Genomic DNA, 50,191 nt, shown 5'->3' with positions numbered 1-50,191 from the left:
AGCTTTTTTTATTTTGTTGGTTCTAAGTAATGATGAATTTCTTCAAGAAGTTGCTCAGCGCCTTCTTTACTTAAAATCAATTTACCGTCAGCTAGTGAAAGGTTATTATCCGATACTTCACCAGTAATTTGACAAGTCATGTTTGGTTTATATTTTTTTAGAATGATGCGCTCATCATCAACATAGATTTCAAGAGCATCTTTTTCTGCTATTCCTAAAGTACGACGAAGTTCGATAGGAATAACTACACGACCAAGTTCATCAACTTTACGTACTATACCTGTAGATTTCATTATGTACTGCCCCTCTCATATTCTTTGAATGGGAAAAATTTTGATAATTTTCGTCATTATTCGACAAAGTTTTTATAATAATTAATAATACCAGCCATTCCCAAATACGTCAATGATTTTATTAATGATTCAAAAATTTTAATCAAACATGATTAAAACAAGGTTTTATTTAAGAAATGATAATCAAATGGTATAGGAACGAGGATAATTTTATCTAATAATCACTGTCAATCGACTGTATTCGACAAAAATCCGTATTTTTAGTGAAATTAACGTTACCGTAGTGATTATACTATTTTATATAAAATATGGCAAAAATTCCAACTTCATATTTATAAATATTTATAATAAATGCGACGAAATGTAAAAAACTGTAATAGTGATACAAAAGCATAGATGCCAAAAACGGCAAATTTCCAATGATTTTATTGAAGTATTGTATCGTAGTACTTTAATTGGTAGGTAAGGAAGTTAGTTAAAAGATGCTAGGAGGTATAAAGTACGGAATGATATGGAAAGGATAGAAGAGGTATGCACGCTTTTTTTACAGAAGAAAAAAGTAGGATATTATTTATGTTTTATCGTAAGAGAAAAGATGCTTTCTTTTAATAGAAGGAGATTGTTAAAAAGCTATGTTCAAGGGCATACCTATTTCTGAATCATATAATCGATTCAAAATAGATGGGCGGTTTTTCTAAGTATATCAATCTTTTTTAAGTGATTTCATCTATTTTCTTGCTATAATGATAAAGTAAACGAAAAATAATTAATTTCTATCTATGATAATAAAGAATTTATTAAATAAATGAAGGGTATACAATAGGAGGAAAAAATGAAAGATCAAAAAACATTCTATATTACCACACCGATTTATTATCCAAGTGGCAATTTACATATTGGCCATGCTTATACTACAGTTGCAGGTGATGCAATGGCTCGTTATAAGCGTATGCGCGGTTTCGACGTAAGATATTTAACAGGTACTGATGAACACGGACAAAAAATACAACGTAAAGCTGAAGAAGGTGGAATCACACCTCAAGAATATGTAGATCAAATAGTAGCCGGCATTAAAGAACTTTGGGATAAACTAGATATTTCTTATGATGATTTTATTCGTACTACAGAGAAACGTCATAAAGATGTAGTAGAGAAAATTTTTCAACAGCTGGTTGAGCAAGGGGATATTTACTTAGATGAATATGAAGGTTGGTATTGTACACCTTGTGAATCATTCTTTACGGAAAGACAAATTGAAAATGGTAATTGTCCAGATTGTGGTCGACCAGTTGAAAAGGTAAAAGAAGAGTCATATTTCTTTAAAATGAGTAAGTATGTCGACCGTTTATTGAAATTTTACGAAGAAAATCCTGACTTTATTCAGCCAGAATCTCGTAAAAATGAAATGATTAATAATTTTATCAAACCAGGATTAGAAGATTTAGCTGTTTCTCGTACAACATTCGATTGGGGAGTAAAAGTACCTGGTAATCCTAAGCACGTTATTTACGTTTGGATTGATGCATTATCAAACTATATAACAGCTCTAGGATATGGTTCTAATGACGATACGAACTATCAAAAATATTGGCCAGCAGATGTCCATTTAGTTGGTAAAGAGATTGTTCGTTTCCATACGATTTATTGGCCAATTATGCTTATGGCATTAGATTTGCCATTACCAAAGAAAGTATTCGCTCATGGTTGGCTGCTAATGAAGGATGGCAAAATGTCTAAATCAAAAGGAAATGTAGTTGATCCTGTCACATTAATTGACCGTTATGGATTAGATGCATTACGTTATTATTTATTACGTGAAGTTCCTTTTGGTTCAGATGGTGTATTTACGCCTGAAGGTTTTGTGGAAAGAATCAATTTCGATTTAGCAAATGATTTAGGAAATTTATTAAATCGAACTGTAGCTATGATTCAAAAGTATTTTAACGGAACAATTCCAGCGTATAAAGAATCTACTAATGAATTCGAAAAACAACTTGTTGAAGTTGCAAATGAGACTGTAAAGAATTATGAAGCTGCTATGGAATCCATGGAATTCTCTGTAGCATTAACGAATATTTGGACTTTAGTTAGTCGTACGAATAAATTTATTGATGAAACACAACCTTGGGTGTTAGCTAAAGAAGAAAAGATGGATGAACTAGGTAGTGTTATGGCGCATTTAGCTGAATCATTAAGAATAACAGCTGTACTATTAAAGCCATTTTTAACACAAACACCGGAAAAAATCTTCCAACAACTTAATATTCAAGATGAAACACTAAAATCTTGGGATCGTGTAAATGATTTTGGTATCATTCCTGAAGGAACGACTGTTATTAAAGGAGATCCTATTTTTCCTCGTTTAGAGATGGAAAAAGAAGTGGAATATATTAAAGACAAAATGAAAGGTTCAAGTCCAGTAGTGGAAGAACCGAAAAAAGATAAAGTAGTTGAAAAAACAGAGGAAATCTCAATTGATGACTTTATGAAAGTAGATTTGAGAGTTGCCGAAGTTATTCAAGCAGAACCTGTAAAAAAAGCGGATAAGCTATTAAAACTGCAACTGGATTTAGGGTATGAAAAGCGCCAAGTTGTTTCGGGTATAGCACAATATTATAAGCCAGAGGAATTGGTAGGAAGAAAAGTAATCTGTGTTACCAATTTAAAACCTGTTAAATTAAGAGGAGAGTTATCTCAAGGGATGATTTTAGCAGGAAGTGAAGATGGAAAATTAGCGTTAGCTTCTGTCGACTCAAGTCTTCCTAATGGATCAAAAGTAAAATAAAGTATATTAAAGAGAAGGAATGTTTCACGTGAAACGTTCCTTCTCTTTAAAAAATAAGCTTTTACAATGGGAGGCAATAAGTAAAATAGCAAGACTCCTAAAGAGAATAAATATAAATAAGTAACTCACTAGAATAAAAAGTAATAAAGATGAACAAATATGATTCGATATAAAACCATCCTTTTTAAAAGTTTAAGTACATGTCAAAAGAGGGATGGTTAAAGCTGTTTTTTTAGTTTTTGAGTCATTTTAATAAACTATCGAATAATAACGAATCCTGAAATAAAACGAAGAATTAGGTCGGGAATTACGAGTTATTATCTGTTTTTTTGTAGGTTAAACAAGAAATAATTCGTTAAAAAAAATGTAATAGAATATGAAATACACTCCTAAATAAAGGAAATAATTGCTTCTGTGAAATATAAAGTAATGAAAATGTCCCGTTTTTGTAATATAAATGTTACCGAAATGTGAGACATGAAATCTGTATTTCATAATAAACTTAATGCTAGAAAGGGAGATTTGAAATGCTTTTTGATACACATGTACATTTAAACGCAGAACAATATAAAGAAGATTTAGAAGAGGTAATTAATCGAGCTCAATTAGAAGGCGTTTCAAAAATGGTAGTAGTAGGTTTCGATACACCAACGATAAAGAAAGCAATTGAATTGGCGGAAAAATATTCTTTTATCTATGCTAGTGTAGGGTGGCATCCAGTTGATGCAATTGATATGACTGATCAGGATTTAATATGGCTAGAAGAATTAGCAGCTCATCCAAAGGTAGTAGCATTAGGAGAAATGGGGTTAGATTATCATTGGGATAAGTCACCAAAAGACATTCAAAAGGAGGTATTTAGAAAGCAAATCTCTTTGGCAAAACGTGTGAAGCTGCCTATCATCATTCATAATCGTGAAGCTACCCACGACATTGTTGAGATTCTAAAAGAAGAGGGAGCTGAAGAAGTAGGCGGAATTATGCATTGTTTTAGTGGTAGTATCGAAACAGCTAAAGAGTGTATGAATCTGAATTTTTATATTTCTTTCGGAGGACCTGTTACTTTTAAAAATGCTAAAAATGTTAAAGAAGTAGCGGCACAAATTCCGTTAGATAAACTGCTAATTGAAACGGATTGTCCTTATTTAACACCACATCCTTTCCGAGGTAAAAGAAATGAGCCAAGTTATGTTAAGTTGGTAGCTGAAGAAATTGCTCAATTAAAAAATCTTTCTTTCGATGAAATTGCTAGAAAAACAACAACAAATGCAAAAAAATTATTCGGCATAAATTGATACAAAAGTATGTCGAACAGTCAGATTGCTTGTCTGACTAATAAGTTTTTCTTATAATTTCTACAAAACATTCCAATCAGGAAGAGAAAGCTTGTCGATAGGCTTTGCTTTTCAATTAACTAGAGTATATGCATAATAAGTTATACACTTAGCAGACTACTTACATTGACATTTTTTAAGGAAGTCTATACAATTCACCGAAGAGAAAGGAGTGCTTTTGTCATCTTCATTAATAAATTTAGAAATTGCATAACGAAAGCTTTTAAACGAAGGAACATGGCTATATATATTACTAGTTTTCTAGTATTTTTAGTAGTCAGTGGCACTTTGTTATACCATGGGACAAAGAAAACAGTTGCTTTAACTTTAGATGGTAAAGAGACAATTGTTTCAACTCATGCATCAACCATAGAAGAATTATTGACTGAATTAGAAATACCGCTCTCACAAAAGGATTATTTATATCCTGCTAGTCATACAAAAGTAAGTAATCAACTTCAAATAACTTGGAATCCTGCAAAAGAGGTTAAGGTTGTTGAGGGGGATAAAGAAAAAAGCATATGGACAACAGCTAAAACAGTTGGCGAATTTTTAGAAGAACAAAAAATACAATTAAGCAATAATGATAAGATATCTCCAGAAACGAATACCGCCATTAAAGATCATATGAATATAACAATAGATAGAGCATTTATACTACAGGTAGTAGATGGAGGAGTATCGAAAAAGGTGTGGTCAACTTCGACTACGGTCGCTGACTTTTTAAAGGAACAGGGAATTTCCGTACAGCCAATGGACCGTGTTGAACCATCATTAGACGATTCTGTAAAACCAAACAGTGTTGTAAATGTTGTGAGAGTGAAAAAAGTCACCGATGTAGTGGAAGAACCCATTAACTATGAGGTCATATCTAAGAAGGACAGTAACCTAGCTGAAGGAAGTGAAAAAGTAATTTCTGAAGGCTTAAATGGTTTAGTATCTAATCAATACGAAGTCATTACAGAGAATGGCAAAGAAGTTAAAAGATCCTTAATTGCTAAACAAGTAGTTCGAGAAAAACGGGATAAAGTAGTTGCTGTCGGTACTAAAGTATTAAATAATACCATTTCAGATGGTCAAGAAATGTATGTTACTTCAACGGCCTATACAGCGTACTGTAATGGGTGCTCAGGAAAAACGGCAACGGGATTTGATTTGAGAAGCAATCCAAATGCTAAAATTATAGCAGTTGACCCAAGAGTTATACCTTTAGGTACAAAAGTATATGTTGAAGGTTATGGATATGCAATTGCTGCTGATAAAGGCGGAGCGATTAAAGGGAATAAGATTGATATCTTTTTCTCGAGTAAATCAAAAGCGTATCAGTGGGGAAGAAAAAAGGTAAAAATCCGGATATTAAATTAATTGTAAAAGGTTGTCTTGAAAGTGTTGCTTTTAAGCAACCTTTTTTTGTGTATTTAATTTGTAAGAGTATAATGTAAAATGAAACGTAGAAGGAATGGCTAAAGAGGATATTTATCCCGTTCAAATTGGTGCTAAGGCTCCTCATTTTTAATGGAGGAGAAGTGAAGAACCAAAAGTGAAAAAAGACCCGGTTAATTATTGGGAGTAGGATGAAATTCCCCATGCTAGATATTTCACTTTATCGGAGGAAAAATGAAAATAAAAGAAATTATAGTAGTCGAAGGTAAAGATGACACTACAGCGATTAAACGAGCACTAGATGCTGATACAATAGAAACTAATGGCTCAGCCATTGGAGATGCGGTTATTGAACAAATACGCTTAGCACAAGAAAAAAGAGGCGTTATTATATTTACGGATCCAGATTATCCAGGGGAACGTATTCGAACAATTGTTTCTGAAAAGGTTCAAGGATGTAAGCACGCTTTTTTACCGAAGGCGGAAGCTAGACCGAAAAATGGACGAGGTATTGGCGTGGAGCATGCTTCTCCAGATGCCATTCGATTAGCGCTTAAAGAAGCTCAAATTTTGAAAGAAGTTTTCGAAGAAGAAATAACACACCAAGACTTATTAGACTGTGGTTTAATAGGTGGTAAAGGCTCCAAAGAAAGAAGAGAGAAATTAGGAATAAAGCTTCGAATTGGATATACCAATGGTAAACAACTTTACAATCGATTAAATATGTTCCAAATCTCAAAAGAAGATTTTATTAAAGCTATACAAGAAATATATCAGGAGGAAGATTATGCATAAAGATATCGCCACGCCGATCCGAACGAAAATGATTTTAGAAAAGTACGGTTTTTCATTTAAGAAAAGCTTAGGACAAAATTTTTTAATTGATACGAATATTTTAAGAAGAATTATTGATTTTGCCGAATTAGATCAAGAAAAAAGTGGTGCTATTGAAATTGGACCTGGTATTGGTGCATTGACTGAACAATTAGCGAAAAGCAGTAAACGTGTTGTAGCGTTTGAAATAGATCAACGATTACTACCAATCTTACAAGATACATTATCACCGTACGATCATGTAAAGATCATTCATAGTGACGTATTAAAAGCAAATGTAGCGGAAGTAATTGAGGAAGAATTTACAGGTATAGAAGATTTGATGGTGGTGGCTAATTTACCATATTATGTGACTACTCCAATCATCATGAAACTGCTAGAAGAACATTTACCGATTAGAGGAATCGTATGTATGCTTCAGAAAGAAGTGGCCGACCGAATTTCAGCTCGTCCGGGAACAAAGGAATATGGTTCATTATCTATAGCAATACAATATTATACAGAAGCGGAAACTGTGATGATTGTACCGAAAACGGTATTTGTACCTCAACCAAATGTTGATTCAGCAGTTATTCGTCTAACTAAAAGAAAGCAGCCTTTAGTAAAGGTAAAGGATGAATCTTTCTTCTTTACAGTTACAAGAGCTAGTTTCGCTCAAAGAAGAAAAACAATCCAAAATAATTTAACAAGTCAATTACCAAATGGTAAAGAGAAAAAGGAACAAATTTTATTGGCACTAGAGCGCGCTGGTATTGAGCCACAAAGACGTGGTGAAACATTGTCAATTGAAGAGTTTGGTCGATTAAGCGATGAGTTATTAGAAGTATATAAAAAATAGAAAAAGGATTTCTGTAACCTCATTTGGACACTTCACATCTTTTTATGATTAAGCATACGTTATGAAGAAAGTAATAGTGGCAAAGGGTCTATCTTTGTCTAGAGGTGAAATGTATGAGTATAGGAATTCAAGATTTAGTTGGTAGAAGAACATATGGCTGTGATGTATTATTTCGAGTTATTCAGATTAAGGAAGAGGACGGAAAAAAAATTGCTATTCTTTATGGAGAAGATATTCGCTTAATGGCAGATGCTCCCTTTGATGACTTAGTAAAAATGAATGCACAAGAAAGAAATGAGTACAGTCTAAGAAATGAAAAGTTAATACAACATTCATTGAAATTATTTACTCAAGATCGACAGCTAATAGAGCATAAAAGAAAGTATGAGATAAGTGATGGCTATCGCCAGCAAGCTGATTACTTTCAAATGCCAGGAAAGGTTCTACATCTAGACGGAGATCCTTCTTACTTAAAGAAGTGCATGGATGCATATGAGAAAATCGGTATACCTGTTCAGGGGTTATATTGTAATGAGAAAGAAATGCCAGTGCGAATCGTATCATTAATTGAAGCATATCGACCGGATATATTAGTTATTACAGGTCATGATGCTTATACGAAATCAAAAGGGAAAATAATGGATATTAATGCATATCGTCATTCGTGGTATTTTGTAGAAGCAGTAAAAGAAGCGCGTAAAAAAATTCCACAACTAGATCAACTTGTTATCTTTGCCGGTGCTTGTCAATCTCATTTTGAGTCTTTAATTAGTGCAGGAGCTAATTTTGCTAGCTCACCATCTCGAGTTAATATTCACGCGCTTGACCCTGTTTATATTGTGGCCAAAATTAGTTTTACTCCATTCATGGAAAGAATCCATGTATGGGATGTGTTAAGGAATACATTAACGGGAGAAAAGGGCGTAGGTGGTATTGAAACAAAAGGCGTATTAAGAACGGGCATGCCATATAAAATAATAAATGACGAAGACTTATAGTTTGGTCATAGGAGGGTGTTTCAAAAGCTAATCTTTTGGATCACCCTTTTTCTGGTTGGTTGTGGTCTAAAAGGTTGTTATTTTTTTAGGAATATAAGTGCGATTTATTTACTGAACAAAATCTACATAATTACTAGGAAATTGGATAGAATAAAAAATGTAATAAAAAATGATTTTTTATTAGTAAAAACCATTGACAAATAAAAATATGAACTGATATAATTTTATATTTTGTTTGACGTTTTATGCTAATATGTGATATACTACACTTAGTGAGGTGGACCGAAAATGCCAAAGACTTTAGCTGATATTAAAAAAGCCTTAGATTCGAATCTCGGGAAAAGGCTAGTTTTAAAAGCGAACGGTGGAAGAAGAAAAACGGTTGAGCGTTTTGGAACGTTAGCAGAAACTTATCCTTCTGTTTTCGTAATTGAGCTTGATCAAGATGAGAACGCATTCGAAAGAGTCTCCTACAGCTATGCAGATGTTCTTACGGAAACTGTACAATTAACCTTTTTTGATGAAACAGCAGGAAAGGTTGCATTAAGCTGACAGTAAGCATTTTGTTTACTGTCTTTTTTGTGCCTAAAATAGCATTACGTTGAAAGATTGCTGTGTTTTTATAGCAATGTTTATTTAGTACTTATATGTTCTTCTAATTGATGCACACTAACTAATGTAGCAGCATGAAAAAGGAGATGTTTAATCATTGGCTAGAAGAGGCGTAATGTCAGATCGATTTAAAGAAGAGCTTGCAAAAGAGTTGGGTTTTTATGATGTAGTCCAAAAAGAAGGTTGGGGTGGCATCAAAGCAAGAGATGCAGGGAATATGGTGAAAAGAGCAATTGAGATTGCTCAAAGTAATCTTGCTAATAAAAACTAAGCCTAGGCTTTTTAGGACGACGCAAATATAGTCACCTTCATAATACTATCATGCTGATTACAGAGACCAAAGCATTGTCTTTGGTCTTTTCTTATGGCGTCAGAAATTATATAATTTTGTTCCAAGACTATTATGGTAATCTTTCTATACAGTTTAGATAATTCGGATATGATAAAGAATCCTATTCCTTTTATCAAAAAAGGTTTTTTATATGGACTCTTTAAAAACGAGATTTTCAAAATATAGATATGGTAAAATAGGACAAGAACTTTTAAGAACGTAAAGTAGGTGAATGGTTGTGAAGGTAATGGAGAAAGCACCAGCGAAAATAAACCTAGCTCTTGATGTGCTTTTTAAAAGACCCGATCAGTATCACGAAGTTGAAATGGTTATGACGACTGTGGATCTTGCTGATCGAATAGAACTTGATGAAATAAATAGTAACCATATAAAAATTTATTCTCATAATCGCTATGTACCGGATGATGAAAGAAATTTAGCTTATCAAGCGGCTTCTTTACTGAAAAAACGGTACGACATAAAACAAGGTGTTGCGATAAAAATTGAAAAAAATATACCTGTTGCGGCAGGGCTCGCTGGAGGAAGTAGTGATGCGGCGGCAACTTTAAGAGGATTAAATAAATTATGGAAATTAGGCTTAAGCTTAGATGAGTTAGCTGAATTAGGTGCAGAGATTGGTTCTGATGTCTCTTTTTGCGTATATGGAGGTACAGCATTAGCAACTGGCAGGGGAGAAAAAATTCAGCATTTACCAAGTCCACCTAAATGTTGGGTTGTATTAGCAAAACCAACTATGGGTGTGTCCACTGCGGATGTCTATAAAAGGTTGGACGTTAATGCAGTAAAACATCCTAATATTCCAGGCATGATTGATGCCATAAATACAAATAATTATAAAAAAGTATGTGAAAATATAGGAAATGTTTTAGAAGATGTTACTCTTTCCCTTTATCCTGAAGTTTCTCATATTAAAAACCAAATGAAAAAGTTTGGTGCAGATGCGGTATTGATGAGTGGTAGCGGTCCAACTGTCTTTGGATTGACGGAATATGATTCAAGAATGAATAGAGTATATAACGGTTTAAGAGGCTTTTGTGAGCAAGTATATGCTGTAAGATTATTAGGTGAGCAGTATACTCTTGAATAAACACGTATATTAAGTTAGTATATTTATAAGAATATTCGTATTTTAAGGAGGGATGACTATGAAGTTTCGTAGAAGTGAACGGCTTGTGGATATGACCAACTACCTATTAGAAAATCCAAGTCAGCTAGTCCCACTTACCTTTTTTGCTGAAAGATATGGTTCAGCTAAATCTTCTATTAGTGAAGACTTAACGATTATTAAAGAGACGTTTGAACAAAGAGGAATCGGTTCACTTATGACGGTTCCTGGTGCTGCGGGTGGCGTTAAATATATAGTCAGAGCTAACAAAGAAGAAGCAACTGAATTTATTAATGAAATGTGTGCGATGATGGCTAAATCGGATCGATTATTACCTGGAGGATATTTGTATTTAAATGACGTTTTAGGTAATCCTCGAATCATGAACAAGGTCGGCCGTTTAATTGCCTCTGCTTATGCAGATCAACAAGTAGATGTCATTATGACTATGGCTACAAAAGGTATACCAATTGCCTATGCAGTAGCAAACCATTTAAATGTTCCTGTTGTCATCGTACGACGAGATAATAAGGTAACAGAAGGACCTACAGTTAGCATAAATTACATATCTGGTTCATCTAAGAGAATTCAAACTATGCTTCTTTCTAAGAGAAGTTTGGAAGTAGGATCTAGAGTATTAGTAGTTGACGATTTTATGAAAGCTGGCGGAACGCTTAATGGAATGGTAAGCTTATTGGAAGAATTTAATGCTATTGTTTCAGGTGTAGCGGTATTGATTGAATCTGAAGATACAGAGGAACGTTTAGTGGATCAATACTTATCATTGTTAAAGCTAGCGGAAGTTGATGTAAAAGAGAAGAAAATACATGTTACAGAAGGCAATTATTTTGAAGTAACAAAATAAAGGGGAAATTTAGGGAGGAATATATGATGAAAGCAGTATTTACAGAAAATGCTCCAGCAGCAATTGGACCATACTCACAAGGAATTGTAGTAAATAATATGTTTTATAGTTCAGGACAAATTCCATTAACTGCAGAAGGAAATTTAGTGAATGGAACAGTTGTAGAGCAGACTCACCAAGTTTTTAAAAACTTAAAAGCGGTGTTAGAAGCGGCGAATGCTTCTTTTGAAACAGTTGTAAAGGCTACGGTATTTATTAAGGATATGAATGATTTTGCTGCTATTAATGAAGTATATGGACAATATTTTGTAGAGCACAAACCTGCTAGATCATGTGTTGAAGTAGCTAGATTACCTAAAGATGTATTAGTAGAAATTGAAGTTATTGCGCTTATTAAATAGTGAGCAATTGGGCTGTCGAGAAGATCGACAGCTTTTTTGTTTCAATAAAAAAGTGTCGAGAATGAATTTAACAAATAATAATGATGGAGCTGGTATGGAACGTAACAAGCGAATAGATTAAATCTATAATCGACAAGGCTAAAAACAAAGCCGTAAAAAGAAATTAACTCGTTCTAGTCTGTTTTTATGAAATAAAAATTATATTAAAAGTGTTAATATTTTTTAAGTATTTTAATTTAAAAAGTATATAAAACCCTTGATATTCCTCATTATTTTCCTTAATTACATTTTATTTGAAAAAATATAGAAAAAATTTTACAACTTTAGAAGGATTATGAATTACTTTTGTTGAATGTATATACCTAAGTTTTTAATAATTATAGGTGGTGAACACGATGGAAGTAACAGACGTAAGATTACGCCGCGTTAACACAGATGGTCGTATGAGAGCGATCGCATCTATTACGCTGGATAATGAATTTGTAGTTCATGATATTCGTGTAATTGATGGGAATAATGGATTGTTCGTAGCAATGCCAAGTAAGAGAACTCCAGATGGAGAATTTCGTGACATTGCGCACCCAATTAATTCTTCAACTCGAGGCAAAATTCAAGATTCAGTTTTAGCAGAGTATCATCGTCTTGGTGAGGTTGAAGGATTAGAAGAAGTTGAACTTGAGGAAGCTGGAGCATAAAAGAATAAGGCAACAAAAGCAACAAGAGCCTACTTACTTTTCAGTAAGGCTCTTTTTTCTTTGTCTAAATTTCGAAATATCAAGCAGGAAATGCCATAAAGTGATTTTAAGTTGTTATGAAAATAATAAATAATCCTTCAAATTTCTCCAAATATCATCCCATTCATCCTATTTGTTCTTCTTTATGCACAAATCGAATTTTTACAGAATAATGGAAATTAGAGTGAATTCTTGAAAACATTGATTATTTGAGATATATTTTATAAGGATAATTATGATTGTTAATTGTATAACACAATAAATAAATACAACACCAGACAGGGAGGAACGTCATGAATAGTCGTTTTGCGGTTGTTTTAGCAGCAGGTCAAGGAACTAGAATGAAATCAAAGCTTTACAAGGTTCTTCATTCTGTTTGTGGTAAATCTATGGTTCAACATGTGCTAGATCAGGTTTCTGCTTTACAAGTAGAAGAGATTGTAACAATTGTTGGACATGGAGCTGAAAAGGTTAAAACAGAACTAGGTGACAGAACGAATTTTGCTCTTCAAAGTGAACAATTAGGGACAGCACATGCGGTAATGCAAGCTGAGCAATTGTTGGAAGGGAAAAAAGGGACGACTTTTGTCATTTGTGGAGATACGCCTTTAATTAAAGCCGAAACAATGGAAGCTTTAATTAAACAACATGAAGAAAAAGGTGCAAAGGCTTCTGTTTTAACAGCTTATTTAGAAGATCCTACAGGTTACGGTAGAATTATTCGAAATAATGATGGCTTTGTTGAAAAAATTGTAGAACATAAAGATGCTTCCGAAGAGGAAAGAAAAGTAACAGAAATCAATACTGGAACATACTGTTTTGATAATGAAGCATTATTTGCTACACTAAAGAAGGTTTCAAATGATAATGTTCAAGGTGAGTATTATTTACCAGATGTAATTGAGATTTTAAAATCCGAAGGCGAAATTGTTACTGCGTATCAAACGAGTGACTTTGAGGAAACTTTAGGAGTTAATGATCGAATTGCCCTTGCTGAAGCTGAGAAGATTATGAGAAAAAGAATCAATTTAGATCACATGAGAAATGGTGTGACTTTAATTGACCCTGATAACACATATATTGAAGCGGATGTAGAAATTGGTCAAGATACAATTGTTTATCCAGGTTCAGTAATTAAGTCTGGAAGTAAAATTGGCCAAGACTGTGTAATCGGTCCAAATACAGAAATTTCAAGTTGTGAAATTGGAGATGCAACAGTTATTCGCCAATCGGTTGCTTATGAAAGCAGTATTGGTTCACATGTTGCCATTGGTCCTTTTGCTCATATTCGTCCAAAGACGGAAATTGCGGATGAAGTAAAAGTAGGTAATTTCGTAGAACTTAAAAAAGCTGTATTCGGTAAGGGAAGCAAAGCATCGCATTTAAGTTATATTGGAGATGCTGAGATTGGAAGCGGCGTTAATATAGGCTGTGGTTCTATTACTGTGAATTATGACGGTAAAAATAAATATACTACCAAAATTGGAGATCATGCCTTTGTAGGCTGCAATTCAAATCTTATTGCGCCCGTTACAATTGGTGAAGGAGCATATATTGCTGCTGGATCAACAATTACAGATGATGTACCAGGTGATGCATTATCAATCGCTCGTGCGCGTCAAGTTAATAAAGAGAATTATATAAGTAATTCCAAATTTAATAAATAATCAATGGAGGTTCATCATGTCGAATCAGTATCTGGATCCGAATTTAAAAGTTTTCTCTCTTAATTCAAATAGTGGATTAGCGAATGAAATTGCAAAGGAAATTGGAGTAGAGCTAGGGAAATGTTCTGTTACTCACTTCAGTGATGGAGAAATCCAAATTAATATTGAAGAAAGTATTCGTGGTTGTGATGTGTTTGTTATTCAATCTACTAGTCAACCAGTAAACGAACATTTAATGGAGCTTCTTATTATGATTGATGCATTAAAACGTGCATCAGCTAAGACAATTAACGTTGTTATGCCTTACTATGGTTATGCACGTCAAGATCGTAAAGCTCGTGCTCGTGAGCCAATCACTGCTAAATTAGTTGCAAATCTTTTAGAAACTGCAGGTGCACATCGAGTTATCGCATTGGATTTACACGCACCGCAAATTCAAGGATTCTTTGATATACCGATTGACCACTTAATGGGTGTTCCAATTCTTTCTGATTACTTCAAGAAGAAAGACCTAAAAGATATCGTAATTGTTTCACCAGACCACGGTGGCGTTACTCGTGCACGTAAAATGGCTGACCGCTTAAAAGCGCCAATCGCTATTATTGATAAGCGTCGTCCACGTCCAAACGTAGCAGAAGTTATGAATATTGTAGGTAACATTGAAGGGAAAACAGCTATCTTAATTGACGATATTATTGATACAGCTGGTACAATTACTCTTGCTGCGAATGCATTAGTAGAAAATGGGGCTTCTGAGGTTTATGCATGCTGTACACACCCAGTATTATCGGGTCCGGCTATTGAGCGAATTGAAAACTCTAAAATTAAAGAGTTAGTTGTAACAAACTCCATTGAACTTCCTGAAGAAAAGAAAACAGAAAAAGTAGTTGGATTATCTGTAGCACCATTGCTAGCTGAAGCAATTGTGCGTGTATATGAAGATCAATCTGTTAGTACTTTATTTGGTTGATAAAACAGGTCTGCCTATTGGCAGGCCTGTTTATATTTAAAGGGGGTGATAATTTATAATTTCGATTTGTTAGAGAGAATATAGTATTTATATTTTGTGTTTAAGCGACAGATGAAAGGGAAAAGGATTAAAGTGTTATTAAATTTGAGGATAGGGAGTGCGTTAAATAATGAGTTATATATTATCAGTACAAGAAAGAAAAGAATTTAAAAGTTCTAGTCTCCATACAATTAGAGAAAATGGTGGTATACCAGCTGTATTGTATGGTAATAATCATGAAAGCAAAGCAATAGAGGTAAGTTTAAAAGATCTTCATAAAGCAATCCAACATGTTGGTAGAAATGGTGTAATTGAATTACATATTAATAATGAAAAATTAAATGTTATGATGACGGAATATCAGTACGATTCGCTGAAAAGTGAGTTTGTACATGCTGATTTCTTAATTGTAAATTTATCTAAGGATATAGAGGCAGATGTATCATTAGTTTTAGTAGGAGAACCAAAAGCTGTTGAACATGGTGGGATGTTACAACAAGTTTTACATGAAGTATCGGTTACTGCAAAACCTAATGATATACCTGAGTATATTGAAGTAGATATAGCGCAATTAGATATGAATGATGCAGTTACAATTAAAGATATTAAAGCTAAAATTTCTGTGAAGATTAACCATGATGATGACGAAGTAATTGCTACCATTCTTCCTCCACGCTTAGAAGATAGCCTAGAACAAGAACAAGCAGTCGTTGAAACAAATGCACAACTAGATGAATAATCATATGAATGGAATGAAGCATAAGTTAACTTAATCATGTTATAATAACAAAGACGTAACTTTAAAAAAGTTGCGTCTTTGTTAAAGTTAAAGGAATACATATATAAAAGCTATAATAAAATGATAGTCAATGTTGGAGTGAAGCTAATAATGAAATTAATTGTCGGTTTGGGTAATCCAGGTAAAGAATATGAAAAAACAAGACATAATATTGGTTTTGAAGTGGTAGATGCATTATCTGCAGAATGGAATATTCCTTTAAATCAAGCGAAACACAAAGGGCTATATGGTGTAGGTCACGTTAATGGAAAGAAAGTAGTTTTACTAAAGCCTTTAACATATATGAATTTATCTGGTGAAAGTATTTCGGCTATCATAAATTTTTATAAAATAAATATAGAAGATCTTGTGGTGTTGTATGATGATTTAGATTTAGCAGTAGGAAAAATTCGTTTGCGTCAAAAAGGTAGTGCAGGCGGACATAATGGAATTAAGTCGACAATTGCTCATATGGGAACACAGGAATTTAATCGTATTCGTATTGGGATAGGACGCCCTCAGGTTTCTATGCCGATTACAAACTATGTGTTAGGTAAGTTTCAAGATGAAGAATGGGTAGAAATGAAAGACGTTATGAATAAATGTGTTAAGGCATGTGAAGATTTTTTAGATAAACCGTTTTTACAAGTCATGAATTCCTATAATCAAAAGTAATTAGAATAATAAAAAATCCTATGCTAAATGAATAAAAAACCTTTGTTCAGGTTTATACTAGCTGTAAATGAACATAAGGGGTTAAAGAGTATGAGCGTACATTATACATGTAGACATTGTAATGCATGTTTAGCGATTATTCCCAAACAAGAATTATATATAGAAAAGCTAGGACTTCAAGCCTTAACGGTAGAAGAATACCAGGATTTTATTTTATATGATTCAATAGGAAATATTCATGTGAAAATTATTTGCGAAGATTGTGAAGAAGCACTCGCTTCTAACCCACATCTTCATGGTATGGATTATATTATTCAATAAATAAGAGCTTTGGACATTATCCAAAGCATTTTTCCATTTGTATAATTGCCATTATAAAGATAATTGGCAGCCTACTGAAGATAGATAACTACTCATAAGTAGAAGATGATCGTAAACCTCCGCTGATGGAAGTGTCACTTTAAATAATGTTAGGAAGAAAGTAAATGAAAAGTATAAAAAGAATACTAAATATAGATTTGTTACAAGGGAGGATAGGATATGAATGCACTAAACCAAGTTTTTCTGCAAAATGAGGACGTACAATCTATCTTAAATGGCGTAGACGAGGGTCTTCGAGAGCAATTGGTGGCAGGACTATCAGGTTCTTCAAGAGCTATGTTAATTGCGTCTGTCTATAAGAAAACAAAACGATCAATATTAGTTGTTACATATAATTTGTTACAGGCGCAAAAATTATATGAAGATCTAACAAGCTTTATATCTGAAGAAGATGTCTTACTATATCCAGCAAATGAATTAATAGCTGCCGAACTAAGTATTGCGAGTCCTGAATTACGAGCACAGCGTATTGAAGTCTTGAATTATTGGTCTAAAGGTAAAACAGGTATTGTAATTGCTCCAATGGGAGGTTTTCGAAAACTATTACCTCCAAAGCCATTGTGGAATAAGTATCAGCTTACATTCAAAGTTGAAGATGAAATTAATTTAGAACAAACTATTCAAAATTTCATTTTAATGGGCTATACAAGAACTGAAATGGTGTCATCGCCAGGTGAATTTAGTTTGCGTGGAGGAATTATTGATATTTATCCTTTAACGGAAAGTAAACCAATACGTATTGAATTATTTGATTCAGAGGTAGATTCAATAAGAACATTCGTAATTGAAGATCAAAAATCTTTGGAGAAAGTTAACTCTGTTACTATTGGTCCGGCAGCAGAGATATTATTAGAGTCATCTCATATTGGTCGAATGTCTTCTTTGCTAGAAGAAGGTTTGCGTGAAAGTTTAAATAAAGTAAAAAACGAAAAAACACAAAACGCATTAACACAAAACATTGGTATGGAGATAGAGAAGCTTCGAACAGGTGTTAAATTAGATGAGGTTTTTAAATATATCAGTTTGGCTTATGAAAAGCCAGCTAGTTTACTAGATTATTTACCTGAAGGTGGATTGGTATTTCTGGATGAAATCAGTCGCATTCAGGAAATTGCTTCATCTCTCGAAAAGGAAGAACTTGAATGGTTTACCAACTTGTTAAGTGAAGGTGAAATTATTCATGATGTTCAACTAGCTTATAGTTTTCAAGATTTGATGACATCATCCCATAAAAAGATGGTTTATTTATCATTGTTTTTGAGACATGTTCCACATACGAATCCACAAAATATTATTAATGTAACATGTAAGCAGATGCAAAATTTTCATGGGCAAATGAATGTATTTAAATCTGAAGTAGAGCGGTGGAAAAAAAGTAAATTTTCAGTTGTCATTTTAGGTCCTGATGAAGAACGAATGTCAAAATTACGACGAGTTTTAGAGGACTATGATGTTGAAGCTGTCGAACTGAAAGGCGATAGCAATATTTTAGACGGTAAAGTACAGATTGCTAGAGGAAATTTACATGCTGGCTTCGAATTGCCAATGCAAAAATTAGCCGTTATTACTGAGCAAGAGCTATTTAATAAAAAAACAAAAAGACTACAAGAAGACAAAAAATATCGAATGCGGAACGTATTAAAAGCTATTCGGAACTAAAAGTTGGCGATTATGTAGTACACGTTAATCATGGTATTGGTAAATATTTAGGAATTGAGACATTAGATATTAACGGTGTTCACAAAGATTATCTAAATATTAGATACCAGGGTTCTGATCAGCTATATGTTCCAGTTGAACAAATTGAATTGATTCAAAAATATGTTGCTTCAGAAGGGAAAGAACCGAAGCTTTATAAATTAGGCGGTAGCGATTGGAAGCGAGTAAAAAATAAAGTTCAATCCTCTGTTCAAAATATCGCGGATGATTTAATTAAATTGTATGCAGAACGTGAAGCATCTAAAGGTTACGCATTTTCTCCTGATGGTGATATGCAACGTGAGTTTGAAGATTCATTTGCGTATAAAGAAACGGAAGATCAATTGCGTTCTATCGTTGAAATTAAAAAAGACATGGAACGTGAAAGACCAATGGATCGATTGCTTTGTGGAGATGTAGGGTATGGTAAAACAGAAGTTGCGATTCGTGCAGCATTTAAAGCAATAGCAGATGGAAAGCAAGTTGCTTTTCTAGTACCTACTACTATTTTAGCTCAGCAACATTGTGATACGTTGCGTGAGAGATTTCAAGATTTTCCGATTACTATAGGTCTTTTAAATCGATTTAAAACAAGAAAGCAACAAACAGAAACATTAAAAGGTTTAAAAGCAGGAACTGTTGATATAGTGGTAGGAACGCATCGATTGTTATCAAAAGATGTGCAATATCATGATTTAGGATTATTAATCATCGATGAAGAACAACGTTTTGGCGTTACTCATAAAGAAAAAATTAAACAGTTAAAAGCGCATATTGACGTATTAACATTAACAGCTACACCGATTCCACGAACATTGCATATGTCTATGCTAGGAGTAAGGGACTTGTCTGTCATTGAGACACCTCCAGAAAATCGATTCCCGGTACAAACGTATGTTATGGAGTATAATGGAATACTTGTTCGTGAGGCAATTGAAAGAGAACTTGCTAGAGATGGACAGGTTTATTTCCTATATAACAGAGTAGAAGATATTGCAAGAAAGGCGGAAGAGATTTCTTTGCTTGTACCTGATGCCCGAGTAGCTCATGCTCATGGCAGAATGTCGGAGCAGGAGTTAGAAACGGTTATGATTGGTTTCCTTGAAGGGGAATATGATGTATTAGTTAGTACAACCATCATTGAAACGGGAGTAGATATTCCAAACGTTAATACATTAATTGTACATGATGCTGATAAAATGGGACTTTCCCAGCTTTATCAATTACGTGGGCGTGTTGGCCGTTCAAATCGAGTAGCTTATGCGTATTTTACGTATCGTAAAGATAAAGTATTAACGGAAGTAGCTGAGAAGAGATTGCAAGCAATTAAAGAATTTACAGAATTAGGTTCTGGTTTCAAAATTGCTATGCGCGATTTATCGATAAGAGGGGCAGGTAATCTTCTTGGAGCAGAGCAGCATGGATTTATTGATTCAGTTGGTTTTGATTTATATTCTCAAATGTTAAAAGAAGCCATTGATCAAAGAATGACTGATAAACCAATTGAAGTGGAACAGCATGTTGAAATAGATATGCAAATTGACGCTTATATTCCAGATAGCTATATTTCAGATGGAAATCAAAAAATTGAAATGTATAAAAGGTTTAGAGCACTAACTTCAGTAGAAGAAATAACGGATCTAAAAGAAGAGATTATAGACCGTTTTGGTGATTATCCAAAAGAGGTAGAATACTTGTTTAATGTCGCTTTCATTAAGGTGTACTCTCTAGCAGCTCATGCTGAATCCATCAAACATCAAAAGAATGAAGTTATTGTGCTCATTACAGAAAGTGCAAGTAAAAATATTGATGGCTCAAAAGTGTTTCAATTAACGAGCCAAATTGAAAGAAGAACAGGGTTAGGTATGGAAGGAAGTAAACTGAAAATTGCATTGCCAATTAAAAATATGGAAACGAGTCAATGGTTGAGCAATGTTGAAGCTTTGGTTAAAGGGCTTGAGCATGTAAAAAAAGATAAAGTCAACCAAAATTCATAAATTTTGGTTGCACTGAGAACAAATTCATGTTGAAATATACGTAGGGGAAAAATATAGTAAGAAAATATTTGAAGGGTGAATAGAACTTACGGGATTAAAAAATACTAAGTTCAATACGGTTATTTATGCTAGTGTAGCATAGGGTATTGTAATGAAATTCAATATTGGAAAGAGAGGCAACATTAGATGAAAGCAACTGGAATTGTACGTCGTATAGATGATCTTGGACGAGTAGTCATCCCTAAAGAAATCCGTAGAACACTTCGTATACGTGAAGGAGATCCATTAGAAATTTTTGTTGATCGCGACGGAGAAGTTATCTTAAAAAAATATTCTCCTATTAGTGAGTTAAGTGATTTTGCTAAGGAATATGCTGAGGCATTATTCGATAGCTTAGGTAATCCAGTTCTAATTTGTGATAGAGATACATATATCACTGTTGCAGGTGGATCTAAAAAAGACTATTTAAATCGTAGTATCAGTGATTTATTAGAAAGCACAATGGAAGATCGCAATCCGATTTTAGAAACGCAAAAAGCGCAAATTTCTTTAGTGGACGGTTTTACTGAAGAAATTCAATCTTATACAATTGCTCCAATCGTAGCGAACGGAGATCCAATTGGTGCAGTAGTTATCTTCTCTAAAGAAGGTACTTTGGGAGAAGTAGAGCGTAAAGCCGTTGAAACAGCTGCAGGATTCCTTGCTCGTCAAATGGAATCTTAATAATTTAAACATACAAGAGATGGGTAGCAGATGCTGCCCTTTTTTTGTTATAGAAAATTTTGAATTGGGAAAGTGATAGGAGTCCTTCTTTTTTCGAGAATAGAAGTTAGAGAAAGATGGCATTGTCTGTTTCTTTAAAGTGAAAAAACATGTATTTGTATTAAAATATGAGAATAAAGGGATATGATATAATACTTGCGAAAAGAATCTATTGGAATGGAAAGGAGTGGACGCAAAATTATTCAAAATAACGACCTTTCCAAAAAGTTTTTTCAAGGGGCATTTATTTTAACTCTATCTACTGTTTTTATAAAATTATTAAGTGCTTTGTACCGAATTCCTTATCAAAATGTAGTAGGAGATGTAGGGTTTTATATATATCAACAAGTGTATCCTTTTTATTCTTTTGCCCTAGTCTTATCTACGTATGGATTTCCGGTAATTATTTCGAAGTTAATTGCTGAAAGTAAAGAAGTAAAAAGAGAATATACTCGTTCGGAAATTGTAGCAAGTTCATGGCTTTCAATTAGTGTAATTAGTCTTTTCATGTTTTCATGCCTGTTTTTTGGGGCATATTTTATAGCAGACCTCATGAATGATCATATGTTAGTGAAATCAATTCAATTTATTGCCTTTTCTTTTTTATTCATGCCTGTTTTGTCTGTGTTAAAGGGATTGTTTCAAAGTGACGGAGAAATGATTCCAACAGCTGTCTCGCAGGTGACTGAGCAATCAGTACGAGTTGGTTGTATTTTAATTGCTTCTTTTCTTTTTTATAGCTACGGTCTTTCATTGTATGAAGTAGCTGAAGGAGCATTTATCGGATCTGTTTTAGGAAGTTTGGTTAGTAGTATCGTATTAATTTCATATTATGTAAAAAAGAGAAAGAATAAAAAGGTTATTGCATTTGATAGCTTAAGAATAAAAAAAGTTATTATTCCACTATCTAAGAAAATTATTATACAAGGTATTATTTTTAGTATTTCATCGTTAATATTAGTGTTTATTCAGTTTATGGATGCCTTAATACTATACCCGTTATTGACTGACTCTGGAATGGAAATGACTGAGGCGAAGGAATGGAAAGGTGTTTATGACCGAGGTCAACCTTTATTACACTTAGGAACTGCTGCTACGATTTCCTTGTCGTTGACGATTGTACCACTTATTTCAAAGTATAAGCAGCAACAAAACCTAGAAAGTATTAGATATTATACGGAACTTTCTTTTCGATTAAGTTTAATGTTAGGTATGGCTGCTGCCGTAGGTCTCTTTTTTATTATTGAACCAATGAACATTACATTGTTTGAGAATTCAAAAGGAAGTCAAGAATTAGCCATACTCGTATTATCGATTTTTTTCTGCTCGTTACTTATGACGGGGATTTTTATTCTTCAAAGTTTAGAGCGTCCTTTTATATCGATTGTTATTATTGCTATTGGATTACTAGTGAAGTTTCTCTTAATGATGTTGTTGATACCGAAACTGTATATTATGGGTGCAGCCATATCTACAACTGCAGCATTTTTCGTAATGGCTCTTCTTTTATGGATTATGATGAAAATAATATATAAAAAGTCTATTTTTCAGTCAAAAACAATTATATTAACAATTGTATCATCCATTGGAATGACATTAGTGTTACTTGTAATTGATCAAGTATTTACGATTATGCACGGTTACATAGATCACATTCGTATCCTGTCTGTTATTCAAGTATTGATATCTGTAAGTGTTGGAGCCTTTATTTATATGATGATTATTATTAGAAATGGGATGTTTACAAGAGAGGAATTATCTTTGCTGCCTTTAGGAAGTAAACTGTCAAAATTTTTACCACCTAATCGGCGCTAGATTTTATTTCGATTGCTAGGAATATGATTTTCAAAAAGCTTTGTTAAACAAGCGACAATAAAGCTAACAGAGCTTATCAAAAAACAAATAGGAGTTTTTTATATGAGTAATAAAATTGTTGTGATGGGGTTAGGTGCTGGTAATCTGGACCAGCTTCCGTTTGGTATATATAAAAAATTGAAGTCGGCTGGGATGTGCTATACGAGAACAATAGATCATCCAGTAATTCAAGAATTACAGCAAGAAGGTATGGAATTTATAAGTTTTGATAATGTTTATGAGAAACACGATGCTTTTGCTGAAGTATATGAAGAGATTGTTGATACGTTAATAAAGTTAGCCAATGAAAAAGATGTACTTTATACGGTTCCAGGTCATCCAATGGTAGCGGAAAAAACTGTTCAACTATTAATAGAAAAGCAACTTAGTCACTCATATGACCTATCTATTGAAGGGGGACAGAGCTTTTTAGATGCCCTTTTTCAAGCTGTAAAAATAGATCCAATTGAAGGATTTCAGCTTCTCGATGGTACAGATTTAAAAAAAGATCAAGTGCAAATGAATCAGCATTTGATTATTGGACAAGTATATGATGTTTTTACAGCTTCAGATGTAAAACTAACGCTTATGGAAAAATATCCAGATGAATTTCAAATCGCTCTTGTGACGGCAGCGGGTAGTTCGGAAGAGGTCGTTAAATGGTTACCGCTTTATGAATTAGATCGTGAAGCTGGTTTAAGTAATTTAACTTCTGTCTATGTACCACCTGTCAAAGATGAAGAGATGCTAAACAAAGAGTTCTTTCAATTGCGTAAAATTATCGCTCAATTGAGAGGACCAGATGGTTGCCCTTGGGATCAAAAACAAACACATGAAAGTTTAAAAAAATATGTGTTGGAAGAAGCATATGAATTGATTGATGCCATTAATGAAGATGATATAGATGGGATGATTGGCGAATTAGGTGATCTTCTATTACAAGTATTACTTCATGCTCAAATCGGTGAAGATGAAGGAATGTTTACTATTGAAGATGTTATTGAAGAATTGTCTGACAAGATGATTCGACGCCATCCACATGTATTTGGCGACGTAACGGTTTCAAGCGCAGATGATGTAAAGGTGAAATGGGATGAAATCAAAAAGTCTGAAAAGGGTAAGGAAGCTTCTGAGAAAACCTCATTATTAGATGGTGTTGAAAAATCGTTACCACAATTATTGATTGCTTATGAATATCAAAAAAGAGCAGCAAAAGTAGGGTTTGATTGGACTGAAGTGGAATCGGCCTGGGAAAAGGTACTTGAAGAGATTCAGGAATTTAAAGAAGAAGTAAAAATGGGTTCAAATATCAAAAAAATACGAGCTGAGTACGGTGATATTCTATTTGCTATCGTAAATATTGCGCGTTTTTATGATATGTATCCAGAAGAAGCACTTTATGCCACCAATGAAAAGTTCTCACGTCGTTTTAAATATATTGAATCTTGTTTACAAGAAAAGCATAAATCGTTTGAAGAATGTTCGTTAGAGCAATTAGATCATTTCTGGAATGAAGCAAAGAAAAAAGGATTGTAAAAAGGGAGAGAGTCGGAATGAGATTAGATAAGTTTTTAAAAGTTTCTCGATTGATTAAGAGAAGAACGTTAGCAAAAGAAGTTGCGGATAAAGGTAGAATTTATATAAATGGTAGTCAAGCAAAGGCTAGTTCTACTGTAAAGGTAGGAGATAAGCTGTTTATTCAATTTGGACAAAAGCTTGTTACTGTAAGAATTGAAAAGCTTCAAGAAACAGTTAAAAAAGAAGATGCAGCGGCAATGTATACTATTGTAAAAGAAGAGAAAATCCAACAAGACGAGTTTTAAAATAATGGACTAGTTCTAAAACTCGTCCTCCTTTCATACATTTTTACAAAAAAGTGTGTACAGGAGGTTCCAGTATGAGCAGCCAATATTTTGAACAGAATGATCAGAAGCAAAGAGGAAGTAATCCAGAACATGATATTGTCATGAAAGGGCGTAAGCTTCTTGAAATAACAGGTGTAAGACAAGTTGAAAGTTTTGATAACGAGGAATTTTTATTAGAGACAAACATGGGGTTTTTAGCGATTAAAGGCGAAAATTTACAAATGAAAAATCTTGATGTCGATAGTGGAATCGTTACGATTAAAGGAAAAATCTACGATCTTGTATATGTAGATGAACCTTCAGGAGACAAAGCCAAAGGTTTCTTTGGTAAGTTGTTCAAATGACGCTTACAACTCAATTCTACACTTTAATTGCAATGATTGGGATGGGGAGCTACTTCGGTGCTTCTTTAGATACTTACCAGTTATTTCTGAAGAGACCCAAAAGAAGCAGATGGTTGGTTTTTATTCATGATTTGTTATTTTGGACTTTTCAAGCTTTGTTTATATTCTATATTCTATTTCGTGTGAATCAAGGTGAATTACGTTTTTATTCTTTTTTGGCTCTTTTATGTGGTTTTGCGGCTTATCAAGCTTTATTTAAAAAGAGTTATATGTTCATCTTGAAGGTGATTATTTCCTTTGTACTCCATACTATAAGGTTTATAAAAAAACTTGGAAATGTTATTCTTATAAAGCCGATTATAGGTATATTTACATTTCTATTTTTTTTAGTGAAAATAGTATTAAAGGGTCTTTTGGCTCTTGTTCGTTTTTGTGTAAGGGTCATAATCATTGTTATAAAGGTTACTTTTGCACCAATTGTGTGGATTATAAGGCAAATTTATAAATTATTTCCGGAAGTTTTCACAAATAAATTAGAGAAGTTATATAATCAAATTAAAGGATTTTTCATAAAAATAAAGAATTATATAACGAACGTAATAGAAAAATGGAAGAAAAAGGATTAAAGGAGTGAGCGAAATGGGTAGCTTGAAGGAAAGAAAAGTGGCTAAAATCCAATCAACCTATGTAGAGCAGCGTGAAAAAAGCCAAATGCAGAAAGCCAAAAGAAAACGCGGTTTAATTCGCCGTCTTACAGTTCTTGGAATTTGTGTGTTAGTTCTTTCAGTTGTAACCATTTCGACTTTACTTTCGCAATCAGCTGCAATTGAAAAGAAATCCGAAGAAAAAAGCAAGGTTGAAAAGAAATTAGCCTCTCTTCAAAAAGATCAAAAAATGTTAGAAGAAGAAATCGTAAAATTAAATGATGATGAATACATAGCGAAAATTGCTAGAAGAGATTATTTTTTATCTAATAAAGGGGAGGTTATTTTTAATCTTCCAAAAAAGAAAGATAAAGAGGACTAATGTTGACACAGATTTTTTATTTTCGTTATAATATAAACTATGTATGATTTTTTTAAAATTTAAGGAGGAACATTTTTTTTATGTCAATCGAAGTAGGCAGCAAGTTACAAGGGAAAGTAACAGGCATTACTAAATTTGGGGCGTTCGTTGAATTGTCTGAGGGGACTACAGGACTTGTTCACATTAGTGAAGTTGCAGATAACTACGTCAAGGACATTAACGAGCACTTAAAAGTTGGTGACCAAGTTGAAGTAAAAGTAATAAACGTAGAGAAAGATGGAAAAATTGGTCTTTCTATAAAAAAAGCGAAAGATCGTCCTGAGCAAACTCATCAACCGCGCCCACAACGTCATGGTCGAGGGGATAATCGTTCTCGAGATAATTTTCGTTCAAGAGACAATGCTCGTGCACCAAAAGAAACTTTCGAGCAAAAAATGGCTAAGTTTTTAAAAGATAGCGAAGATCGTTTATCTACACTTAAGCGAAGCACGGAAACGAAAAGAGGAGGACGAGGCGGTCGACGTGGCTAATACTTGCTGCTGTTAAAAATCGATAGCGGTTTTTCCTTTAGATAAATAGAAACGTTTGATATCGATAGACAAGTGCTAGTTGAAGCCTTGTCTATTTTTATTATGTGGAATTTAAAAATATCGGACGATCCGAACAGAGCATGTTATTGCGATTAAAAAGCCTTCCAAAAAAGAACAAAAACATTGGGCGGCTTTTTTTATATATGCAAGGTATTTTGATATATAACTATTTTTGTATATAAAAAAAACACCAGAAATATTATCTGGTGTTTTTTGAGATGACCCGTACGGGATTCGAACCCGTGTTACCGCCGTGAAAGGGCGGTGTCTTAACCGCTTGACCAACGGGCCATTAAGTAATATGGTAGCGGCGGAGGGAGTTGAACCCACGACCTTTCGGGTATGAACCGAATGCTCTAGCCAGCTGAGCTACACCGCCATTTTACTAATATAACTTCGAAGCACAATTTATATCTTACATAGCAGGTAATTGTTTGTCAATGGAAAAACAAAAAGTTGCATTTTTCTTATTTTTAATCTCTGGTTATTTCTTCTGTGAGATGAATGAGAAATGCTTTTTTTATGAGAGGTTCATTAGCCTTTTCAAAACATCTATTCCTCCTGAACTGTTTTATGGTATTTTCTCTCCTTAATTATTTCCGTAACAAGGGTGAATAATGGCTCTTTTTAATGGCTGTTTTCAATTCCCAATAAAAAGGGTGATTGGAGCGTAAGAGGAGAGACTCCTGTGGGAGCAGTTGGATAGGTGAGCCCTCACAAACACTGAACCGAGGGTGCTTATCGCTCGCCTCATGGAAAGTTACTCGGCTCATATACTCATTATTTGACAAAGCATGAGAAAACCAACTTTTAAATAAATATTCCAGCTTTTTTCTTGTATAAAAAGATAAATTTCTCTATTTCTTTTAAAGATAAGTTTCGATTGGTGGAACTTAAACTCCTCATTATGTTTGTAATTGCCTTAATGTCTAGAAATCCGTCGAACAATTCTTGGATTTCATTTCTAGATTACGACAAAAAAACTACATTCTAGTATTTATAATAAAAAATACTAGAAACCAAGTTGGATAGGAGAGGAATCAATGGAAAAGATAGGAAGAAATATAATAGAGCCAGTCTCGGACGTACACTTGAATTATGATCATGAAAAGACCAAAAGTTGGATGAATAACATCAGAAAAAAAGTAGAGAACTTACTCATTTATCGAGGTTTTATTCTTACAATAATTGGTTTTTTATTGGGGAGAGCACTAATATTATCTCAACTCGCTCCATTCGCTCTTCCATTCTTTGCGGCTGTATATGTATTGAGAAGAAATAGAGCTCCGTATGCATTAATTGGATTATTAGCAGGAGCAGCTACTATTCATTTTATGAATGCCGTAACAATCTTTGCAGCTGCAATCTTCTTCATGATTTTGTATAAGGCGAGAGAGCCATCTTTACCTGCTCAATTTAAGGTAGCATCTTTATATGTTTTTTTATCTCTTGGAATTATTAATTTAATGATGCATTATCTTTTCGAAAGCAAATTGCTTCTATATGATGGCTTAATGATTGGAATTGAATCAGGTTTAGCATTTATTCTTACATTGATTTTTGTACAATGCATTCCATTGATTTCTTTTAAAAATAGAACGCGATCATTAAAGACAGAGGAAGTAGTTAGTATCATTATATTATTAGCCTCTGTTATGAGCGGTACAATCGGGTGGACCATGTATGATTTGTCTCTCGAACATATTGTCTCTCGTTATTTAGTTCTTGTTTTTTGCCTAGCGGCAGGAGCAGCTATTGGTTCAACCGTTGGGGTCGTAACTGGATTAATATTTAGTCTTGCAAGTGTAGCAAGTCTATTTCAAATGAGTTTATTAGCCTTTGCTGGATTATTGGGTGGCTTATTAAAGGATGGAAAAAAAGTTGGAGTCTCTGTTGGGTTATTGCTCGCAACTGTATTGATTGGTTTGTATGGTGAAGAGAATACAAATCTAACCATTACGGTGTACGAATCATTATTCGCTATTTTCCTTTTTCTGTTAACTCCTACTTATTTAATAGAAAAAGTAGCTAAGCATATACCTGGAACAGTTGAATATTCGAATGAACAGCAAAAATATATGAGGAAGATGAGAGATGTTACAGCTCAAAGGGTTACTCAATTTTCCAATGTATTTGAAGCGTTGTCTAACAGTTTTTTACAAATGGATGAATGGAATAAAGAGGAGGAGGAAGTAAGAGAATTTGATTACTTTCTGAGTTATGTCACGGAAAAAACATGCCAAACATGTCCTAGGAAGGAGAGGTGCTGGGCGGAAAATTTTCAAATGACCTATGAAAAAATGAGTAATATTGCGGTTGAGTTGAATAATAACGGGCAGTTATCGAACAAAACAGAAAGAGATTGGGATAAATACTGTCTAAAGGAAAAACAGGTTACTGCTGCTATTTCTAATGAATTATCGTTTTATCATGCAAATCAAAAATTGAAAAGGCAGGTGAAAGATAGTAGAAGACTAGTTGCGGATCAGCTAAGAGGAGTATCTGAAGTTATGGATGATTTTGCCAAAGAAATTCAAAGAGAAAGAGAAAATCATCATCTTCAGGAAGAACAAATTCTTGAAACTCTTGGAGATTTTGGAGTTCAGCTAGATCACGTTGAAATTTATAGTCTAGAGCAAGGTAATATTGATATAGATATGACACTACCTTTTTATAAAGGAAGAGGAGAGTGTGAGAAACTGATAGCACCTATGCTATCGGATATTTTAGGTGAAAATATTGTTGTAGCTAGCGAGGATTATGATAGTCAAGTTGGGTATTGCTTTGCTAATTTTCGATCGATTCAAAAGTTTATCGTAAGTACTGGAAGCGCTCATGCTGCTAAAGGTGGAGGGCTTATTTCAGGAGATAGTTATACGATGATGGAAATTGGAGCTGGTAAATTTGCAATGGCTATTAGTGATGGCATGGGCAATGGGGAACGAGCCCATTTAGAAAGCATGGAAACACTTCAATTATTAAAGAAAATTCTTTTATCTGGTATTGAAGAAAAAATTGCTATAAAATCCGTCAATTCTATATTATCACTACGAACGACAGATGAAATTTTTTCAACTTTAGATTTAGCCATGATTGATTTACAAGATGCAAAAGCAAAGTTTTTAAAAATATGTTCCACACCGAGCTTTATAAAAAGAGGAGATCGGGTGTTAAAAATAGAGTCCAGTAATTTGCCGATTGGGTTTATGGAAGAGGTGGATTTAGATGTAGTAACTGAACAATTAAAGGCTGAAGATATTTTAATTATGATGAGTGATGGTATTTTTGAAGGGCCTAAAAATATTGAGAATATGGAATTGTGGATTAAACGAAAAATTCGAGAGTTTCAAACGGATGATCCACAAGAAATAGCAGATTTAATGTTAGAAGAAGTCATTAGAACGAGAGGAGACATTGGTGATGATATGACAGTGGTAGTAGCTAAGATTAAGCATAATACTCCTAGATGGTCATCTATTCCGATATCTGCTATGCAAAGAAAAGCACAATAGGATAAGAATAGAGCGTATCCAAAGTCATTCTCATTTGTATGAATTCAATGATAAATTGTATAAATCCCTTCAAAATCGGCGAAGATGGTAACAAATTAGCTGAGGAGGGAGATTGACATGCAATCTAGTACATTAAGGCAAATATTATTAATTACTGATGGATGTTCAAATAAAGGTACGGATCCTGCAGCGATGGCTGCATTAGCTAGAGAACAAGGAATTACTGTAAATGTAATTGGTGTAATGGAAAATGACACAATAGATGAGTCAGGAATGAGAGAAATAGAAGCAATTGCTGCAGCTGGCGGTGGTGTCAGCCAGATTGTATACTCACAAGCTCTATCACAAACTGTTCAAATGGTAACAAGAAAAGCAATGACAACTACGATTCAAGGAGTTGTTAATAAAGAACTTAAACAAATACTTGGAAGAAATTCGAGTATTGAAGAGCTACCTCCTGATAAGAGAGGAGAGATTGTCGAAGTTGTTGATGAGTTAAGTGAAATATCAGAGTTAGAAGTTTTAGTTTTAGTAGATACGAGCGCGAGTATGAAACACAAATTGCCAACGGTAAAAGAGTCGTTAATAGATTTATCCATTAGCTTGAATGCTCGAATAGGAAATAATCGTTTTTCAGTATTTATATTTCCCGGGAAAAAAAATGATGTCGAAAAATTGTTGGATTGGACTCCGAAATTAGATTCATTGTCTAAAATATTTTCAAAATTAACACCCGGTGGTATCACTCCTACTGGCCCTGCACTTAGTGAGGCACTTAGATATTTTGAAAAAAAACGATCATTAAGGAGCATGCTGGGAAATGATGAACAGTACTATGAAGACTCCATTTAATATTACTCCTGGTACAACAATTATAGGAAAGTGGTATAAGCATTCTTATAAAATTGTGCGTAAGTTAGGGGCAGGAGCAAATGGAACGGTTTATCTTGCTGAGTTTAATCAAAAATTCGTAGCATTAAAAATAAGTGATAATCATGCAAACATCGCTTCGGAGATGAACGTCTTGAAATCCTTATCCAAGGTCCAAGGGTCTTCCCTCGGGCCTTCTTTATTCCATGGTGATGATTGGATAAAAGGTGAAAACTGTATTCCGTTTTATGTTATGGAATATATTGAAGGGAAAGAATTACTAGATTTTGTTAGAGCGAAAGGCGAGGGCTGGATTGAAATATTGATGCTACAACTGTTATCAGATTTGGGAGAATTGCATAATAAAGGTTGGATTTTTGGTGATTTAAAGCCTGAAAATCTTATTGTAACTTCCCCTGCACAAAAAATTCGGTGTGTCGATATGGGAGGAACTACGGTAATAGGGCGTTCTGTAAAAGAATTTACAGAGTTTTTTGACCGAGGATATTGGGGGCAGGGCTCTAGAAAAGCTGAACCTACATATGATTTATTTGCTGTTGCGATGATATTTATTAATGTCTATTATCCAAATCGTTTTTCTAAACAAAAAAATAGTCCAAATCAATTGCTAGAAGTTATTCAAACAACTATTGGTTTAGTACCATATCAAAACATTTTAGAAAAAGCGATCAGAGGAAAATATGCAACTGCTAAAGAAATGAGAATGAGCCTGTTAAATCAGATACAAAGTAATGGAACAAATACTTTTAAGAATGTAAAAGCGAAACCTACCTCCTCGAGAAACGTATATAAGAAAAAAAGAAAAAAAGGAGGCTTAAAGGAAACCGTTTTTATTCTTATTTTGGTATGCTGTTTATATGGTCTATATTTATATGCTCAAATTATTGGGTAAAACTACTTTGAAATTCCCTTTTCTTTTGGAATATTCCAATTGCTAGAATATAATTATAGATAGTATAGATACATTTATATGTAAATAAGCTTATTGAGTAAGAGGGAGTTTTCGATGCTTGAAAAAAAAGCAGAACAAGCAATCCGTAAGTATCAGTTACTAGAACATGGTGATGCTGTATTAATAGGTGTGTCTGGGGGGCCTGACTCACTTGCATTGTTACATTTCTTATATGGTATCCAAAAACGCTATAATTTGAAGTTAGTGGTAGCTCATGTCGACCATATGTTTAGAGGAGAGCAATCATATGAGGATTATCTTTATGTAGAGAAGATATGTAAAGGTTTAAACATTCCTTTTGAAGGGAAGCGAATTAACGTACCAGAATACATAGAGCAAACGAATGAAAATTCTCAAGCTGCTTCGAGGAAATTGCGTTATCGTTTTTATGAAGCGATTATGAAAAAACATAATATAGTTAAATTAGCTCTAGGTCATCACGGAGATGATCAAATAGAAACGATTCTTATGAGATTAACACGTGGAGCAACTAGTACAGCACGAGCAGGAATTAGGATGAAAAGGGACTTTTCATCGTACGTTATTATTAGACCTTTTTTATGGTCGAATAAAGAAGAAATAGAAGAGTATTGTTTACATAACAATTTGCATCCGAGAATAGACTATAGTAATGCAAAGCCTGTTTATGCAAGAAATAGAATTAGATTAAATGTTCTACCGGTATTGAAAAAAGAAAACCCGAAAGTGCATGAGCAATTCCAACGTTTTAGTGAACAATTGTTAGAAGATGAAGAGTATTTACTTTCTTTAGCTAGTGATAAGTTGAATCAATTTTGGACAAAGAAAAAAAATTACTCAAAGATTCAAATTAGCTCGTTTCTTATGATGTCAAAGCCTTTACAAAGGAGAGCTATTCAACTAATATTAAACTATCTTTATTTTGAAAGACACGAACAATTATCCACTGCTCATATTGAATCAGTTTTTGAGCTTATTCAGAGTTCTCATCCATCCGGCGAAATACATTTGCCAGCAGGCTTAAAAATCAAAAAATCGTACGATATTTGTACGTTTCTATTTGATGAACAGAAGCAAGAACCCTATTTCTTTAATTTACATATTCCTGGCGAAGTTTTACTTCCAAATGGACGTAGAATTCAAGCAAAATACATAGAAGGAAATGAGAATCAAAGCAGTAATGTTTTTTTCATAGATCCCGATCAGCTTAAGTTACCTTTAGTTGTTCGATCTAGGAAGAATGGTGATCGTATTCAAGTAAAAGGGTTGGATGGTTCGAGGAAAATAAAGGATATTTTTATTGATCATAAAATACCTTTAAAGGAAAGAGCAGTTTGGCCAATTGTTGAGGATGGCAATCAAGATATCCTTTGGTTACCGGGATTAAAAAAGTCTAATAAAGAGACTTTAAAAGGAAGTAAGTTGTTAATTACTTTAAAATATGATTAGAATTCATTCTTCTAGGAGGAAAGCAGTATAATGAGCTTGCACAATGAAATTGAAGAAGTGCTTATAAGTGAAGAACAAATCCAAGAGAAAATTGCTATTCTTGGTCAACAATTAACAGAGGAATATAAAGATAAGTTTCCTTTAGCAATTGGAGTACTAAAAGGTGCAATGCCTTTCATGGCAGATTTATTTAAAAGAGTAGATGCCCATTTAGAAATGGATTTCATGGATGTATCTAGTTATGGGAATTCAACAGTTTCTTCAGGTGAAGTTAAGATTATTAAAGATTTAAATACATCTGTTGAAGGTAGAGACATATTGATTGTCGAAGATATTATTGATAGTGGATTAACTTTAAGCTATTTAGTTGAGTTATTCCGTTATAGAAAAGCAAAAAGTATCAAAATTGTGACATTATTAGATAAACCATCTGGAAGAAAAGCAGATATAAAAGCTGACTATGTTGGCTTTGATGTTCCAGATGCATTCGTTGTGGGATATGGCTTAGACTATGCTGAAAGGTATCGAAACCTTCCTTATATAGGGGTATTAAAACCTGAAATTTATCAAAGCTAAGCTAGTAAAATAAACAAATTGTTTTTAATGTTAAATAATTGAAAAGAAATGTTTTACTATGGTAGTATTTTATTTAGTTGTTACTGTGGGAGGAGGTAAGGAATGAATCGGATCTTCCGTAATACCATTTTTTATTTATTAATTCTTTTAGTTATTATTGGTATTGTGAGTATTTTCACCAATAATAATGAAGCTGATAAAAATATAACTCAGAACCAATTCTTTAATTACTTAGAGGATGGTAAAGTTAAAAGTTATTCGATGCAGCCTGAAAGAAATGTTTATGCTGTTAAAGGTCAGCTAAAATCATCTAAAGAAGGTGAATACTTCTTAACATACGTTGTAAATAGCAATGCTACAATGGAACGTATTGATAAAGCTACTGAAGAAAATGGCACAGAAGTAAACGTTTTAGCTGCTAAAGAAACAAGTGGATGGGTAACAATCTTTACGAGTATCATACCATTTGTTATTATGTTTATTCTTTTCTTCTTCTTATTAAACCAATCTCAAGGCGGCGGCGGTCGTGTAATGAATTTTGGTAAAAGTAAAGCTAAGCTATATAACGATGAGAAGAAAAAAGTTCGCTTTACAGATGTAGCGGGTGCAGATGAGGAGAAACAGGAACTTGTTGAGGTTGTAGAATTCTTAAAAGATCCTCGTAAATTCTCTGAAGTTGGTGCTCGTATTCCTAAAGGGGTTTTATTAGTAGGACCTCCAGGTACTGGTAAAACATTATTAGCAAGAGCTGTTGCTGGGGAAGCAGGAGTACCATTCTTCTCAATTTCTGGTTCAGACTTTGTTGAAATGTTTGTCGGTGTCGGTGCATCTCGTGTTCGTGATTTGTTTGAAAATGCTAAGAAAAATGCGCCGTGTATTATTTTCATCGATGAAATTGATGCAGTAGGTCGTCAACGTGGAGCAGGTTTAGGTGGAGGTCACGATGAGCGTGAACAAACATTGAATCAGTTGCTTGTTGAGATGGATGGATTTGGTGTGAATGAGGGTATCATTATTATCGCTGCAACAAACCGACCAGATATTTTAGACCCAGCGTTGCTTCGTCCAGGACGTTTTGACCGCCAAATTACAGTAGGTCGTCCAGATGTAAAAGGTCGTGAGGAAGTACTAAAAGTACATGCGCGTAATAAGCCTCTTGATGATAGCATTGATTTAAAAGCAATTGCTCAAAGAACACCTGGATTCTCAGGTGCAGACTTAGAGAACTTACTAAATGAAGCGGCTCTTGTTGCTGCTCGTCAAAATAAGAAAAAAATTGATATGGCAGATATCGATGAAGCAACCGACCGTGTAATTGCTGGTCCTGCTAAGAAAAACAGAGTTATTTCTAAGAAAGAACGTAATATCGTCGCTTTCCATGAAGCAGGTCATACAGTGATTGGTGTTGTACTAGATGAAGCCGAAACAGTTCATAAAGTTACAATCGTACCACGTGGTCAAGCAGGTGGATATGCAGTAATGCTACCTAAAGAAGATCGTTTCTTTATGACAAAACCTGAATTACTTGATAAAATTGTCGGCTTACTTGGCGGACGTGTAGCAGAAGAAATTGTGTTTGGTGAAGTAAGTACAGGAGCTCATAATGATTTCCAACGTGCTACAGCAATTGCTCGTAGTATGGTAACGGAATATGGTATGAGTGATAAGCTTGGACCATTACAATTTGGCTCTTCTCAAGGTGGTCAAGTTTTCTTAGGTCGTGACTTTAATAATGAGCAAAATTATTCAGATGCGATTGCATATGAAATCGATCTAGAAGTTCAACGATTTATTAAAGAATGTTATGCGAAAGCTAAACAAATTCTTACAGATAATCGCGATAAATTGGATTTAATTGCGACTACATTATTAGAAGTTGAAACGTTAGATGCAGATCAAATTAAACATCTATGTGACCATGGTACTTTACCAGAGCGTACTTATAAGACGTTAAATGGTAAATTAGAATCAACAGCTGATAATGATGTGAAAGTTACAATTAACTCTAAAAAAGAAGAAGTTCAAGGTGAAGAGTCAGTAACTGAAGAAACAAAAGCATCTTCTAACGAAGAAACAACTTCGAATGTAGATGAGAAAAAAGAATAAATAATGAGGCGACCCTTTAATGGGTCGCTTTTTCTTTGCATGGGCTAGTTTTTATAAGATTGGGATTTTAAAATGTGTCTGGTAAGTAAAACTAGCTGATACAAAGGGATTCTTCAGAATGTAAGTGCGAGACTTCTACGGGAGCATTGGGACGGTTAGATCCCCCGAGGAGGATCCACTTGTCCCCGAAGCGCACATCCTAGAGTAGAACTTAACTTACACTCACAACATGTTAATGAGCAACAAAGCTTGCAAAAATGGTCTTTTAAATAAAAGAACTTTTCTCTCCTATTAAATTCATTTTATTCATTAGAATTTTGATTCTGTATGTTTAGGTATTTACACTTATTTTCATGAACGAAATGGAAAGGTTTATTCTCATACGCTTACGAAATAATAAAGGTAGTATAGGTTCGCGATGATTTTCTAGTTAACGGTTTCATTGGTATTGTGGTATGATGTGAAGGTGTATTTATGAATTTGGTAAAAGTGGTGAGAAGAGTGATTTTTGTATTAGATGTTGGAAACACAAATACCGTATTGGGTGTATATGAAAAAGATGAACTTAAGTATCACTGGCGTATAGAAACAAGTCGTAGTAAAACGGAAGATGAATATGCCATGGTAATTAAAGAATTACTAAAGCATGTTGACTTGACGTTCCAACATTTTGATGGAATTATTATTTCTTCTGTTGTACCTCCGATTATGGCTGCTTTAGAGAGAATGTGTCAAAAATATTTTGGTATTAATCCGTTGGTAGTTGGACCTGGGATTAAGACCGGTTTAAATATAAAATATGATAACCCAAGAGAAGTAGGGGCAGATCGTATTGTGAATGCGGTAGCCGCTATTCATGAATATGGTGGACCGTTAATCATCGTCGATTTTGGAACAGCGACTACATATTGCTATGTAAATGAAAAAAAACAATATATGGGCGGAGCCATAGCTCCGGGAATTGGCATCTCGACGGAAGCCCTATACACAAGAGCATCAAAGCTTCCTAGAATTGAAATCGTTAAACCTGAAACAATAGTTGGTAAAAGCACAGTCGCAGCTATGCAAGCAGGTATACTATATGGATACGTAGGACAAGTAGAAGGTATTGTATCAAGAATGAAAACGGAAAGTAAAGAAGAACCTAAAGTTATTGCTACTGGCGGTCTATCTTCTCTAATTGCAAGCGAATCAAAAGTGATTGATATTGTTGATCCGTTTTTAACATTAAAAGGACTTATATTAATATATCACCGCAATAAAGATCAAGTAAAAAAGCACGTATAGAACAGGAGTTATATATATATGAAAGATTATTTAGTTAAAGCATTAGGCTATAATGGTCAAGTACGGGCATATGCGGTTTCCACTACAGAGACTGTAGGAGAAGCGCAACGTAGACATTATACATGGCCAACAGCTTCTGCAGCTCTTGGTAGAACGATGACGGCTGGTGTCATGCTAGGAGCTATGTTAAAAGGTGAAGAGAAGTTAACAATTAAAATTGAGGGTGGAGGCCCAATTGGCGTCATACTAGTAGATAGTAATGCAAAAGGTGAGGTTAGAGGGTATGTAACAAATCCTCAAACACATGTTGATTTAAATGAGCAAGGTAAGCTTGATGTTCGTGGGGTAGTTGGAACAAACGGAATGTTAACAGTTGTGAAAGATATTGGGTTAAGAGATTATTTTACAGGTCAAACACCAATTGTCTCAGGAGAAATTGGTGATGATTTTACCTATTATCTTGTTACATCAGAGCAAGTACCTTCTTCTGTTGGAGTAGGTGTGCTTGTTAACCCAGATAATTCAATAAAAGCTGCTGGTGGTTTTATTTTACAATTAATGCCTGGTACGGACGAAGAAACTATTATAGCTATAGAAGAACGTTTGAAAAATCTTACGCCTATTTCGAAAATGATTGAAGCTGGTATGACGCCGGAAGATATTCTAGAAGAGTTATTAGGTCAAGGTAATGTGAAAATTCTTGAGAAAATGCCTGTCTCTTTTGTTTGTCAATGTTCCAAAGAAAGAATTGAAAATGCGTTAATTAGTTTAGGCAAGGAAGAAATTAGAAGCATTATTGACACGGAAGGACAAGCAGAAGCAAACTGTCATTTTTGTAATAAAAATTATCATTTTTCTAAGGAGGAGCTTGAACAATTAGAAAAAGACGCTCAATAAAATGGGATCGGATTCCATTGTCAAAAAAACAGTTATTGATTATTATTGCTGGATTAATTGTAATAAATATCGTAACGATTCTTTTTGCAACGAAGCCTTTTTCGACAGGTGTTCTTGGCTCAACCGATGGTGATGACTTAGCAGCTGTAGGAGATGTTACCATTGAACGTGGACAGCTGCGTGAGGAATTAGAAAAACGTTACGGTAACGAAGTGTTGAATGATTTAATTGATCAAGAAGTTATTCAACAGGCAGCAAAAAAGTATAATATTTCTGTTTCCAAAAAGGAACTAGAAAGAGAACTACTCTTAATAAAAACTAAGTATGGATCTTATGATCAACAATACTTACAAAGTAAGGGAAGTTGGGAGAATCAGATAAAAAATAAAATCCTACTAGAAAAAATATTAGTTCAAGATGTTAAAGTCTCTGAATCAGATATCGAAGAAGCATATCAAAAAAATAAAGATGTCTATAAAATTCCTACTACAGTACATTTATCGCATATTGTTGTGAAAACCAAAAAATCAGCTAAAAAAGTTTATGAAGAATTAAAAGATGGAGCTTCTTTTCCGGTGTTAGCTTTAGAAAAATCAATTGATGATATTTCAGCAGTACATGGAGGAGATATCGGGTATTTATCGAAGAAACAAAAAGCATATCCGGAATCTTATCTAGAAAAGGCGAAAGAGCTATCGAAGGGTGAATTTAGTAAACCAATCAAGACAGAAGATGGTTATGCAATTATTTATCTTCATGAACGTATAAAAGGAAAAACCTTCTCTTATCAAGATGTTAAAAGCATTATTGAACGTCAATTAGCCATTGAAGAGATGAATGGTGCCCTTTCAGCAGAGTATTTTTGGGATGAATTTGATGTAAAGTACGTAGACAATAAGTAATATATTAATAAGGAGGCTATTTATAAGGATAGTCTCCTTGTTTTATGCAAAGATTTATATTTAGTTTGATGTCTAGTCATATACGTTGGGCCATTATCGGAGTGAAAAAATCCTTTTGAAAAGGCTCGTCTTATGGGCTCCACACGTCTCCTTTTTTGATAGAACCTTATTCGGATATGAACTAGTTAAGAACCGATGTCGGTTTTTCTTAATATAAACAGAAAAGTTTAAAAATTTAGATGAAATGGATTGACAAATAATACGATTAGATGTAAATTGTTTATAAAACCAATACAATTACTAGGAATTAGGAGTGGATGGAAAGTGGCTAAAATTGCAAATTCTGTAGTAGAATTAATCGGTCAAACACCAATTGTTAAATTAAATCACTTAGTGGATGAAAATAGCGCAAATATCTATTTGAAATTAGAATATACAAACCCAGGAAGCAGTGTAAAAGATCGTATAGCACTAGCGATGATTGAAGCGGCTGAGGAAAGTGGCGCTTTAAAAAAGGGAGATACAATTATTGAACCAACAAGTGGAAATACTGGGATTGGTTTAGCGTGGGTGGCGGCTGCTAAAGGTTATAAAGCAATCTTAGTTATGCCTGAAACTATGAGTATTGAACGTAGAAATCTATTACGAGCATATGGTGCAGAGCTTGTTTTAACACCAGGTCCTGAAGGAATGGGTGGGGCTATTCGTAAAGCAGAGGAACTTGCTAAAGAGAATGGTTATTTTGTACCGCAACAATTTAAAAATGAAGCAAACCCTGAAATTCATAGACAAACAACTGGTAAAGAAATTGTTGCTCAATTTGGGGATTTACAATTAGATGCATTTATTTCTGGTATTGGTACTGGTGGAACAATTACTGGTACAGGTGAAGTATTACGTAGTGCATATCCAAATATAAAAATTGTAGCTGTAGAGCCTGCGGATTCGCCGGTATTATCTGGTGGAAAACCTGGTCCTCATAAAATACAAGGAATTGGAGCTGGATTTGTTCCTGATGTATTGAATACTAAGATTTACGATGAAATTCTTCCAATTCAAAATGAAGAAGCATTTGAGTATGCTCGTCGTACAGCTAAAGAAGAAGGAATTTTAGGTGGTATTTCAGCGGGTGCAGCTATTGCAGCAGCGGTGAAGGTTGCACAACAATTAGGTAAAGGGAAGAATGTATTAGCGATTATTCCTGATAATGGTGAAAGATACTTAAGTACACCGCTATATAATTTTGAATCATAATAATCCCTATAAACAAGAGATATATTAGATAAAAAGGCATCCTTATACAGGATGCCTTTTGTATGGAACAAGATACTTTCTCATTAGAGGATTTTAATCAAAAAGATGGATGACGGTTTTCCTTTAGTATTGATTTATGGCATAGTACACTTAGATAGAACAAGTTGTTTGTTAGGAGTGGTATGTAAAAATGCGTCAAACATTCAGTGAGAAAGAAGCCTTTGCAAAAGAAGATTTTTTTCATGCATATAAAATTTTATCGAGTGAAAAAGAGCATCATATTCTTTTAGAAAGTGGACGTGGAGGAAGATATTCCATGTGTGGAATAAATGCTGTTGCTATTCTAAAAGGTGCTGATAATCATTTAGATATTACTTATAGTGATGGTGTGCGAGAAAGGATTGAAGGAGAACCTTTACAGGCAATGAAAGCATGGATGAAGGATCGGAAATCAGCCCATGTTGATGGTTTACCTGATTTTCAAGGCGGAGCAATGGGGTTTATCAGTTATGACTATGCGAGGCATATTGAAAAACTACCTAACTTGGCAATGGATGATTTACAAACACCGTTATTCTATTTTTTAGTTTTTGATGAAGTAGTTGTATTTGATCATCAAGAAGAAATGTTATGGCTTATCAAGGTTAGTTCGGCTGAAGAAAGTGATGCAGCTATTACTCGCCTACATGAGATGAAACATGAATGGATGGATGCTGTCATGCGAAATAATCTATCTGAAAAGGGTCTAATTCATGAGCAAGGTGGAGATTTAGTTGTTTCAATGACGGATGAAGAATTTAAAGAAGCTGTTAATCGAATCAAAGAGTATATTTCTTACGGTGATATATTTCAGGTGAATCTGTCTGTTAGACAATCGCAAAAATTAATTGCTCATCCTCTAGATATTTATACTACACTTAGAGAATTAAACCCATCTCCTTATATGAGTTATCTACAAACACCTCAATTTCAAGTAGTAAGTGGCTCTCCCGAATTACTAGTAAAGAAAAAAGGAAAGCAGATTAGTACAAGACCGATTGCTGGGACACGCTCACGTGGGAGAAATGAGCAAGAAGATGTGGAACTCGCAAATGAATTAATTACAAATGAAAAAGAACGAGCTGAACATGTCATGCTAGTGGATTTAGAGAGAAATGATCTAGGGCGTGTTTGTGCATATGGTACAGTAGAAGTAAATGAATTTATGGTTATAGAAAAATATTCACATGTTATGCATATTGTTTCAAACGTACAGGGTGAACTTGAGCATAAGTGCGATGAGTATGATGTTATTAAGGCGGTTTTTCCTGGAGGAACGATAACAGGAGCACCAAAGGTTCGAACAATGGAAATCATCGAAGAACTAGAACCTGTCCGTAGAGGAGTTTATACTGGGTCTATTGGGTGGATTGGTTTCAATGAGGACTTAGAATTAAATATTGTTATTCGTACTCTTTTTGCTAAAGATGGTATGGGTCATATCCAAGCGGGAGCAGGAATTGTTATTGATTCACAGCCTAAGCATGAGTATAAGGAAAGCTTGAAGAAAGCAGCAGCTTTATGGAGAGCAAAAGAACTAGCAGATACAAAAAAGTAAAGGTGAAACAAAATTATGATTTTAATGATTGATAACTATGATTCATTTACCTATAATCTTGTGCAATATTTAGGTGAAATGGGTGAGGAATTAGTAGTAAAAAGAAATGATAAAATAACTATAGAAGAAATTTCTGAGTTGAACCCAAGTTACATTATGATCTCGCCAGGACCATGTAGTCCGAATGAAGCGGGAATTAGTTTGCAGGTGATTGAAACGTTTGCGGGTATCATACCGATTTTTGGAGTTTGCTTAGGACAACAGTCAATTGGACAGGCTTTTGGAGCAGAAGTTATTCAAGCAGAAAGGCTAATGCACGGGAAAACGTCCCTTGTATATCACGATGGGAAAACCATTTTTAAAGATGTTCCAAATCCTTTTCGGGCAACTCGTTATCATTCTTTAATTGTAAAAAAAGAGACGCTTCCATCATGCTTTGAAGTTTCAGGATGGACATCTGAAGGTGAAATAATGGCGATTAGGCATCGTCAATTGCCTATTGAAGGTGTTCAATTTCATCCTGAATCCATTATGACGGAATATGGGAAGGAACTTTTAGAACATTTTTTAAAATGCTATCGCAACCCAAAAGAGGTTAGGTGATTAGATGATAATTTATCAAAATGGTCGTTATATCCAAGAGGAAGAAGCGCGCATTTCTCCTTTTGATCATGGCTTCTTATATGGAATGGGTTTGTTTGAAACGATTCGTATTTATAATGGCCATCCTTTTTTATTGGGGGATCATTTGCTTCGGCTCAATGATGGAATGCAAGAAATGCATATAGAAAGCACTATCTGTCAGAATATGATGTTAGATATTTTACATCAGTTATTAAAAAGAAATGATTTGGATAATGCCAGAGTGAGAATTAATGTTTCCGCTGGTGAAGGGGCAGTTAGTTTACCAAGTGAATCCTATAAGCAACCGAATTTAATGGTCTTTATCAGCCCTTTGCAGCCTGCAAGTGAAGAGATAATGGAAAAGCAAGCTACGATTTTAAAACTAAATAGAAATACACCTGAAACGACTAGTCGATTAAAATCTCATCATTTTTTTAATAATATAGCTGCGAAAAGAGAATTGAGAGATCAGCCTAATTTAGAGGGTATCTTTTTAACGAAAGAAGGGTTTGTATCTGAAGCGATTACATCTAATATCTTTTGGATAAAGAATGATATTTTATATACCCCGGAGTTAAGTACTGGTATTTTACCAGGAATTACGAGACAATTTGTAATATTATTAGCGAAACAGATGGGGTTATTGGTAAAGGAAGGGAGCTTTCAATTAGAAGAATTAGTAGAAGCGGATGAAATATTTATAACAAATTCCATTCAAGAACTTGTATTAATTACTAATATAGATCATTATTCTTTTAGCAATCGATCAAAGCCAACTGTCACAAAAAAGTTGTATGAGAAATATAAAGATTATCGTGAGAAGTTATGGACAAGTGAAATACTGATAAGATAGGAGCGCTACAATGTTTAATCAAAAGACAACTATATCCTGTGGCCCTTATGAATTAGATTTTGGGAAAAAAACACTTATTATGGGCATATTGAATGTCACACCTGACTCTTTTTCTGATGGTGGACGTTTTAATGAAATAGATGCAGCTGTAGAGCAGGCTAAAAAGTTAGTAGCTGATGGTGCAGACATTATTGATATTGGAGGAGAATCTACTCGCCCAGGAGCTGAAATGGTAACTGAAGTGGAAGAGCTTGAGCGTGTGATACCTGTAATTCAAGCTATTGCTAAAGAGGTAGCAGTTCCAATATCTATTGATACGTATAAAGCAGAGGTTGCAAAACAAGCTATTTTGGCAGGAGCGCATATAATTAATGACGTTTGGGGCGGTAAAGCGGATAGTCGGATGTCTCAGGTAGCAGCAGAGTTAGATGTGCCATTTATCATTATGCATAATCGTTCAGATGTGAATTATAAGAATTTTATAAGAGATTCTTTTTATGATATATACGAAAGTCTTCATATGGCTAAAAAAGCTGGTGTGAAAGACCATAATATTATCGTTGATCCTGGCATTGGATTTGCAAAGGATTTGAAGCAAAATATCGAGATGATGAGAAGTTTAGATCAACTTGTTGGTCTAGGATATCCAGTATTGCTTGGTACTTCTCGTAAGTCAATGATTGGAGCTGTATTGGATTTACCAGCTAATGATCGCCTTGAGGGTACTGGGGCAACTGTTTGTTATGGTATCCAAAAAGGGTGTCAAATTATCAGAGTTCATGATGTGAAAGAAATGGCTCGTATGGCGAAGATGATGGATGCCTTAGTTGGTAAGGGGGAGCACGATGGATAAAATTTATGTAAATGAAATGGAGTTCTATGGCTACCATGGAGTTTTTTCTGAAGAAACAAAACTTGGACAACGATTTAAAGTAGACTTAATGGTTGAATTAGATTTGTCTGAAGCTGGGAATACAGATGATTTAACTCGATCAGTAAACTACGGTGATTTATACAATGCTTGTAGAGAAATTGTAGAGGGAGAGCCGTATAAGCTTGTTGAAGCGGTAGCCGAAAAGATAGCGTCTTCTATTTTGGAGATGTTTCCACTTGTTCAAATATGTACAGTAAAAGTGATTAAACCAGATCCTCCAATTCCAGGTCATTATAAATCTGTCGCAGTCGAAATAAAAAGGAGCCGTAAATCGTGAGTCATATTGCTTATTTATCACTTGGTTCCAATCTAGATAATCGCTTGAATTTTTTACGTGATGCTGTATTGCTTTTAGAAGAAGATGAGCAAATTAAGGTAGAAGACGTATCTTCTATTTATGAAACAGATCCAGTTGGTTATACGGACCAAGGTAATTTTTTGAATATCGTAGTAAAATTAAAAACGACATATCTAGCGGAGCAATTACTATCGAAGTGTATGTATATTGAACAAGAACTTGGGAGAAAAAGGATAATAAGATGGGGGGCCGAGAACCATAGACCTTGACATTTTGTTATATAATCAAGAAAATATTGAATCAGATAACCTTTCTGTTCCTCATCCTCGGATGCAAGAACGTGCTTTTGTCATCATTCCGCTTTTGGAAATAGAACCTAACATCGAGCTTCCGAATATGGAACAATCGTTACATGTAGTTTTGGAGCGTATACCGGATAAAGAAGGAGTTCGATTATGGAAGCGGAAAAATGGGGAAGACGTATTCGGGCATTTAGAAAATTAAAAGGATATACACAGGATGGATTAGCAAGAGAATTGTTAGTCTCTGTTTCATATCTAGGTGAAATAGAACGTGGCAATAGAATGCCGGAAGAGCAATTCTTGATGGAGATAGCAGCGGCATTAGAAATTTCGATTGATGAATTGCAGCCTCCTGAAGAATAAAAGGGATCAGCAGCTTGTTAGTGAGAAACTTATTCAAAGAAGTATCAACAAAGGAGGGTGTAGTATTGTTTAAAATAGGCGATATCGAAATGAAAAATCGTGTTGTTCTGGCTCCGATGGCAGGAGTTTGTAATTCTGCGTTTCGTTTAACGGTTAAGGAATTCGGAGCAGGGCTTGTTTGTGCAGAAATGGTAAGTGATAAAGGGATTGTTTATAAGAATGAGAAAACAATGGATATGCTTTATATAGATGAAAGAGAAAAGCCTTTAAGCTTGCAAATTTTTGGCGGTGAAAAGTCATCTCTTGTGGAAGCTGCTCAATTTGTAGATAAGAATTCTAATGCTGATATTATTGATATAAATATGGGGTGCCCAGTACCAAAAGTAACAAAGGTTGATGCAGGAGCAAAGTGGCTTCTTGATCCGGATAAAATTTATGACATGGTAGCGGCTGTAGTAGATGCTGTAGATAAGCCAGTAACAGTTAAAATGAGAATGGGATGGGATCCAGAGCATATTTATGCCGTACAAAATGCTCAAGCGGTTGAACGAGCTGGAGGGAAAGCTGTATCTTTACATGGCCGAACGCGTGTTCAAATGTATGAAGGAACTTCAAATTGGGATATTATTCGCGAGGTAAAACAATCAGTTAATATTCCTATCATTGGTAATGGTGATGTGCAAACACCTCAAGATGCAAAAAGAATGTTAGAAGAAACTGGCTGCGACGGTGTAATGATCGGAAGAGCGGCATTAGGTAATCCGTGGATGATCTACCGTACAGTAAAGTATCTTGAAACAGGTGAGTTAGTAGAAGAACCTACAGCAAAAGAAAAAATTGCTGGGTGTATTCTTCACTTAGATCGTCTTATTAATTTAAAAAATGAGTATATCGCAGTTAGAGAAATGAGAAAGCATGCAGCTTGGTATTTAAAGGGTGTCCGTGGGAATGCTCAAGCGCGTAATGCGATTAATGAATGTAATACACGAGAAGATATGGTGCAAGTATTGAATAGCTTAGTAGAAGAAGTAGAGAGAAAAGAAGCGGAAACAGCACTTATTCAAACTATATAATAGTTTGATTGGCTAAGCGTAATTTAAAAAACTGCCAATTATTCGGCAGTTTTTTAAATTATTTTTGAAAAGAAACGCACCTTTCAATTAAAAAAGGTGTTTTCTGTATCTTCTTTGTGTACAATGGATAAAGACATTGTAGTCCGAATTTCGGACTTGCTATATATAAGAAAAGAGAAATTGGAGTGAACAGTCATGAGTCATGAAGAATTAAATGACCAATTGCAGGTTAGACGTGATAAAATGCAATCTATGCTTGATGCAGGAAAAGATCCGTTTGGTAAGCGATTTGAGAGAACGCACTTATCACAAGATATCTTTGATACATATAAAGATTTCTCTAAAGAAGATTTAGAAGAAAAAGGTATCGAAGTGACAATTGCTGGTCGTATTATGACGAAGCGTGGTAAAGGTAAAGCTGGATTTGCTCATATTCAAGATTTAAATGGACAAATTCAAATTTACGTACGTAAGGATGCAGTTGGTGATGATGCATATGAAGATTTTAAACATGCGGATCTTGGTGATATTGTCGGAATCAAAGGAACAGTTATTAAAACGAATGTAGGTGAGCTTTCTGTAAAAGCGAATGAATTTACATTTTTAACTAAATCTTTACGTCCATTACCAGATAAATTCCATGGCTTAAAAGACGTAGAAGAACGTTATCGTAAACGATATGTTGATTTAATAACAAATGAAGAAAGTAAAAAGACATTTATTGCAAGAAGCAAAATTATTCAATCTATGCGTCGTTATTTAGATGATCACGGTTATCTAGAAGTAGAAACTCCAATGATGCACAGTATTGCAGGTGGAGCATCTGCTCGCCCGTTTGTTACGCATCATAACGCTTTGGATATGACTTTGTATATGCGTATAGCTATTGAGTTACATCTAAAACGCTTAATCGTTGGTGGTTTAGAGAAAGTTTATGAAATTGGTCGTGTATTCCGTAATGAAGGAACATCAACAAGACATAACCCAGAATTTACTATGATTGAGCTGTATGAAGCGTACGCAGATTATAATGATATTATGAATCTTACTGAAAGCTTAATTGCTCATATTACAAAAGAAGTATGTGGAACAACAGTAATTAAGTATGGTGATTATGAAGTGGATTTAACGCCTCAATGGAAAAGAATCCATATGGTTGATGCTATTAAAGAAAAAACGGGAGTAGACTTCTGGAAGCACATGACGAAGGAAGAAGCTCAAGCCGTTGCTAAGGAACATGGAATTGAAATTACTCCACATATGGAGTTTGGCCATATTGTTAATGAGTTCTTTGAACAAACTGTTGAAGAAACTCTTATTCAGCCAACATTTATTTATGGTCACCCAGTGGAAATCTCTCCTTTAGCTAAGAAAAATAAAGAGGACTCTCGTTTCACAGACCGTTTTGAATTATTTATTGTTGGTCGCGAACATGCGAATGCATTCACAGAATTGAATGATCCAATCGACCAACGTCAACGATTTGAAGCACAGTTAAAAGAAAAAGAACAAGGTAATGATGAAGCGCATGAAATGGATGATGATTTCATTGAGGCATTAGAGTATGGTTTACCACCAACCGGCGGACTTGGAATTGGTGTGGATCGCTTAGTTATGCTTTTAACTAATTCTCCGTCTATAAGAGATGTTTTATTGTTCCCTTATATGCGCCAAAAATAATAAATGATCCGGAAAAGGATAAGGGTAATTCAAAAAATCTATTATTTGTGATTTTTTGAAGGTACTCTTATCCTTTTTTTATGTGGTAAAAAATAAGAGCCTATAGTTATTCAATCGAAATCGATAAGAACGGGACCAGATAAAAAACTTTATATGAACGGATATTTATCAGGAGGACTAGCTAGCTATTCTCCGCAGGATAATAGGTTAATAAATTTTGGAGGCTTTGGTCAGACTGAAAATATGGTGTCGACAGACCAGTTTTTATATTTAGTAGTCTATACAAAATCTGTTATTTATAAATATGATCCAAATCGTCCTTTTGAATTTGATCGAAGTAACGTAAATGAAGCTAAAAATCCTAAAAAGCTGTTTTCGCTTGATGAATATGGTCAAGACAGACCTTTTGGAATGGAACAAGGTAACGGTAAAATATATATAGGAACGGTTCCTTCGTATGGGAAATTAGGAGGAGCTTTAACGATCTATGATGAGAAAACAGACAAATATGAGGTTTATCGAAATATAGTAAACAATCAAAGTGTAGTCAGTCTCCGGTATCATGATGGATTAGTATATGGTAGTACAAGTGTATTTGGAGGTCTCGGGATTAAACCTACTGAGGAAGAAGCGAAAGTATTTATTTTTGATCCAGTTAGAAAAGAAAAAATATATGAAGGAGTTCCACTTCCGGGTGAAAAAGCTATTAGTACTTTGGAATATGGTGACAAAGGAAATCTATGGGGTATGAGCCCAGGTAAAATTTTTAAGTTTGATATAGAAAAGAAAAAGGTTATTCATAGTCAAGAATTGTTTCCGTTTAATTGGAAGGATATTTCTAATTATTGGAGAGGTGCAGATTTGCTGTATGTTAAAGATGGATTGTTTTATGGAGTAACACAAGGAAACTTATTTTCGTATGATTCCAAATCTGAAAAGATGAAAATTCTTGGTACAGGTGTTTCATTAATAGAAGCTGACGATAAAGGACATATTTTTGTTACTAAAGGAACAAAGTTGTATCAACTAATATATTAATACTAGCAAATAACTTCGTTTTGAATTAGTACTTAGTAAATAAAACTCCCTACTTTTGTGAGATAAGTGGGGAGTTTTGGTTTAATATAATACAAAATCTAGCGTGATTTTTGTTGAAGAATTAGCTTTAAATCGTTTAAATATTTAAACTTTATTATTCTGATAAAATTTATTAAAAAAGCTATTGCGCTAGTCTAAAGATGGTGATATATTTATTACTGTTGTTAAGAAAGAAACAACTTACTAAAAAACGCTCGAAAAAACAATGTGAAAAAAGTTGTTGACTTCGAAAGTGTTAAGTGTTATATTAATAAAGTCGCTTCTGAAAGAAGTGAAAATTATATTAAAAAGTTGTTGACACAAAACAACTTAAGTGATATAATAAGAAAGCTGCTTCAAGCAGTACAAATGTTCTTTGAAAACTAAACAAGACAACACGTCAAT

The 50,191-nt window shown here is 34.3% G+C and carries 45 protein-coding genes, 2 tRNA genes and 2 pseudogenes; 46 read left to right on the top strand and 3 right to left on the bottom strand.

All coding sequences use genetic code 11. The features are described 5' to 3' along the window. Positions 1–8: 8 nt before the first annotated feature. Positions 9–293 (bottom strand): AbrB/MazE/SpoVT family DNA-binding domain-containing protein, encoded by a 285-nt coding sequence (locus BN349_RS22265; RefSeq protein WP_019244524.1) that lies wholly within the window; start codon positions 291–293, stop codon positions 9–11. 832 nt (positions 294–1,125) lie between these two features. On the opposite strand from BN349_RS22265, the gene metG reads away from it, so the two are divergent. The 26 genes and pseudogenes from metG (at position 1,126) to BN349_RS22130 (ending at position 27,120) form a co-directional block, all read left to right on the top strand. Beyond that, a complete protein-coding gene (gene metG / locus BN349_RS22260) occupies positions 1,126–3,078 on the top strand; it encodes a methionine--tRNA ligase (RefSeq protein WP_019244523.1) in 1,953 nt (650 codons plus the stop codon). A 527-nt stretch (positions 3,079–3,605) separates the two neighbouring features. Then, on the top strand, positions 3,606–4,373 hold the full coding sequence (locus BN349_RS22255) for a TatD family hydrolase (RefSeq protein WP_019244522.1): 768 nt from the start codon (positions 3,606–3,608) through the stop codon (positions 4,371–4,373). Between the two features lie 276 nt (positions 4,374–4,649). Next, positions 4,650–5,777 (top strand): G5 and 3D domain-containing protein, encoded by a 1,128-nt coding sequence (locus BN349_RS22250; protein ID WP_019244521.1) that lies wholly within the window; start codon positions 4,650–4,652, stop codon positions 5,775–5,777. Between the two features lie 252 nt (positions 5,778–6,029). Then, positions 6,030–6,590, top strand: a complete 561-nt coding sequence (gene rnmV, locus BN349_RS22245; protein ID WP_019244520.1) for a ribonuclease M5 — start codon at positions 6,030–6,032, stop codon at positions 6,588–6,590. Further along, positions 6,583–7,467 carry a 16S rRNA (adenine(1518)-N(6)/adenine(1519)-N(6))-dimethyltransferase RsmA gene (gene rsmA / locus BN349_RS22240; RefSeq protein ID WP_019244519.1) on the top strand — a complete coding sequence of 295 codons (885 nt, stop codon included), beginning with the start codon at positions 6,583–6,585 and terminating at the stop codon, positions 7,465–7,467. Before rnmV ends, rsmA begins: the two co-directional genes overlap by 8 nt. 113 nt (positions 7,468–7,580) lie before the next feature. Next, positions 7,581–8,465, top strand: coding sequence for a sporulation peptidase YabG (gene yabG / locus BN349_RS22235; protein ID WP_019244518.1), 885 nt, complete (start codon positions 7,581–7,583; stop codon positions 8,463–8,465). Positions 8,466–8,753: 288 nt separating this feature from the next. Beyond that, complete coding sequence (gene veg / locus BN349_RS22225) at positions 8,754–9,017, top strand: biofilm formation stimulator Veg (protein ID WP_019244516.1); 264 nt, start codon at positions 8,754–8,756, stop codon at positions 9,015–9,017. A gap of 175 nt (positions 9,018–9,192) precedes the next feature. Further along, the gene (locus BN349_RS22220; protein WP_034295096.1) at positions 9,193–9,348 is read left to right on the top strand and encodes a small, acid-soluble spore protein, alpha/beta type; all 156 of its coding nucleotides are present in this window, start codon (positions 9,193–9,195) and stop codon (positions 9,346–9,348) included. A 298-nt stretch (positions 9,349–9,646) separates the two neighbouring features. Continuing rightward, on the top strand, positions 9,647–10,516 hold the full coding sequence (ispE, locus tag BN349_RS22215) for a 4-(cytidine 5'-diphospho)-2-C-methyl-D-erythritol kinase (RefSeq protein WP_019244514.1): 870 nt from the start codon (positions 9,647–9,649) through the stop codon (positions 10,514–10,516). A 58-nt stretch (positions 10,517–10,574) separates the two neighbouring features. Then, the gene (purR, locus tag BN349_RS22210; RefSeq protein WP_019244513.1) at positions 10,575–11,399 is read left to right on the top strand and encodes a pur operon repressor; all 825 of its coding nucleotides are present in this window, start codon (positions 10,575–10,577) and stop codon (positions 11,397–11,399) included. A 23-nt stretch (positions 11,400–11,422) separates the two neighbouring features. Continuing rightward, entirely contained in the window at positions 11,423–11,800 is a 378-nt protein-coding gene (gene ridA, locus BN349_RS22205; RefSeq protein WP_026089440.1) for a 2-iminobutanoate/2-iminopropanoate deaminase, read from the top strand. 395 nt (positions 11,801–12,195) lie between these two features. After that, positions 12,196–12,495 carry a septation regulator SpoVG gene (gene spoVG, locus BN349_RS22200; protein WP_019244511.1) on the top strand — a complete coding sequence of 100 codons (300 nt, stop codon included), beginning with the start codon at positions 12,196–12,198 and terminating at the stop codon, positions 12,493–12,495. A 332-nt stretch (positions 12,496–12,827) separates the two neighbouring features. Beyond that, positions 12,828–14,201, top strand: a complete 1,374-nt coding sequence (glmU, locus tag BN349_RS22195; RefSeq protein ID WP_019244510.1) for a bifunctional UDP-N-acetylglucosamine diphosphorylase/glucosamine-1-phosphate N-acetyltransferase GlmU — start codon at positions 12,828–12,830, stop codon at positions 14,199–14,201. A gap of 16 nt (positions 14,202–14,217) precedes the next feature. Then, positions 14,218–15,171 carry a ribose-phosphate diphosphokinase gene (locus tag BN349_RS22190; protein WP_019244509.1) on the top strand — a complete coding sequence of 318 codons (954 nt, stop codon included), beginning with the start codon at positions 14,218–14,220 and terminating at the stop codon, positions 15,169–15,171. A gap of 169 nt (positions 15,172–15,340) precedes the next feature. Then, positions 15,341–15,949: a 50S ribosomal protein L25/general stress protein Ctc gene (locus tag BN349_RS22185; RefSeq protein ID WP_019244508.1), complete on the top strand. Its 609-nt coding sequence runs from the start codon at positions 15,341–15,343 to the stop codon at positions 15,947–15,949. Between the two features lie 150 nt (positions 15,950–16,099). Continuing rightward, a complete protein-coding gene (gene pth, locus BN349_RS22180) occupies positions 16,100–16,663 on the top strand; it encodes an aminoacyl-tRNA hydrolase (protein ID WP_019244507.1) in 564 nt (187 codons plus the stop codon). A 90-nt stretch (positions 16,664–16,753) separates the two neighbouring features. Next, entirely contained in the window at positions 16,754–16,984 is a 231-nt protein-coding gene (locus tag BN349_RS22175; RefSeq protein WP_019244506.1) for an anti-sigma-F factor Fin family protein, read from the top strand. Positions 16,985–17,203: 219 nt separating this feature from the next. Then, positions 17,204–20,739: pseudogene (gene mfd / locus BN349_RS24595) on the top strand (transcription-repair coupling factor). Between the two features lie 186 nt (positions 20,740–20,925). Continuing rightward, positions 20,926–21,462 (top strand): stage V sporulation protein T, encoded by a 537-nt coding sequence (gene spoVT / locus BN349_RS22165; protein WP_019244505.1) that lies wholly within the window; start codon positions 20,926–20,928, stop codon positions 21,460–21,462. A 195-nt stretch (positions 21,463–21,657) separates the two neighbouring features. Further along, complete coding sequence (locus tag BN349_RS22160) at positions 21,658–23,316, top strand: putative polysaccharide biosynthesis protein (protein WP_019244504.1); 1,659 nt, start codon at positions 21,658–21,660, stop codon at positions 23,314–23,316. Between the two features lie 102 nt (positions 23,317–23,418). Further along, entirely contained in the window at positions 23,419–24,891 is a 1,473-nt protein-coding gene (gene mazG, locus BN349_RS22155; protein WP_019244503.1) for a nucleoside triphosphate pyrophosphohydrolase, read from the top strand. Between the two features lie 17 nt (positions 24,892–24,908). Beyond that, a complete protein-coding gene (locus BN349_RS22150) occupies positions 24,909–25,178 on the top strand; it encodes an RNA-binding S4 domain-containing protein (RefSeq protein WP_019244502.1) in 270 nt (89 codons plus the stop codon). Positions 25,179–25,252: 74 nt separating this feature from the next. Further along, positions 25,253–25,564 (top strand): sporulation protein YabP, encoded by a 312-nt coding sequence (gene yabP / locus BN349_RS22145; protein WP_019244501.1) that lies wholly within the window; start codon positions 25,253–25,255, stop codon positions 25,562–25,564. Beyond that, entirely contained in the window at positions 25,561–26,190 is a 630-nt protein-coding gene (gene yabQ, locus BN349_RS22140; RefSeq protein WP_019244500.1) for a spore cortex biosynthesis protein YabQ, read from the top strand. The genes yabP and yabQ overlap by 4 nt, the downstream gene beginning before the upstream one ends. Before the next feature lie 13 nt (positions 26,191–26,203). Continuing rightward, positions 26,204–26,590: an FtsB family cell division protein gene (locus BN349_RS22135; RefSeq protein WP_019244499.1), complete on the top strand. Its 387-nt coding sequence runs from the start codon at positions 26,204–26,206 to the stop codon at positions 26,588–26,590. Between the two features lie 80 nt (positions 26,591–26,670). Further along, positions 26,671–27,120 carry a S1 domain-containing RNA-binding protein gene (locus BN349_RS22130; protein ID WP_019244498.1) on the top strand — a complete coding sequence of 150 codons (450 nt, stop codon included), beginning with the start codon at positions 26,671–26,673 and terminating at the stop codon, positions 27,118–27,120. 279 nt (positions 27,121–27,399) lie between these two features. On the opposite strand, the gene BN349_RS22125 is transcribed toward BN349_RS22130, so the two are convergent. Together BN349_RS22125 and BN349_RS22120 are read right to left on the bottom strand one after the other, a co-directional pair. Beyond that, positions 27,400–27,471 (bottom strand) — tRNA-Glu (locus BN349_RS22125). Between the two features lie 11 nt (positions 27,472–27,482). Beyond that, positions 27,483–27,559: transfer RNA gene (locus BN349_RS22120), tRNA-Met, on the bottom strand. Positions 27,560–28,223: 664 nt separating this feature from the next. Here BN349_RS22120 and spoIIE point away from each other — a divergent pair. From spoIIE to BN349_RS24585, 20 genes and pseudogenes are all read left to right on the top strand, one after another. Beyond that, positions 28,224–30,692 carry a stage II sporulation protein E gene (gene spoIIE / locus BN349_RS22115; protein WP_019244497.1) on the top strand — a complete coding sequence of 823 codons (2,469 nt, stop codon included), beginning with the start codon at positions 28,224–28,226 and terminating at the stop codon, positions 30,690–30,692. Between the two features lie 117 nt (positions 30,693–30,809). Beyond that, the gene (locus tag BN349_RS22110) at positions 30,810–31,544 is read left to right on the top strand and encodes a vWA domain-containing protein (protein WP_019244496.1); all 735 of its coding nucleotides are present in this window, start codon (positions 30,810–30,812) and stop codon (positions 31,542–31,544) included. Beyond that, the gene (locus tag BN349_RS22105; RefSeq protein ID WP_019244495.1) at positions 31,513–32,475 is read left to right on the top strand and encodes a protein kinase domain-containing protein; all 963 of its coding nucleotides are present in this window, start codon (positions 31,513–31,515) and stop codon (positions 32,473–32,475) included. The genes BN349_RS22110 and BN349_RS22105 overlap by 32 nt, the downstream gene beginning before the upstream one ends. 114 nt (positions 32,476–32,589) lie before the next feature. Next, complete coding sequence (gene tilS, locus BN349_RS22100) at positions 32,590–33,963, top strand: tRNA lysidine(34) synthetase TilS (RefSeq protein ID WP_019244494.1); 1,374 nt, start codon at positions 32,590–32,592, stop codon at positions 33,961–33,963. 30 nt (positions 33,964–33,993) lie between these two features. Next, positions 33,994–34,539: a hypoxanthine phosphoribosyltransferase gene (gene hpt, locus BN349_RS26520; RefSeq protein ID WP_019244493.1), complete on the top strand. Its 546-nt coding sequence runs from the start codon at positions 33,994–33,996 to the stop codon at positions 34,537–34,539. Between the two features lie 102 nt (positions 34,540–34,641). Beyond that, the gene (gene ftsH, locus BN349_RS22090) at positions 34,642–36,645 is read left to right on the top strand and encodes an ATP-dependent zinc metalloprotease FtsH (RefSeq protein WP_019244492.1); all 2,004 of its coding nucleotides are present in this window, start codon (positions 34,642–34,644) and stop codon (positions 36,643–36,645) included. 501 nt (positions 36,646–37,146) lie between these two features. Further along, the gene (locus BN349_RS22085; RefSeq protein ID WP_026089437.1) at positions 37,147–37,932 is read left to right on the top strand and encodes a type III pantothenate kinase; all 786 of its coding nucleotides are present in this window, start codon (positions 37,147–37,149) and stop codon (positions 37,930–37,932) included. 18 nt (positions 37,933–37,950) lie between these two features. Beyond that, on the top strand, positions 37,951–38,829 hold the full coding sequence (gene hslO / locus BN349_RS22080; protein WP_019244490.1) for an Hsp33 family molecular chaperone HslO: 879 nt from the start codon (positions 37,951–37,953) through the stop codon (positions 38,827–38,829). Between the two features lie 17 nt (positions 38,830–38,846). Next, entirely contained in the window at positions 38,847–39,731 is an 885-nt protein-coding gene (locus BN349_RS22075) for a peptidyl-prolyl cis-trans isomerase (protein WP_019244489.1), read from the top strand. Between the two features lie 324 nt (positions 39,732–40,055). After that, positions 40,056–40,985, top strand: coding sequence for a cysteine synthase A (cysK, locus tag BN349_RS22070; protein ID WP_019244488.1), 930 nt, complete (start codon positions 40,056–40,058; stop codon positions 40,983–40,985). Between the two features lie 190 nt (positions 40,986–41,175). After that, the gene (pabB, locus tag BN349_RS22065; RefSeq protein WP_019244487.1) at positions 41,176–42,582 is read left to right on the top strand and encodes an aminodeoxychorismate synthase, component I; all 1,407 of its coding nucleotides are present in this window, start codon (positions 41,176–41,178) and stop codon (positions 42,580–42,582) included. A gap of 15 nt (positions 42,583–42,597) precedes the next feature. Next, on the top strand, positions 42,598–43,185 hold the full coding sequence (gene pabA / locus BN349_RS22060) for an aminodeoxychorismate/anthranilate synthase component II (protein ID WP_019244486.1): 588 nt from the start codon (positions 42,598–42,600) through the stop codon (positions 43,183–43,185). 4 nt (positions 43,186–43,189) lie between these two features. Next, entirely contained in the window at positions 43,190–44,059 is an 870-nt protein-coding gene (gene pabC, locus BN349_RS22055) for an aminodeoxychorismate lyase (protein ID WP_019244485.1), read from the top strand. 10 nt (positions 44,060–44,069) lie between these two features. Further along, positions 44,070–44,912, top strand: coding sequence for a dihydropteroate synthase (gene folP / locus BN349_RS22050; RefSeq protein WP_019244484.1), 843 nt, complete (start codon positions 44,070–44,072; stop codon positions 44,910–44,912). Continuing rightward, positions 44,905–45,270 carry a dihydroneopterin aldolase gene (gene folB / locus BN349_RS22045; protein ID WP_019244483.1) on the top strand — a complete coding sequence of 122 codons (366 nt, stop codon included), beginning with the start codon at positions 44,905–44,907 and terminating at the stop codon, positions 45,268–45,270. The genes folP and folB overlap by 8 nt, the downstream gene beginning before the upstream one ends. Beyond that, a pseudogene (gene folK, locus BN349_RS24590) lies at positions 45,267–45,795 on the top strand (2-amino-4-hydroxy-6-hydroxymethyldihydropteridine diphosphokinase). Before folB ends, folK begins: the two are co-directional and overlap by 4 nt. Continuing rightward, positions 45,747–45,956, top strand: a complete 210-nt coding sequence (locus BN349_RS22035; protein ID WP_019244482.1) for a helix-turn-helix domain-containing protein — start codon at positions 45,747–45,749, stop codon at positions 45,954–45,956. The pseudogene folK and the gene BN349_RS22035 overlap by 49 nt, the downstream one beginning before the upstream one ends. A 65-nt stretch (positions 45,957–46,021) precedes the next feature. Next, complete coding sequence (dusB, locus tag BN349_RS22030) at positions 46,022–47,029, top strand: tRNA dihydrouridine synthase DusB (RefSeq protein WP_019244481.1); 1,008 nt, start codon at positions 46,022–46,024, stop codon at positions 47,027–47,029. Positions 47,030–47,224: 195 nt separating this feature from the next. After that, complete coding sequence (gene lysS / locus BN349_RS22025) at positions 47,225–48,709, top strand: lysine--tRNA ligase (RefSeq protein WP_019244480.1); 1,485 nt, start codon at positions 47,225–47,227, stop codon at positions 48,707–48,709. Positions 48,710–48,862: 153 nt separating this feature from the next. Next, positions 48,863–49,747 carry a hypothetical protein gene (locus BN349_RS24585; RefSeq protein ID WP_148335063.1) on the top strand — a complete coding sequence of 295 codons (885 nt, stop codon included), beginning with the start codon at positions 48,863–48,865 and terminating at the stop codon, positions 49,745–49,747. Positions 49,748–50,191 lie beyond the last annotated feature (444 nt).

This window comes from Bacillus sp. AP8 (assembly GCF_000321185.1).
GTDB lineage: Bacteria > Bacillota > Bacilli > Bacillales > DSM-1321 > Bacillus_AD > Bacillus_AD massilioanorexius.
This window is presented reverse-complemented; position numbering and strand designations above follow the sequence as displayed.

Coding starts and splice junctions, on each gene's coding strand:
- BN349_RS22105 (WP_019244495.1), top strand. CDS start 31,513: ATGATGAACAGTACTATGAAGACTCCATTTAATATTACTCCTGGTACA.
- metG (WP_019244523.1), top strand. CDS start 1,126: ATGAAAGATCAAAAAACATTCTATATTACCACACCGATTTATTATCCA.
- pabA (WP_019244486.1), top strand. CDS start 42,598: ATGATTTTAATGATTGATAACTATGATTCATTTACCTATAATCTTGTG.
- BN349_RS22220 (WP_034295096.1), top strand. CDS start 9,193: ATGTCAGATCGATTTAAAGAAGAGCTTGCAAAAGAGTTGGGTTTTTAT.
- folB (WP_019244483.1), top strand. CDS start 44,905: ATGGATAAAATTTATGTAAATGAAATGGAGTTCTATGGCTACCATGGA.
- BN349_RS22265 (WP_019244524.1), bottom strand. CDS start 293: ATGAAATCTACAGGTATAGTACGTAAAGTTGATGAACTTGGTCGTGTA.
- BN349_RS22135 (WP_019244499.1), top strand. CDS start 26,204: ATGGGTAGCTTGAAGGAAAGAAAAGTGGCTAAAATCCAATCAACCTAT.
- BN349_RS22190 (WP_019244509.1), top strand. CDS start 14,218: ATGTCGAATCAGTATCTGGATCCGAATTTAAAAGTTTTCTCTCTTAAT.
- glmU (WP_019244510.1), top strand. CDS start 12,828: ATGAATAGTCGTTTTGCGGTTGTTTTAGCAGCAGGTCAAGGAACTAGA.
- rsmA (WP_019244519.1), top strand. CDS start 6,583: ATGCATAAAGATATCGCCACGCCGATCCGAACGAAAATGATTTTAGAA.
- spoIIE (WP_019244497.1), top strand. CDS start 28,224: ATGGAAAAGATAGGAAGAAATATAATAGAGCCAGTCTCGGACGTACAC.
- rnmV (WP_019244520.1), top strand. CDS start 6,030: ATGAAAATAAAAGAAATTATAGTAGTCGAAGGTAAAGATGACACTACA.
- BN349_RS22250 (WP_019244521.1), top strand. CDS start 4,650: ATGGCTATATATATTACTAGTTTTCTAGTATTTTTAGTAGTCAGTGGC.
- BN349_RS22255 (WP_019244522.1), top strand. CDS start 3,606: ATGCTTTTTGATACACATGTACATTTAAACGCAGAACAATATAAAGAA.
- hpt (WP_019244493.1), top strand. CDS start 33,994: ATGAGCTTGCACAATGAAATTGAAGAAGTGCTTATAAGTGAAGAACAA.
- folP (WP_019244484.1), top strand. CDS start 44,070: ATGTTTAATCAAAAGACAACTATATCCTGTGGCCCTTATGAATTAGAT.
- BN349_RS22185 (WP_019244508.1), top strand. CDS start 15,341: ATGAGTTATATATTATCAGTACAAGAAAGAAAAGAATTTAAAAGTTCT.
- lysS (WP_019244480.1), top strand. CDS start 47,225: ATGAGTCATGAAGAATTAAATGACCAATTGCAGGTTAGACGTGATAAA.
- yabQ (WP_019244500.1), top strand. CDS start 25,561: ATGACGCTTACAACTCAATTCTACACTTTAATTGCAATGATTGGGATG.
- yabG (WP_019244518.1), top strand. CDS start 7,581: ATGAGTATAGGAATTCAAGATTTAGTTGGTAGAAGAACATATGGCTGT.
- spoVG (WP_019244511.1), top strand. CDS start 12,196: ATGGAAGTAACAGACGTAAGATTACGCCGCGTTAACACAGATGGTCGT.
- spoVT (WP_019244505.1), top strand. CDS start 20,926: ATGAAAGCAACTGGAATTGTACGTCGTATAGATGATCTTGGACGAGTA.
- pabB (WP_019244487.1), top strand. CDS start 41,176: ATGCGTCAAACATTCAGTGAGAAAGAAGCCTTTGCAAAAGAAGATTTT.
- mazG (WP_019244503.1), top strand. CDS start 23,419: ATGAGTAATAAAATTGTTGTGATGGGGTTAGGTGCTGGTAATCTGGAC.
- BN349_RS22035 (WP_019244482.1), top strand. CDS start 45,747: ATGGAAGCGGAAAAATGGGGAAGACGTATTCGGGCATTTAGAAAATTA.
- yabP (WP_019244501.1), top strand. CDS start 25,253: ATGAGCAGCCAATATTTTGAACAGAATGATCAGAAGCAAAGAGGAAGT.
- pabC (WP_019244485.1), top strand. CDS start 43,190: ATGATAATTTATCAAAATGGTCGTTATATCCAAGAGGAAGAAGCGCGC.
- purR (WP_019244513.1), top strand. CDS start 10,575: ATGAAGTTTCGTAGAAGTGAACGGCTTGTGGATATGACCAACTACCTA.
- ftsH (WP_019244492.1), top strand. CDS start 34,642: ATGAATCGGATCTTCCGTAATACCATTTTTTATTTATTAATTCTTTTA.
- BN349_RS22150 (WP_019244502.1), top strand. CDS start 24,909: ATGAGATTAGATAAGTTTTTAAAAGTTTCTCGATTGATTAAGAGAAGA.
- ridA (WP_026089440.1), top strand. CDS start 11,423: ATGATGAAAGCAGTATTTACAGAAAATGCTCCAGCAGCAATTGGACCA.
- BN349_RS24585 (WP_148335063.1), top strand. CDS start 48,863: ATGAACGGATATTTATCAGGAGGACTAGCTAGCTATTCTCCGCAGGAT.
- BN349_RS22110 (WP_019244496.1), top strand. CDS start 30,810: ATGCAATCTAGTACATTAAGGCAAATATTATTAATTACTGATGGATGT.
- BN349_RS22175 (WP_019244506.1), top strand. CDS start 16,754: ATGAGCGTACATTATACATGTAGACATTGTAATGCATGTTTAGCGATT.
- veg (WP_019244516.1), top strand. CDS start 8,754: ATGCCAAAGACTTTAGCTGATATTAAAAAAGCCTTAGATTCGAATCTC.
- hslO (WP_019244490.1), top strand. CDS start 37,951: ATGAAAGATTATTTAGTTAAAGCATTAGGCTATAATGGTCAAGTACGG.
- tilS (WP_019244494.1), top strand. CDS start 32,590: ATGCTTGAAAAAAAAGCAGAACAAGCAATCCGTAAGTATCAGTTACTA.
- pth (WP_019244507.1), top strand. CDS start 16,100: ATGAAATTAATTGTCGGTTTGGGTAATCCAGGTAAAGAATATGAAAAA.
- BN349_RS22130 (WP_019244498.1), top strand. CDS start 26,671: ATGTCAATCGAAGTAGGCAGCAAGTTACAAGGGAAAGTAACAGGCATT.